We start from the raw sequence: 57,671 nt of genomic DNA, 5'->3' as shown, positions 1-57,671 counted from the left end.
ATGTATTTACTCCTAATCCCAATCAATGTGCAACGTCAAAAAGCATTAATGTTACAGTTAATCAATCCACCCTTGTTAGTGTAGATTGGACGGTTACGGAGGCATTTTCCAAAAATCAAATTGTGACGATTAGTGCTACGGCGACAGGTGGCTATTTATATCAATTGGATGATGGTCCATTTCAGGAAAGTCCTGTTTTTGAATACGTCTCTTTAGGAACACATTCTATTACTGTACAAGATAAGAATGGTTGTGGTTTTCCAATTACAAGAAATAATGTTTTGGTAATTGATTATCCTAAATTTTTTACACCTAACAATGATACCTATAATGATACCTGGAATATTTTTAGTTTACAAGATCAGACCAGTTCTAAAATTCTAATATTTGATCGGTATGGTAAATTTTTGAAAGAAATTAGACCAAGTGGTTTAGGCTGGGATGGAACTTATATTGGACAGCCAATGCCAGCGAATGATTATTGGTTCACTGTTGAATACATTGAACAGGATATTCCTAAAAAATTTAAATCTCATTTTTCTTTAAAAAGATAAAAACAAAAAAGCTTCTAAATATTAGAAGCCTTTTTGTTTAGTGTTTTTTATAGGTTTAATGTTCTACTTTAACAGGCTTTTCGGCTGTAAAAATAAAATACAATCCTATTAAGATAAAAGGAATGCTTAGCCATTGTCCTGTAGAAAGTAAACCCAGTTCATTTTCAAAACCGCCTTGACTCTCTTTTACAGATTCTACAACAATACGTACTGTAAATAGCAGCACTAAAAACATACCAAATAAATAGCCAGATTTTAGTCTTGCTTCAGTTTTCCAATACATGAAAAATAATATGGCAAATACGAAAATATAGCAAAATGCTTCATATAATTGTGTAGGATGTTTAGCAGGAACTTGTTCTAACAATGCTACAAATTTTGGATCCGCTGCTATAGCATGGTAAGCAGCTTTTGGCTCAGGTATTTGAGTAGCGTTAACAGCATCTGCAGGACTAAATTTATCGCGTAGAAAACGTATTCCAAATACAGATGTAGTTTCTTTACCTACAATTTCCGAATTGAAAAAATTTCCTAGTCTTACAAATATTGCTCCACTTGCAACTGGAATAACAACTCTGTCTAAAATCCACAATTGAGGTCTTTTTAATATATTTTTGCTGTAAAAATACATAGCAATTATGATTGATATTGCAGCTCCGTGACTCGCTAAACCCTGAAAACCTGTGAATTCAAATTTAGGGGAGAATCGAAATGGCAAGAATATTTCGAGTAAGTGATTGCGAAAATATTCCCAATCATAAAATAAAACATGACCTAATCGAGCTCCAATCAATGTTGCAAGGACAGTCCATATAAAGAGAGAATCTAATTTTTCTATGGATTCGCCTTCACGCTCAAAAATATTTTTCATGATGTACCACCCTAATCCAAAAGCAATTACAAACATTAGGCTATAGTAACGTATTACGAAAAAACCTAAATCAATACCTTCCGATGGATTCCAAACTATGTTCAAAGCGTGTGTCATTTAATATTGTTTTTTATGAATTGTAAAAATATATATTTAAAGTAAAAATAGTACTTATATAAAGTTAATGTTTATGATTGCATTTTTTTTTCGGGACAGGGTCGTAACCACTTTTCCCCCAAGGATGGCAGCTTAAAATTCTTTTTATACCTAAAAAACCTCCATAAAATAACCCATGTGTTTGCAGCGCTATTATCATATAGGAAGAACAGGTTGGCTGAAATCTACAAGCTGAAGGAATAAAAGGGGATATGGCGGTTTGGTAAAACCGAACAAGAAGTACAAATGGAAAAATAAGGATTCTTGATAGCATGATTTTGGTATTCGGATTTAAAACTTCAACATTCAATATTCTACATGAATTTTTTAATCTATACTCTTAAATCTGTTGTTTAAATGCTAAACGTAGTGCCTTCTTTTCCATCTTTCAATTGAATACCTAAAGCAATCAATTGATCCCGAATCTGATCAGACAATGCGAAATTTTTATTGTCTCTGGCTTGTTTTCGCATTTCAATCAACATGTTTACCGTACCTTCTAATTTATCATTATTACTATCAGAAATTTTCTCATCTTCTAATCCTAGAACATCAAATACAAACCCATTAATGGCTGCAGTAAATGTTTTTAACTCTTCGGAGGTTAGGGTTTCTTTTCCTTCTTTTAATAGATTGATAAAACGAACGCCTTCAAATAATTGTGCAATTAGAATAGGGGTGTTAAAATCATCATTCATAGCATCATAACAGGATTGTTTCCAAGCAGCAATGTCAATTGTAGAATTTGGACAGGCATTTAAATCTTTTGTGGCATCTATCGCCTCCATTAGTCTCTTGTAGCCTTTTTCAGCTGCAACAATAGCATCATCTGAGAAATCAAGTATACTTCTGTAATGTGCTTGTAGCATAAAGAAACGTGCTACTGATGCCGAAAAAGCTTTGCTTAAAATAGTATTTTCTCCGGTCAATATTTCTCTAGGCAAAATATTATTCCCAGTAGATTTTGCCATTTTTTTGCCGTTTAATGTCAGCATATTGGCATGCATCCAATAATTAACGGGCGTTTGCCCGGTACAAGCTTCATTTTGGGCAATTTCACATTCATGATGAGGGAATTTTAAATCCATTCCACCTCCGTGAATATCAAAATGATTGCCTAAATATTTAGTGCTCATGGCGGTACATTCAAGATGCCATCCTGGAAAACCATCGCTCCAAGGCGAAGGCCAACGCATAATATGTTGCGGTTCGGCTTTTTTCCAAAGCGCAAAATCTTGCGAATTTCTTTTGTCAGATTGTCCGTCAAGATCTCTGGTGTTAGCAAGCATGTCTTCAATATTTCGACCGCTTAATCTACCATAATGGTTGGTTTCATTGAATTTTACCACATCAAAATAAACAGATCCATTGGCTTCATAACCAATTCCTTTGTTGATAATAGTCTTGATAATTTCAATTTGTTCAATGATATGACCTGTTGCTGTAGGTTCAATACTTGGCGGCAAAAAGTTAAAGGCATTCAAAATATCATGAAAATCTACCGTATAACGCTGTACCACTTCCATAGGTTCCAGTTGCTCCAAACGTGCTTTTTTAGCAATTTTATCCTCTCCTTCATCCACATCATCCACAATATGACCTACGTCAGTAATATTACGAACGTAACGCACTTTGTAATCCAAATGCAAAAAATACCTAAATATAACATCAAAAGACATGAATGTTCTCACATTACCCAGATGCACATTGCTGTAAACCGTGGGTCCGCAAACATACATTCCAACATTGCCTTCATGAATAGGTGTAAATGTTTCTTTTTCTCCCGAAAGAGAATTGTATATTTTTAGAGTTTGACTTTTATATAATGGCATTTGTGTGTTTTTTGGAGCTTTTCCTGCTGTTCGCTATATCTTTTTCTGGCTAAAAAAGCCATAAAAAGGATACCGCTTCCATCAGGGCTAGGGCTTTATCGGTTAAATAGAATTATTTGTATTTTAGAACTTCGTCTCTAATTTGATATAATCCAAAAACTCTCTCTTAGTTTGAACATCTTTAAATTTTCCACCAAATTCTGAGGTAACCGTGCTACTTTCAATATCGCTGATTCCTCTTGAATTCACGCAAAGGTGCTTAGCGTCAATTACACAAGCCACATCTTCAGTTCCTAATGCCATTTGTAATTCTTGAACGATTTGCATTGTCAAACGTTCTTGTACTTGAGGTCTTTTGGAATAATATTCTACAATTCGGTTCATTTTAGAAAGACCAATTACTCTTCCATTAGAGATATAAGCTACGTGTGCTCTTCCAATAATTGGTAATAAATGATGTTCACAAGTAGAGTAAAGAGTAATGTTTTTTTCGACTAACATTTCACCGTATTTGTAATTGTTGTCAAAAGTAGATGCTTTTGGTTTTTTTGTAGGATTCAATCCTCCGAAAATTTCTTTTACAAACATTTTAGCAACACGATTTGGAGTTCCTTTCATGCTGTCATCTGTCAAATCCATTCCAAGTGTAATCAGAATATTTTCAACGTCTTTTTTAATTTTTTCTATTTTTTCTTCATCTGAAATAGCAAATGCATCTTCTCTTACTGGATTTTTTGCACTTGTACTAATATGATTGTTTCCTATCTCGTCTTGAAATTCTTCGTTATTTATCATCAAAAAGGTACTGTTATATTGGGTATGTAAATTTAAGGGGTAAAGATAATTAATAAAAACTAAAGAATTTCTATCGTTTAGACTATTTAATGATGACTTTATTACGATCATCGGGAAAGCAGGATTTTCTAATTGCTTTAAAAAAACAAAGGCAATAACTTTTTGGTTACTGCCTTTTGTAATTTATTTAAAATCTTTTGGTTATCAATAGAATAACAAAAAGTATTTTTTAATTATTCAGCTTCAATTAATTTTTTTAATCGAGTTGAATTATAAACGGGAATTGCTTCTTTTAGAATCCGAACGGCGCTAATTAGATCTTCTTTTTTAAGAACATAAGCAATGCGCACTTGGTTTAATCCCATTCCTGGGGTCGAATAAAAACCGGCAGCAGGAGCAACCATAACGGTTTCACCATTCAAATCGTAACTTTCCAAAAGCCATTGTGCAAAAACATCCGTATTGTCAACAGGAAGTTGCGCAATACAGTAAAAAGCGGCTTTAGGCTTGGTAACGATTACGCCTTCGATTTTATTTAATTCGGAAATCAAGGTATCTCTACGTTCTTTATATTCTGTAATTACTTCATCAAAATAACTTTGAGGAGTATCGATAGCTGCTTCGCAAGCTATTTGTTCAATTGTTGGAGGACACAAACGGGCTTGTGCAAATTTCATCGCTGCTGAAATTACCTCTTTATTTTTTGTAACCATACAGCCAATTCTCGCGCCACACATGCTGTAACGTTTGGACACAGAATCGATCATGATAACATTTTGTTCCAGTCCTTCAAGATTCATTACCGAATAATGAATGTCTTCATCATATATAAATTCTCTATATACTTCATCTGCAATCAGGAACAAATCGTATTGTTTAGCAAGTTTACCCAATTGCAAAATTTCTAATTCAGAATACAAATAACCAGTAGGGTTACTTGGATTGCAAATTAAAATTGCTTTCGTTTTTGGAGTAATTAGTTTTTCAAAGTCTTCAATTGGAGGTAATGTAAAACCACTTTCAAAAACAGAACTTACGGGAACTACCGTAGCACCTGATTCGGCTGAAAAAGCACTATAATTAGCATAAAAGGGTTCTGGAATAATGATTTCGTCTCCCTGATCCATAATACTTCCCAAAGCAAATAAAAGTGCCTCAGAACCTCCTGTTGTTATCATGATGTCTTCAAAAGATACTTTTACATTTTGATTGGTATAAAATTGCGCTAATTTTTTTCTATAACTTTCATAACCAGCTGAAGGACCATATTCAATAATAGTTAGGTCAATATTTTTAATGGCTTTAATGGCTGCTTCGGGACTTTTTATATCGGGTTGACCAATGTTTAAATGATATACTTTATGGCCTTTTTTCTTAGCCATTTCAGCAAAAGGAGCCAATTTTCGTATTGGTGATTCGGGCATTTGTTTGCCTCTGTTTGATATTTCTGGCATGATTTAATTATTGAAATGCAAATTTGCAAATTTTTTTCCAAATTTACAGTAATTAGTAAGTCTATTTGGTATCAAAAACACATATTTATGTTGTATTTTTAGTAACTTTATAGAAAGAATTTTTAATGAAAAAGGTAATTATTTTATTTTTTCTTCTTTTCAGCTCCTTGACTATTTTAGCACAAGATGGCTTTGAATTTAGTAAAGAGGTTGATAAAGTGACTATTCCCTTCAAATTCATTAATAATTTAATTTTTATTCCCATCAAAGTAAACGGTGTAGAATTAATTTTTTTGTTAGATTCCGGTGTTGAAGAAACTATTCTGTTTAGTTTGGAAGAAAAAAAAGAAATTGAATTTTCCAATGTCGAAAAAATCACTTTGCGGGGGTTAGGGAGTGAAGACGCCATCGAAGGGTTAAAATCTACTAATAATATCCTGGAAATAGGAGCATTAAAGGCCAAGAAATACTTACTATATATAGTTTTGGATGATGAATTCAATTTGTCTTCTCATGTAGGAATTCCAGTAAACGGAATTATTGGATATCAATTTTTTAGAAATAATCTGGTTGAAATCAATTATGATAGAAAAAGAATAATTGTTCATAGGAATATTGAAAAAAAGAGAAAAAAAACAGAAAAAAAATTTGAAAAAGTTGCTATTGCAATAGAAAGACTAAAACCGTACATAACAAGTACAGTGACTATAGATTCCGTTGAGCTTCCTGCAAAATTATTAATTGATATTGGCAATAGTGATGCAATTTGGCTTTTTGAAAATCGTTCTAGATTAATAAAAGTTCCCTCTAAAAGTTTTGAGGATTATTTGGGCAAAGGATTTAGTGGAGATATTGAAGGGAAAAGAGCCCGAATTACAAAATTTAAAGTAGCGGAGTTTGAATTTCATAATCCTATTGTTGCTTTCCCGGATTCCAGTTCCGTTCGGAATGTAAAAATGGTTTCAGGTAGAGTAGGTTCTGTTGGGAGTGAAATTTTAAGAAGATTTTTAGTTGTTTTTGATTACACTAACGGCTTTTTGTATTTAAAGAAAAACAAAGAATATTACTCTCCGTTTAATTATAATAAAAGCGGAGTAGAAATCCAACATAATGGTTTGCAATGGGTGCAAGAAACGGTACCTCTGGAGACGGTTCCTACAGTGGTGTCTACTGATAATCCTTTTACATTAAAGAATAACACTAGCGATTTTAAATATAAATTTAATTTAAAACCTATTTATGAAATTACTAATGTCCGAAAAAATTCACCTGCAGCAAATAGTGGTTTGCAAAAAGGGGATATAATTGTCTCAATTAATAAATTTCTTGCATACAAATATTCTTTGCAGGAAATTAATTCCCTCTTTAAGTCGGGAGAAGAAAATTGGATTAATTTAGAAATTCTAAGAAATGGTCAAATTCACAACATTAGGTTTCAGCTTAAAAATATTCTATAAAAAAAAGCGCTTTTTGAATGATTTCAAAAAGCGCTTACTATTTTTAAAAAAGTATTTAGTTGGTAATAACTTCTCCTTTAATTTTTAGTGCGACTCTGCCGTCTTCATAATTTACTGCGTTAGATTCCACAGTGATAGTTTTACGGATAGGACCTGGAGTCATGTTGTATTTAACTTCAATTTTTCCAGTTTTCCCAGGCATAATCGGTCCTGCGGGTTTTGTTGGAACAGTACATCCACAGGTAGATAGTACATTGGTGATAATTAAAGGAGCATCACCGGTATTTGTAAATTCGAATATTCTTATTCCGTTATCACTTCCCTTGGAAACCCTTCCGTAATCAATGGTATTGTCTTTAGCCGCAAATTCAATTTTAGCTCCAGATTGAGCAAAACCGATGCTGCTTGCAAATACAATTGCAATTAAAGTAATTATTTTTTTCATTTTCATTTTTTTTAGATTCGGTTAAGTAAAAGTACTTTGTTTTAATTAATGCACAAATATTTATTTCTCTTTTTATAGTGTACTTAATTATTTACTTTTGTCCCCTATTACAATTACAAATATCAGACCAAATTTTAAAAGGTTATTTGTTGCTTTGGTTATACGTTTAACTAAACAAACAAACAATCGAATTTAACGATTAAACGAATCCACAATAAAATGACAATTCCTGCACAATTTGACGCTAAAACTACTGAAAATAAGTGGTATGACTACTGGATGAAGAATAATTATTTCCATTCGGAACCAGACCATAGAACACCATATACCATTGTAATTCCGCCGCCTAATGTTACCGGGGTTTTACACATGGGGCACATGTTGAACAATACTATTCAAGATGTACTAATTAGAAGAGCGCGTCTTAAAGGATTCAACGCTTGTTGGGTTCCTGGAACAGACCATGCTTCGATAGCGACTGAAGCTAAAGTGGTAGCTAAATTAAAAGCAGAAGGAATTAATAAAAATGATTTAACGCGCGAAGAATTTTTGGCGCATGCTTGGGAATGGACTGACAAATATGGTGGTGTAATTTTGGACCAATTAAAAAAACTGGGTGCTTCTTGTGATTGGGAACGAACCAAGTTCACCATGGACCCTGATATGTCAGCATCTGTAATTCGTTCTTTCGTAGATTTATATAACAAAGGTTTGATTTATAGAGGATACCGAATGGTAAATTGGGATCCTGAAGCTAAAACTACTTTATCTGATGAGGAAGTAATTTATGAAGAACAACAGGGGAAATTGTATTTCCTAAAATATAAAATCGAAGGAAGTGAAGACTTTCTGACGATTGCTACAACACGTCCGGAAACTATTTTTGGGGATACTGCGATTTGTATTAATCCAAATGACGAACGTTTTACTCATTTGAAAGGCAAAAAAGCGATTGTGCCTATTTGCGGAAGAGTTATTCCTATTATTGAGGATGAATATGTTGATATCGAATTTGGTACAGGTTGTTTGAAAGTAACTCCTGCCCATGATATGAATGACAAAGCGCTAGGGGAGAAGCACAATCTTGAAATTATTGATATTTTCAACGAAGATGCGACTTTAAATAGTTTCGGATTGCATTATCAAGGAAAAGATCGTTTTGTAGTTCGCGAGGCAATTGCCAAAGAATTAGAAACTATCGGTGCTTTGGCCAAAACAGAAATTCACTTGAATAAAGTAGGAACTTCTGAAAGAACCAAAGCGGTTATCGAGCCTCGTTTATCAGACCAATGGTTCTTGAAAATGGAAGATTTGGTTAAACCAGCAATTCAATCTGTTTTGGTTGATGGCGATATAAAATTGCATCCAGCTCGTTTTAATAATACGTACGCTCATTGGTTAAATAACATCCGCGATTGGAATATTTCGCGTCAATTGTGGTGGGGACAACAAATTCCAGCCTATTTCTATGGAGACGGAAAAGAGGATTTTGTAGTTGCAGAATCTATCGAAGAAGCGTTAGAATTAGCAAAGACTAAAACGAATAACCAAAACCTAACCACCCAAAACCTAAAACAAGATGTTGATGTTCTAGATACTTGGTTTTCTTCTTGGCTGTGGCCAATGTCCGTTTTTGGCGGAATTATGGATCCTGAAAGCGAAGATTTTAAATATTATTATCCAACGAATGATTTAGTAACCGGTCCGGATATTTTGTTTTTCTGGGTAGCGAGAATGATTATTGCGGGTTATGAATATACAGGTAAAAAACCATTTACAAATGTGTATTTGACAGGTTTGGTTCGTGACAAGCAAAGACGTAAAATGTCTAAATCATTAGGGAATTCTCCTGATCCTTTGGACTTGATTGAAAAATTTGGTGCTGATGGTGTTCGTGTAGGATTGCTTTTGAGTGCTTCTGCAGGAAATGACATCATGTTTGATGAAGAATTGTGTAACCAAGGAAAAGCGTTTACCAATAAAATCTGGAATGCGTTTAAACTAATAAAAGGTTGGGAAGTGTCGGATACTATTCCGCAACCGGAATCTTCAAAAGTGGCGATTGAATGGTACGAAGCCAAATTGCAACAAACACTTTTGGAAATCGAAGATAATTTTGAAAAATATAGAATTTCCGATGCTTTAATGGGAATTTATAAATTGGTTTGGGATGATTTCTGTTCTTGGTTCCTGGAAATGATAAAACCTGCGTACCAACAGCCAATTGACAGCGTAACTTTTGCGAAAGCGATAGAAATGCTTGAAAATAACATGAAATTATTACACCCGTTTATGCCGTTCCTGACAGAGGAAATTTGGCAAATTCTTGCCGAAAGAACTACGGAAGAAGCGTTAATCGTTTCGACTTGGCCAGAATTGAAACCTTTCAATGCCCGTTTAATTACTGATTTCGAGAATACAATTGATGTGATTTCAGGAATTAGAACGATTCGTAAAGACAAGAATATTCCGTTCAAAGATACTATTGAATTGAAAATTGTGAACAATGATAAAGTTTCGACTTATTTTGATTCGGTGGTGACTAAATTAGGAAACATTACCTCTTTAGAATATGTTTCGGATAAAGTGGATGGCGCATTGTCTTTCCGTGTAAAATCAAATGAGTATTTCATTCCAATTACCGGAAATATCAATGTGGAGGAAGAAATTGCAAAATTGACTGCCGAGTTGGTGTATACGCAAGGTTTCTTGAAATCAGTTCAAAACAAACTGGCGAACGAGAAATTTGTGGCTGGTGCTCCAGAGAAAGTTTTGGCAAATGAAAGACAAAAAGAAGCAGATGCTTTATCTAAAATTGAAACTATCGAGCACAGTTTGGTCAGGTTGAAATAAAGATTAGATTCTTTTTTGAAATATAAAAATCCCAATTCTGAAATTTCAGGATTGGGATTTTACATTTAATGGGATATTAATAATAAGAATATATTTTTTCGACAAGATAAGCAGTGTCAGTATAATAACTGTGCTTTTCCGCTGGATAGCCATCTGAATTATAATTGTATTTATAGTGGTCTGATTCGGTATGTATTATATTATTAGTGTTACTAATATCTTGAATGTTAAAATGCCTATTAAAAGTATTTGTAAAAGAACTTGTGAAAAATAATTTATCGAATCCCATTATGTTTTTATAGATATTAGGGCTATTGTCATATTCGTAAACAATAGATAAAACTCCTCCATTAGCAGTGAATTGCTCTCTTTTTATAATGTTTCCACCACTAAAATAAATTTTCACTTTACTAAAAGGTGTTCTTAACTCCCAATTGTTGTTAGAATAAGTATAGATATCAATATCTACACTATTTTCAGACATATATGTGTAAACTAATTTATTTAGATTCATCGCTGGGGAAATAGTTCCACTATTTGTTTCTTTATAAATAACAGTTTTTAGCTTGCTATTTTCATACGTATATTCGGTACTAACATAAAGGACATTATTTATATAACCATCTTCCTGGGTAATTAAATCTCCGGTGTAGGTATAAATAATTTTATAAACTCCCATGTAAAGACCAGCTGTAGCCTGGGTGATTTTATCTCCTTCATAAGTAAATGTTGTCGTAGTGCCATTTGAGGGGTTAATCTCTTGTATTGACTTGAGCAATGGCTTTTCTTTAGTTGGGGTTTCAGTTTTATTTTCTGAACAAGATGTAACGGCTAATAATAAACCTCCAATTAAGAGTATTAATTTATTCATTTAATTAATTTATTAAAAGCAATATAAACGTTTGTCTATTTTGTAATTAAGAGCTTTTCTACAATAGAATCTTTGAGCTTTACAAATATAGAATAAAAAGACAAGGCAAATATTGGTGTTAATCTTAAAAGCCACTGCAAGTGAAATCTAATTTAAATAATTTCCATTTGTTATAATCCAGCTTTTATTTTTTCTATTACCTCAGTATATTCGGTATCAGATAGAAGCGTTTTTTGTGGATTCATTTCAAAAACACTTCCAAAACCATATCCATCTTTATATTTTGGAACAATATGCATGTGTAGATGAGATAATGTATCGCTAAAAGCTCCGTAGTTTATTTTAGTAGGATTGAAAGCTGCGGCAATTGCTTTTCCTACTGTCGCTACATCACGCATATAGGCATTGCGTTGTTCATCGCTCAATTCATAAAATTCAATACCGTGATCTTTATAGACTACATTGCAGCGGCCTAAGTAGGATTGTTCTTTAAATAAGAATAGTTGAGACACTTCTAAATCGCAAATTTTTATCATTAATTGATTCAAGGTGTCATTATTTTGACAATATAAACATTCTGAAATAGGTGTTGGCATAATCTTTTTATGTAAATAATTAAGGTTGCTTCAAAACTAGTGAAATAATCATTAAAATTAAAGGTGTATGAATCTTTCTTGTGAGAAGATGAGAAACTGAGTCTATTTCCTAAAAACTATTCATAAGATTTAGTGTAGTTGCGTGACTATATTTTATCGACAAACGGAACTAAGATTGTGTTTTAAAGAGTATTTCTTCCTTTAAACGATTTTTGTGTATTTACTGATATATTGTTAATATGTTTGATGAATAATTGTGAAATACCACAGCAATAAAGAAATGAAAAAAATATTTAGTCCGGCTTATAGAGAACATTATGTTGAGGGATATTCAATGGGTTTGAATCCATTTCAGCAATTTAACGGCAGGAAAAAAAATGATGCTTTTGTCGCTGGATTTAATTCTGGTAGATTGGATTATGAGAGAATGAACGGATATATTAGTGAAGGAATTCCCCAACGTATTGTTACTGACAAAGTCTTGGAAGATTTTCTTATTGCAGGTTTGCTTGGCTTACCTATAGATGATGATGGGTATACTTCGCATCAAATCGATATGATAGAGAAATGGTATGAAAGTGGGATTGAGAAATATGATCCAAATCAAAGTATCAGTCTTTTTGAACTACTTGAAAAGAACGGAATTTTAATCAATTGAGCTTTTTTACGATTTGTTTATACTCTGAATTTAAAGTGTAATTATTTGTAATCTTGTTTACTTGCCTTATCTCAAAAAATGACGAAACTTTATAAAGTTATTTGGTATTAAATTCTCCAAAATGCCACAGAATTCCTGAAGGATCGTGTAAGAAACATTCCTTTCCCCATTCTAATTCACGGATTGGTGTTAATCTAATATTATCATATTTAGAAGTAAGTTCTAATTTCAACAATTCATTCCAAAATTGTTTGACATTATCTACTTCCATAAAAACCATAGTATTGTCTATCCAATCTTTAACATAAGCATTTTGCAAATAAAAGCCTAATCCATCCGTATTGAAATAGGACATATCAGAAGATAAAATGCTTTCTTGGAAACCAAGATCACGATAAAAATTTCAGGATAACTCATAATTTTTAGCTCCTATGAAAGGTCGAATTGATTTTGCTTTATGTTCCATTGCTAATCTATTTAGTAATTATTCTTTTTTATTGTTACAATTTAGCAACAAAAAGGCGGGATAGGAAAGTAATGTAATGATTAAAATGATAACAAAATTTTTCCTGTCGCTGTAAGCAAACCCTATTAATAGTGCTAATGTGGCTACAATCACAAATAGTGTTGACCAGGGATACCCCCAGGAACGATAAGGTCTGGCTAAGCTGGGTTCTTTATTTCTTAATTTTATCAGTGAGCAATAGGCCAATCCCCAAACTATAACTGACATGAAGGTTCCAAATGAAAATAACACTTCAAATGAGCCTATGACGATCAATAATAAACTGAATAGGGAGGAGACTAAAAGGGCTACTATTGGAGTGCCGCCTTTATTTATAACAGTTCCTTTATTAATAAAAAATCCATCACGACTCAATCCAAATAGTATTCTTGCCGGTATCATCATATAGGCATTTAGAATACTAATTAAAGAAAAAACAGCAATGACGGTTACTATAATTGCACCATTATTTCCAAAAACTACTTTAGCTACATCGGCAGCAGCCAAAGGAGAATTTGCCAAAGAAGCAACAGGCAACACATGAAAAAACGCCATATTTATTAATACATAAAGTACTATGACGATTATAGCTCCTGTATATAATGATTTAGGAATGTTTTTACTCGGGTTCTTATCTTCTTCTGCAAAAAAGCAAACGGAGTACCAACCATCATAAGTACCAATTATTAATTGAAGTGATTTGAAAAATCCAAATAAAACTCCCATTTCAAATAAAGGGGTGTCTTTTTCAAAAGAATTTAATTTTACACCCGAATACATAAAGCAGGCAACAATCAATGCCATAAAGAAAACGACTTTAATAACACTTGTCAGTTGTTGGATAAAACTGCCGTTTTTTACGCCACTCACATGAAGAAAGGTAAATGCAATTAAAAAGGCAATGGCAATAATGGTATTGTAACTTTCCAAAGATGGAAATAAAATAACACTATATTCACTGATGACAATACAGTAAAAAGCAGGTGGAATTGCATTTGTAATATAATCAAACCAACCCGATAAAAACCCGGCATAATCTCCAAAAGCTCTTTTTATATAATTGTAAGATCCGCCAGCTTTGGGTAACATTGTGGCTAATTCTGCATAAGAATTTGCACCGATTAAAATATATAGTCCTCCAAAAAACCAACAGGTAATTATAAGCCAATAATTATCTAACATACCTGCAATAGCACCAGGTGTGCGCAGAATTCCAACACCAATTGTACCTCCAATTAATACAGCAATACCAAAACTAAGGCCTAGACTTTTTTTTAATTGGTTGTTTTTTGAATTTTTCATGATGACTTATTTCGGGTTCACTTTTTAGTTAAGGTGTAATTTTTTTAGACTAAAACGGTAATGAAAATAAATTGAAATTAGTATGTTGAATTCGAGAAATAAATCAATTAGTCTATCAAATATAGTTAAAATGCGGGTTCTTTTTTAAAAACAAGAAACCTCGTCTATTTCTAAACGAGGCTTGTTATTTTTTTAAAGATAGATTTGAATGAAATAAACCAAAACCTAGGTTTTAGAATTTATATTTTAAACTTGCCAACACTTGACGTGGAGCAATTGGGTTTACACTGTAATTTTCGTGTACCGTATAATTCAATTCATTTGTAATGTTTGATAGTCTACACAAGATTGAGAATTTCTTCCAAGTATAACCTGCAGATACGTCAATCGTTGTGTATCCTTCTAATGGAATTTCTCGGTCTCTAATGGTTACAACGTAAGTAGGAGGCGTAGTTGCTGGAGTAACAGCTGTCCACAGATAGTCGTTATTCCATCCTCCAAGACGGTCTCCAACATAATTTCCGATAGCTCCAAATGAAAGTCCTTTTAAGGCTCCAGAAGGCAATGTATAAAAGAAACTTAAATTAGCAGTGTTTTTTGGAGTTCTTGCTACACGATCTCCTTCAATGAAACTTCCGCTTGTCCCTGAAGTATTGGTATAACGCATATCGTTGTAGCTATAACCAGCAACGATATTCAAACCTTCAAGAGGTCGTGCGGTAATGTCAACCTCAACTCCTTTGCTTTTTGTTCCTCCACCTAAAACTTTTATGTTTGAATCGACATTTGCAGTAATGCCATCTGCCTTATATGGAGCAGTTTGTGCTAAATTACTGTTGGTGATTTGATAAACAGTTACGTTTGTGCTCAAAATTCCTCTCCAGAAGTCTTTTTTTATACCTGCTTCATATTGGTCAATAATAGAAGCTTCGATTACATTATTGTCAACAGTCAATCCAGTATTTGGTGTAAATGAGGTTGAATAACTTGCAAATAAAGACATGTCTTTTATTGGTTGATACACTAATCCTACTTTTGGAGAAAAGGCTTTGTCTATACGTTTTATACCTACAGTAGGTTTTGCATCTTCAAGAGGTGTTGTTATGATGTTACCGCTGCTAGCAGGTTGTTTTTTTTCTAATATTTCTTTATAGGTAGTAGGTTCACTTTCTTGCCAAGACCAACGAATACCTGCCAAAAGTTTAATTTGCTCTGTAAACGAAATTAAATCTTGTGCATAGGCTCCGAAACGTTGAGTGTCTGTATTTACAATTTGAGTAGGTCTACTAGGGTATGGAGCATTTTTACTCTGCGTGCTAGAATCATAGTTATAAAGGTTTATAGTGGTTGCCTCAGTAGTTTGTGTTTCTAATTTATTATTATAAAAAACGTAAGTATAGGCTGTTGCAAACGAATTTTCATAATCTACTCCTGTAAATACTTGGTGCTTTATGCTTCCTGTATTGAATGTTCCTTGCAAGCTTAATTGATCTCCAAAGATTTTTTCTAGGTTTTTATTCTGAACCAATCCTCTTTTCCAGTCTCCAGGAGTTGGATATTTATCTAAATCGGATAATTGGGCTGTCGATTTCGATTGTCTATCGTAATTTTGATAAGAGCTATTGAAATTAAGTTTCCAGTTTTTGTTGAAATCATGGTTTAATAATACCGAAGCACTGGCAGATTTTGTTTTTCCAGTTGACCAAAGCCCTCCATAAAAGTTGTTACGTGGTACATCTACAACTTTTTTTCCGATAATTCCAGTTCCAAAATCAGGTGTCCAATCAGCGTTTAAATAATCTCCTTGTACCGTAATTTGCGTTTTATCGCTTACATTAAAAAGAAAAGAGGGGTTAACATAAAGACGTTCGTTTTTCACTACATCTCTAAAACTTTCTGAGTTTTCATAAGAACCTGCAAATCGATATGCAATAAATTTATTTAATGGGCCGTAAAAATCTACAGATGGTTTATAATAAGAATAACTTCCTGCTTGCATGGTAATTTCTCCACCGCTTTTGAAAGAAGGTGTTTTGGTAACCAAATTCAAGATTCCTCCTGGAGCAACGTTTCCATATAATAAGGCAGCACTACCTTTAAGAAACTCTACTTTATCTAAAGAAGCAACATCAGGAATAGATCCTGCATTATAACGAAATCCATTTTTGAACATATTGTTGGCTGACATATCATATCCTCTTGAGAAAAAGGATTCTTGAGCACCACCACGCGCAGAACTTACATATACACCATTTGCATTCTTTAGCACTTCGCTCAAGCGGATAGCTTGTTGCTGTGTTATAATTTCAGATCCAATAACTTGTACACTTTGTGGAGTATCCATTGGTTTTAAACCTGATCTCAAAGCAGAAACTGGCTTTTTTTGTTGATTTTGCGTTATAATAACTTCTTTAAGAATTCGTCCCTTTTTGTTTTTTATAGTGTCAAATCCTGTAAATGTAGTTTCATCATAATTTTTATCATCAGAAGCATTTGCTGATTCTTGTGCTAAACAGGATATACTAAATAATAGGGTTAATGTTGGGAGTAAAATATATTTCATGATTGTTTATTTGGAATAATTAAAAATAACGATGCAAATATAAAACCCACATTTCAATTAACAAAACTTATTTAGATTAAATATTAATAAAGTTTTAATGTGTATTTAATTGATTGTTTTTCAAATATTTATGTTTTTAGTAAATAGCTTTTTTTGTAGATAACTTCCTGTTTTTTGGTCTTTTCCTCGGTCATATTATTGTTTTGCTTCTGTAAATTCTGAAATTAGGGCTCTGAAAAGAGTTTGAAAATCTTTTTATGTTAATTTTTGTTAAAACAATAATGTAAACTCCGGTTCTGTGAGCTAACTTTTCGGTGGCACTGTTCTCTTATTTGTTAAGTGAGTTGAAAAACTGGAGGTTAATAGTATTTCCTATAAAAAAGGCTTAAAAAACCTTAATTTTGCAGTCGAAATAAATTGAACTATTCCTTAAAATGATTGTATCCTATTTTAAAAATGTAATGAATTCCCCAAAAGGATTTAGATTAGCAAACACAGTGTTTTTTTTCGTCTCGGGATTTGGATATTCTTCTTGGGCATCTCGTATTCCTAGTATCAAAGCGCAATTGCATTTAAGCGAAGCACAATTTGGAGCCGTTTTATTCGCATTTCCAATCGGTTTGATACTAACAATGCCTTTTACAGGAAGATTGCTAAATAAGTATAGTAGTCGTTATTGTATGTTATTGGGTGCGATTTTATTTAATTTTTTCTTGGCTTTACCGGGTTTTACCGCTTTTGTTTGGCAATTAGTAATTATTCTTTTATTATTTGGGGCTTCCCGAAATATTCTGAATTTATCAATGAACGCACAAGCTTTAGAAGTTCAAAAATTGTATCCAAAATCGATTATGACTACTTTTCATGCAGTTTGGAGTTTGGCAGGATTTGCAGGAGCAGGTTTAGGGTATGTAATGGTAACTCAAAATATAGCGCCATCGTATCATTTACTCGGAATAAGTGTTGCTATGATGGCGATTACAGCTTGTTTTTATCCGATGACCATTCAAACAGAACCTTTACAAGAGAAAAGAAAATTCTTTTCGATGCCCGATAAAAATCTGATTAAGTTTGCTCTAATCTGTTTTGTTGCTATGGCTTGCGAAAATACGATGTACGACTGGAGTGGAATCTATTTTCAAAATATATTGCATGCTTCGCCAAAACTAACCACTGCAGCTTTTGTGTTTTTTATGACAGCAGTTACTTTAGGGCGCTTTTTGGGAGATTTTGCGGTAATGAAATTTGGTATCAAACAAATATTATTAATCAGCGGTGTTTTTATCACAACAGGATTTTTAATTTGTTTTTTATTGCCCTTTATTTATTCCACGATAGTAGGTTATTTCTTGATCGGAATAGGTGTTTCCTGCGTCGTTCCATTGATTTTTAGTATCGCTGGAAAATCAAAAGGCTTGAGTAATGGCAATGCACTTACCTCTATTTCTACTATTGGCTATCTTGGGTTTTTGATTGTACCGCCAATGGTCGGATTTATTTCTGAAATCTTAAGTATGAAATGGGCCTTTTTGATAATGGCTTTTTTAGGAGTCATTATGATTTTGATGGTCAATCAAATTACAGAGGAAAATTGAATTTACCATTTAGCACCACAAATACTGAGTTTGTCTTTGTGGCAATTTAAAGGATAAAGTAATTAAAGCCGCGCCTTAAATTTTTTGATTCGAAAGTTTTTTGATTTCACCACTTTTCCATCATCCGTAATCATTAAACAACTATAATCTGGGTATTTGTTTAGCAGAAGCAGTCCTGCTGTTTTTCCTAAAACCATCAACGAGGTACTCAATCCGTTTGCCGTTTCTGCATTCGGTCCAAAAACGGTCACACTACATAAGCCTGTAGCGGGATAACCCGTTGCCGGATTGATAATATGAGAATAGCGTTTTCCGTCAAAAACAACAAATTTTTCATAGCTGCCTGAAGTGGTTACAGCATCTTGTTTTAATGGAACAACAGCTAAAAGTTTTTCAGGATGAAAGGGATTCGTAATACCGATTTTCCAAGCTTTACCATTAGGCTGTTTCCCCCAAGTACTCATATCCCCTGATCCGTTTATAATCCCGGCTTTAATCCCTTTTGCAAGCATCATATCCCGGCATTTATCGGTGGCATATCCTTCTCCTAATGCGCCAAATCCAATTTTCATCCCTTTTAGTTTCAGAAAAATGGTGGATTGAACAGTATCCAAGATTATATTTTTATAGCCCACTTTTTCAACCGATTTCTTAATGGCTTCCGCCGAAGGCATCGCCGTCATGGAACCGTCAAACTTCCAGATTTTATCCATTGCCGCAAAACTGATATCAAAACCGCCATTGGTAATTTCAGAAAACCGAATCGCTCTTTGCGTTAATTCAAAAACTTCTTTATCCACTTTCACTGGCCGAATACCCGCATTTTGGTTCACTTCAGATACCTGCGAGACCGATTTCCAGTCGGATATCAAATTTTCGATTCTTGAAATTTCTGCAATTACAGCGTCTATGTTTTGTTCTGCCGATAGCGAATCCTTTGCTACAATGGTAATGTCAAATCGACCGCCCATAAGTAAGGTGGTTCTTTTTCTTAAGATTTGTGCACTACTTCCTTGACTCACAAAAAGTATCGTAATCAGCAAAAAGAAGTATTTTCTAGACATAAAATTCAGTGTTAAAATAATTTGGGCGTGCCCCTGCGTAAAAACTTCGGGTCGTGCTCTACGTTCCCGCTTTTTTAGGAGAGGCAAAAAAAGCCTCTCCTAAAAAGAGCTCCACTTCCATCACTCACGCAGAGCAATAACCAATCCATATATTTATATAAAAACATTATTGGCTTTTATTTTATCCAGTTTTGGCTGCCTCTCCTTCGGAGAGGGCTGGGGAGAGGACTTAATAACAATCCGTCAACACTTGTCCATTGGCTTTATATTCAGCAATTCTCATAGTTGCTCTTGCAAGACAAAGCGCATCAAGTGCAAATTCTACATCCTGTTGCATGGCAAGTGAACCGCAAATCATTATAACGCCTCCCTGCGTTAGTAAATCCATAAAAAAATCAGCATCTCGTTTGATTAAATCCATTACATAATGATGGTTAGCTTCGCGAGATAAAGCCACATGAAAACTTTTAAGTTGATGTTTTTGAATCATTTCAGCTGCAAATTTTTCATACCCTAAAACAGTTTCAGTTGCTTTTCGAAAGCCACAATACAAATGAATGGCTGTCTTTTTCTTATTTTGTTCCATCATTCCCAGAAAGGGAGCGATACCGGTTCCATTTGAAATTAGCGCCACCTTGGATGCTTTTTTCGGGAAGTGAAAAGCAGCATTTTTAAGGATTCGTGCTTTTATAATCGAACCAGGTTCAACATCATATAAATACCCTGAACCCAAACCAGAAGGATGCAGTTTTACCACTAATTGTATGTTGCCGTTGTGATTTCCGATAGAGTAGAGGCGTTCTCGTGTGTCGTTTGCTGGATAAATAGCCAAGAGGTCACCCGAAGTGAATTTAGCGCTCATACTAGCTCGTAATGTGAGTAAAAACGTATGTTCCGTATCAGAAATGGCAGTTTTATCGAGTACCATCAGTTTTTGCAACCCTTTTGGAACATGATTGTATAATGATGGTGTAGCCGAAAGAGGAATTCCTGTTTTGGCACTCCATAATTTTACCCAGCCTACAAATTCTTCAGCTGATTTGTCATTTACGGTCTGTAATTCTATAAAGCGTTCAGCCCAACTTTGTTTTGCCAATAAGACATCAATGTCACGGGCAAAACCACAAAAATCAGGATAGGCTTTCGAGCCAAAACCAACTACCGAAACATTGATTTTTTGATTTTGTTCGGTTTTGTTTATCAGCGATATAAATTTGTTTGCATTAGAAGGCGGATCTCCCAATCCGTGGGTTGAGGTAAATACGATAAGATGTTCTGCTTTTGGATAAACCGAATAATTATTCAATTCGGTAAGGAAAACTTTTTTTCCGTTGGCAAGCAATTGTTTGTGAATAGCATTGGCAAATAGTAATGAACTGCCATTTTCGGAACCTACCAGTAAAATGAATGTACTGTCTTCAGGTTTGTACTTATTTTTAATGCGACTCGATCTTCGTTTTAAAGTCATGGCAAAACCGGAGTAGATAAAAAACAAAATGTTTAAACTTGCTATTGCTAAAATTATCGCCCATAAAATACTTGCTCTCCCAGTATGCAAATCAAGACTCAAATCCGACACTAAAGTTCTCATTGGAAAAGGAGTTTCACTTACTATTGCACCAGTAATTTGGTTGACTTCTATTTGTCGATCTTTTAGTGTAATGATATAATATTCCTCTGGTTCATCCGAAAAAGGGAATTCAATTTTTTGAACATCAGCCAGAAGTGTGTTTTTAAATACTGACGAATTAGCATCTTTTTTTGAAACTGGCGTGGTTGCTGCCATTTCGGTTTTTTCTTCTGAATCTGTTTTATCGATGAAAAAGTTAAACTTTTCCAAGGTTAAATACGTTCCCGAAAGGGCAATTATCAGAATGGGAATTAACGCCAATCTACCCAGTACAACATGATAATATTGAGCAAAATAGTCTTTAATAACTTTAGAAAAGAAATTGCGTAGGCCTCTTTGCCTGTTAAGAACCAGAGCAAAACCCGAAATGGAAATCAATATCAACAAAAAGGAAATAAAACCAACAAAAAAACGCCCGGTTTCTTTCAAAAATAAAGAGCGGTGGAGCGCTGTAGTCCATTGGATAAAGTCACTTTTTTTTAGGGGTGTGCCTATTATTTTTCCGGTTTTGGGATTAATATAGGCATTAACATCATTGTCTTCCTGATCAATACCTTTTAGCGTCACAAATTGATTGTGGTCTACACTTAATTCTGTTATTTCAGGATAGATTTTTTTTAATACAGGCAAGGTTTCTCCAAGCGTTATTTTTTCAAAATTTTCTACTTTGTATGGCGGTGTTTTCTCCTGTATGGCATCGACTGCGAGTATGACACCAGTTACCGATGCCAATATTAAAAATGCAGCAGAAAAAACAGCCAAAGCCAAGTGTGTGTAACGCCAAAAAGAAAGAGTCATTGATGTAATTGTATTTTAGGAATTGTTGATTGGTAAAAATAAAAACAGATTTGCTTTTCTGACTTTATTTTCAAGCTTTTTTACAAAATTATACTGCTCTAAGTTTTACATTAAAAGCATTTATTTTTTTAAAAAAATCTGCGAAAATCTGCGAAATCTGCGTGAAAATAATAGCACGCAGATTTTGCAGATTTTCGCAGATAAAAAAAGTTCAAAATTTAAATTTTGCTTAATCTTACGTAACGGATATAGCCTTTACCTTCTGTTTTTTCAGCCATTCCTTGGCTGGTAAGAGGGATTTCTAAATCAGCGGTGTAATATTTATGATCTTCTACTGCTGTTTCAAATCGCAATTTATACCCTTTGTTGATTTTAACATCTTCAATTTCTAAGGTGGTTATGCTGCGGTCACCGCCAGTTACTGAAGCTCCTGTTTTGGCACTGATATCCGAAAGTTTTTTAGAATAGAATTTATGCCATTCTTTAAGTGTTTTGTACCATTTTTTATCGTCACCCATTACATATAATGTTTTGTCATATTCGCCCTTGGCGTTTAGAAGTGAAACCACAATATATGCGCCTTCTCCCATATAGTTGGACATTTGGAGCATGCATTTGTATTTACTGGTTTGTGCAGCAGCTTGGAAAGATAAAAGGCATAGTAGGGCACCTGTTAGGCCTATTTTTAGTATTGACTTCATATGTAGATATTATTTGTTTTTTAATGGAATATGGAATTCGCATATGTTCATTGGTGTTCGCGACCAATTTACGGTCATGCTCATTTCATAATATTATTTTAAAAATTCTAGAGATACGTTGTTTTTTGTTAAAGACTCATTTTCTTTTGACAATGCATATGCGCTTTCGTCAAAATCGGTGTTAATGTCTTTTTTGGCACCGATAGACACTAAGTATTTTAAGATGGTATCGTCTTTAGAAATCATCGCTGCTTTGTGCAACGCTGTTAAACCATTTTTGTTTTTTGCATTTACATCGATGTTTAAATCGGCAATTTTTTTTAGTAAAGTTAAATCATTTTTGGCTACAGCGAAGTGGTATAGCGTACTGCCGTCTTTTTGAGGAGCGGCTAAGTTTAATCCTTTATCCTGAAGTAATTTCATTTTAGCAGCAAAAGGATCTTGTTTTGGTGCATTAGCCGCTTCTGGTCCACGACCCATTCCCATTTGCGGTCTGTATGACTGGATTAAGTAATATCCTAAGTTGTTTCCATCTTTGTCTTGAACGTTTATAGCTGCACCTTTATTTAAAAGAAGTGTTACTGCTTCAGGAGTTCCTGACTTCACTGCCATTGTCAATGCCGACTCACCTTTGCTATTTTGCATATTGTTGTTTTTTACAATTGGCAATAACAGTTCTAATGCAGCAATTTCTCTGGAAGCGGCAGCAACCATTAATGTCGTATTTCCTTCGTTATCGGCTTTATTAACATCTACTCCTTTGGACAAAAAGTAGTTAATGATTTCGGTTTGTTTTGGTTTACTTACTAGAAAATGAAGTACTGTCTCTCCTGTTTTACTTGTTACTGTCGGTTTTATTTTTAATTCCTCTACCAAGTATTTGTAGGTCTCAAGAGTGTTTGCCTCCCTACGGGAACCTTGTGCTGCAATAAGTAGCGCATTATCATTGTATTTTACTCCTTTTTCTAACAGCATTTTTAAAAGTGCTACATTACCTGTTCTTGCGGCATAATTAAAGGCAGTATTACCATCGGAATCAATAGCTGTAAGAGACAATCCTTTCGAAACGAAATAGTTAGAAAGTGTACCGTCTTTGTCAAAAGGAATAGCCATAAGCAATAGGTTTACTCCGTCTCTGTATTTTTTCTTAGGGTCTATTCCAGCTTTAAAAAAAGCCTCATAAACAGCGGTATTGTTTTGACCGCTATTGGCTGCAAATGTAATTGGGGTTGTTCCTTGGCTGTCTTCCAAGTTAATGTCTGATCCTTTGGCTATAAGGTATTCTACTATTTCTAGATTTCCTTTATTAGCCGCCCAGTGTAAATAAATGCGGTTGTCGTGTGTAGATTTAGTGACTTCGTTTCCAGGTTGATCCAATAAAAACTTTATAGTGGCCGCAGGCGCATCATTATTAATTGCCATAACGGTTACATCAAAAGCATTTGGGGTTGATGCTGACGGGCTATTTCCTTTTGCTATTTCAGCTTTAACTGCGTTTACATCTGGTGCTGTTTTCCAAAAAGACTGCTCCAAAAGTGTGTTTTTTTGCTGTGCACTAACAAATAAAGTAGCGACTAACGCAAAAGAAATAAAAAGATTCTTTTTCATAAATTTTTTATAAAGGTTCTTATTAATAGGGAAAGTGTGTTTGTTTAACTTGGTTATTTAGAATAAATAAAAATAACGCAAATGTAAAAATTAATATTATAATATCAATTATTATTTAACCTATTAAAGAGAAAATTTTATTGTATTTTTTTAAAACTTGTCTCACATATTTTAATTCAAAAAAGCACTGCTGATTTTTCAATTATGTTATTTAGATATAAAAATAACTGAAAGGTTTAAAGCCATTACTTAAATTTTTCAATTATGATTTTTTACATTGTATTAAACAGGGATAGTTGTGTTTTTCTTTTTTTTATTTCGTCCCCACCAAATGTAGAATCCGGATATTGGAAGACTCGCAATGAGTAAACTAAATAGGAATGCAAATATTTTTCCGGGTAAACCTAATATTGCTCCTGTGTGAATGTCATAATTCATTTTCATCAGGTTATCGGCAATTTTAGCTTCTTTCTGTCTGCCCCATAAATGGGAAACATTCATTTCTTTCAAGCTATATTGATTAAAATAACGGTAATCTATTTTCCAATAGGTTCCTTTGTCTGAATTAGCATTGGCAGCTATTGGAGAAGCAGCTTTTTCTGGCGGGTGTATTTCAATGGATTCCGCTTGAGGATATTCTTTTTGCATTTGATGCCAAATTTTATCCAATGGGTTTGCGACTGTATTAGCTGCTGTCTTTGTATTTATTTTAGAAAGCGGTTCTTGATATAGTAATGATTTTTCGCCACCGGATACTTTATAATAAGAGTATGCAAACCATTGAAATCCCCATACTAAACCCGTAATGGCGAAAATAATTCCGATTATAAGCACATAAAAACCAGTAATATTATGCAAATCGTAGTTTTTTCGTTTCCACTTTGTACCTTTTTTCCATTTGAACCAAAAGCGCTGTTTCGCGGCATTCTTGTTTTTTGGGTACCAAAGAATTAGACCCGAAACTAGCAGTAGCAGAAATACTAATGTCGCCGATGCCACAACTGTTTGACCAATTTCATGGGGCAACCAAAGGTAGAAATGTCCATCAAGTATAAAAGGAAAGAATCCTTCCTCATTGTTTACTGTTTTCAAAACTTGTCCTGTATAAGGGTTTATAAAGACTGTGTAGTAATACGTGGGTTCATAATGAAAAAATTCAGCTCCTGCGGCATTATTTTTTTCGTTGTATTTTATGGCATGGAGTAGTTTATCAGGAAGTTCTTTTTTAGCAATTAAAGCTAATTTTGAAGGCGGCAAAAAAGCATCCTCCTGTTCTTTTACAAAACGATATTCTTCGGTACTATTTTGTATTTCTTCCTGAAAGGCATACAAACAACCAGTAATGGCAATTATAAAAACAATTATGCCCGATGATAAACCCAGCCATAGGTGTATTTTTCCAATCCTTTTTTTCCAATTATTATTTTTCATTAAAAATAGATAAAACTCCCCACCGAAATGAGGAGTTTAGTGAAACAAACAAAACTAACTAACTCTAAAATTTATATGCAACAGATAAGCGCATGTTGGTTCCCGCTTCTGCTTGCCAGTAATACATATCGCTATAGCTATAATATCCTCCAGAATACAAGTATTTGTTCAAGATATTATTGACAACAAGGTTGACTGATATTTTGTTTTTTTGGTACGTAACACCTCCGTCCAATCGGAAATAGTCTGGAAGCATTCCGCTATTATCCGGCGAAATATACCATGGTGCTCTTTTTACTTGGTATTGGTATCCTAATGAAAAACCAACTCCATTTAGCGTTCCTCTGTCTATTTTATAATTCAACCAGGCATTTTGAATGTGTCTTGTAGTTCCGGCTACTTGAGTTCCTACAAGTGATTGATCAGTATCTTTGGTTGTTTTTCCTTCCGTAAAAGCATAGTTAACAATAAGATCTAAGTTTTTGAAGATTTCTCCTCTGATATCTACCTCAAAGCCTTTTGTTTTTTGTTGTCCGCTTTCTCTACTGAATTGTTGCGTTCCGGATGAATGTTCCGGATCTAGTGTCAGTACATTGTTTTTGGTAATTTGGTAAACGGAAACAACTGAATTCCATTTTCCGTTTAACCAGTCTCTTTTTAAACCAAATTCTATATTTCCTCCAGTTTGAGGTTTAAAAGATTGGCCTTGCCAGTTCGTACCGTAGTTCTCATTAAAAGATTGATCGTTTACAAAATAGGCGGCTGTGTTTTTATCTATAGAATAACTCAATCCAACTCTTGGTGTAAATTTTTCGTTTTTAGTACCTCCGGAGTAAACATTATACGCTTTAAGTATCGTATATCTTCCTGCCAATGTTAATCTAAGTTTATTGTCAAAGAAACCCAATTCATCCTGTACATATAGCGCTTTGTAACTGTTTTGGTATTTCACACCTCTATCTTCCAGACTTTTACTTCTGTCAAAAGTAGGGGAGGCAGCCAGTGTTCCGTGTACCGGATTGTAAATGTCTAAGTCAGACATAGTAAAATATTGTGACCAGTCATGAAAAAATGTTTTGTCACTTAAATCCAATCCCGATAGTATTTTGTGGGTAACGGATCCTGTTGTAGCTTCACCATTTATAAAAGCTTGTCCAACATAGATTTTTCCTAAAATATCCCAATTTCCCCCAGCACGTTTAAGAATCGCATCGTTGGTTGGGTCAAAGCCAGTGGGCCACAATGACATTCCTTCTTGTTGGTAATTAAGGTAAGATGTTTGAGCAGTAAACTTCCATTTGTCGCTTATTTTATGATCTAAAATGGCAAGAATATTTCTTTCTGTCATTTTTGTAGGATCTAAATTAGCTTCTGATGTTGAGAAACTTCTGGGTAAATCAACATAACCTCTGTGCGAAAAAACATAATTGGCACCAACTGCATTTACTTTAGAAAATTGCTGCGTGTATTCCAGTGTTATTGCTGTTTTATCGGTTGCCAAATATTTAAGTACCGGAGCAAATGTGTAGCGATCATTAAAATCAAAATCACGGTAATTCCTTTTCTTTTCACCCATTACATTGATACGGTACAATAATTTTCCGTTTTTGGTCAGTTTTCCATCAAAATCTAATGTTCCTCTATACCTATCAAAACTTCCCAGCGTTACGCTCGCTTCGCCTTTGGCACGTCCGCTTGGTTTTTTGGTAACTACATTATAAAAACCGCTCGGGTTACCGTTTGCGAGCATAAATCCTGCAGGACCTTTGACAAATTCGATACGTTCCACCATACTCATATCCTCGGTAAGCGGTCCCCACGTGGAACTGATATTCATTCCGTTTCTAAAAGCGGCCACTTGACTCCCTCTCATGGTAATATTGGCATAATTATCCCAATGTTCCACTCTTGTAGCGCCACTCACATTGCGGGTCACACCTTCCAGCATATCAAAAATTTGTTGGTCTTGAATAAGTTTTCCTGTTATGACTTGTATGTTTTGCGGAATCTCAATAATAGGCGATTGCAAACGAAGTGTTGATGAAACACGATTCGTTTTGAAAGCGCTTTTGTTACTCAAAACCACTACTTGATTCAATTCATTGTTTGATAAGGTAAGTTGTAATGCAACTGCAGTAATTTCCCCAGTAGTAATTTTTACTTCTTGCTCTAAGTCATTATACCCAACCAAAGTAACTTTTAGGATATGAGCTCCCTCGGATATGTTTTTTAGTATAAAAGTTCCATTGTTATCTGCAATAGTATTTTTGTTTGCTCCTTTTATAGAAATTGAAACTCCTTCGGCGGGTTTGTTGTCGCTAGTTAAAATGGTTCCTTTTATGCTACCGGAGTTTTGGGCAAAAGCGGTAGTTATAGAAAGTAGCAGCAGACAGGAGAGAAAAATAAATTGAGGTATTCGTTGTTTTAAATAGTTCATGGTTAAAAATTAAATGAGTTAATGCTTATTTAGAACAAATAAGAATAAAGCAAAAGTAAAATTTAATTTTTATTTAACAAGTATTATTTAGACTAATTAAAAATAATATTTTAACAAGATGATTTCCATAATTTTAGGCATAAAAAAACCTTGCTTTTCTATAGCAAGGTTGTAATTTTAATGTGAAATGGTATATTTTTATTTGGTTTTTTTCATCGAAAACTGTTCTGAACTTGGTTTCCCTTGTTGAATTCCTGAAATTTTAGCCACCAAACTGTCAGGAGTAATTTGGGTATAACTGATTTTTTGAGGGTAATCGTGTTTTATATTTTGAAAAACCAATTGTTTCTCAGTTGCAGTTGTTAATTTAAAAGAAACCGGTTTGTCATCGTTTTGTCCTTTTACGGCTGCATTATAAGTCAATTCTTCTCCTTTTTGTTTTAATATTATGATTTCAAAATGCAAGGTGTCTTTTTCTTTAATGTAATAGGACTGTGCTTCAAAAGTACTGTCATTTACTTTTTTCCAATTTTCCGTCAGGTTTCCATCAGCAGAATTGTTTTCCCAGTTTCCCAGTAGCCAGCGTGCTACTTTGATTTTATCTTTTTCATTTGAATCTGAGTTTTTACAGGAAACAATTGCTAACAAAAGTAGGGTAAAAGTTATTTTTTGAAACATTGGTGTAAATATTTGGTGTTATTTTGAAATGCTAAATTATAAAAAAATAGAATAGAAAGATTTTTGATTTTAGATTAACGATTTTTGACCCGAGCGATAGCGAACTGGCCAAGCATTTCAGATATTATAGATCTCTTAAATTGACAATCTACTAATTTATTAACCCAAATCAGAAATCAAAAATCGTTAATGAGAAATTAGGAATTATTTCCGCTTTCTTTCAAAATAGTATAAACCAATTCTTTAGTAGGTTTTTGATCTTTTAGTTTCGCTCTGACCACATCAAATGTAACTTTGAAATCACATCCCAATTTATAGTTGCTACAACCATAAGCGGTTTTTCCCTTCAGAACGGTTCCTTTTTGACATTTCGGACAGACTAATTCGTCTGGAATGGCTTTCGCTTCCGTTTTCTTCGGTTCTAACTTGAGTTTGAAATTTTCATCAAAGCGGAGCAAACCTTCCACAATACCGGCATCGGTTTTAAAGTCTTTCAAGTTTAAGGTAGAACCTTTTTGAAGTAATCGTAAGTATTGGTTCTCTGATATTTTTTTCTCCGCAAAAGTGTAAGGCAATAGAAACATGCAACCTGCTTTATAATCGCCACAACCATAAGCCGATTTTCCTTTGATAAGTGTTGCTTTTTTGCATTTCGGACAGGCTTCCGCCAAAATTCCTGCTGCTTTCTTTTTCTCTACTTTAGCAACTTCTTTTTGAACGCTTCCTGCATGCGAAATATTGGCACGTCTGGTTTCACTGCGCACTTCATACACCAAGACTTCAACCATGCGTTTCATATTGTTGATAAACGCGGCGGCGGTAAAAGTCCCTTTTTCAATATCTTTCAACTGCTTTTCCCAGGAACCCGTGAGTTCAGCCGACTTTACCAAGTCATTTTGAATGGTGTCAATCAGTTGAATTCCCGTTTGCGTTGGCAATACCTGTTTTTTGTTTCGAACAATGTATTGGCGTCTAAAAAGGGTTTCAATAATATTGGCTCGTGTTGAAGGACGCCCAATACCGTTTTCTTTCATCAATTCACGTAAATCTTCATCATCAACCTGTTTGCCCGCGGTTTCCATGGCCCGTAACAAAGTGGCCTCCGTAAACTGATTGGGCGGCTTAGTTTCCTTTTCTGAAAACGAGGGTTCGTGTGGTCCTTTTTCGCCTACAACAAAGCTTGGCAAGATGTCAGCTTCTTTTTCTTTTTCTTTTTCTTTTTCTTTGGCGTCTTCGAAAACTATTCGAAAGCCTTTTTTTAAGATTTCTTTTCCGGTTGTTTTGAAAGCTACATCGGCAGCTTTCCCTATAACGGTAGTATTGGCAACCAAACAATCGTCATAAAATACGGCAATAAATCGCTTGGTAATTATGTCATACACTTGCTGCTGATTGTATTGCAAGTTGGTTTGAATCCCCGTTGGAATAATCGCGTGGTGATCGGTTACTTTTTTATCGTTGAAAACTTTGGTCGATTTTTTGATCCTTTTTCCTAAAAGTGGTTGCGTCAACACAGCATAATTGGTTAAATTTTGCAGGATACCGGGTACTTTTGGATAGATGTCGTTTGGTAAAAATGTGGTGTCAACTCTAGGGTATGTGACCACTTTTTGTTCATATAAAGTCTGGACAATTTTAAGCGTTTCATCTGCCGTAAAGCCAAATTTTGTATTGCAATACACTTGCAAGCCTGTTAAATCAAAAAGCTTAGGCGCAAACTCATTGCCATTCTTTTTTTCGACAGAAACAATTTCGAAATCACTCTCCTTGACTTTATTGGCCAAAATTTCTCCATCTTCTTTCTTTAAAAAGCGTCCTTCCTCATAACTAAAAAGCGTCTCTCGATATAAAGTTTGTAATTCCCAATACGGTTGCGGCTTGAAATTCTCAATCTCTTTGAATCGGTCCACGACCATGGCCAAAGTTGGGGTTTGTACTCGACCGATAGACAATACTTGTTTGTATCCGCCGTGTTTTACGGTGTACAAACGGGTGGCATTCATACCGAGTAACCAGTCGCCAATGGCTCTGGAAAATCCTGCATAGTATAAATTATCGTAATTGGCGGATGGTTTCAAGTTCTCAAAACCTTCTTTGATGGCTTCTGTGGTCAGGGATGAAATCCATAAGCGTTGTACCTCGCCTTTGTACTGGGCTTCGTTCATGACCCAGCGCTGAATGAGTTCTCCCTCTTGCCCGGCATCCCCGCAGTTGATGACCAAATCGGCTTTGTCAAACAGGCTTTTTATGATTTTAAATTGCTTTTGAATACCCGAATTTTCCACCACTTTGGTTTCAAATTTGTCGGGAAGCATGGGCAGGTTGTTCAAATCCCAACTTTTCCAGTGGGGCTTATAATCGTTCGGTTCTTTCAAGGTGCATAAATGCCCAAAAGTGTACGTTACCTGATAACCATTGCCTTCGTAATACCCGTCGTGCTTGGTATTGGCTCCTAAAACGGATGCGATTTCGCGTGCTACACTTGGTTTCTCGGCAATACAGACCTTCATTTTTTCCTTCTAATTTAAGGGCGCAAATTAGGAATTTAGAAATTGGTATTAAAAAGAAATCTGTAGGAGTTATGAACGGGTAGGAGCGAGTTATTTCTGAAAGATCAAGTTTGTTATAAACTGCTTTTAGACAGTATTTTTATATTAAACTTTTAATATTAAGTCCTAGTTGCTTCGTTCCTCCTTTAACAGTTTTTGCATATCTGCGATTAGTGTAATTTTTTTATAAAAAATAATATACCGTTCGGTATTATTTAGTATCTTTGCCCAATAAATTTATAGTATTATCTTTTTAAAATGTCAAAAGCAGAACAAACACGTCAACTGATCATAGAAAAAACAGCCTCCCTTTTTAATAAAAATGGATATGCAGGAACGTCTTTGTCTGATATTACAGCTGCAACCGGACTTACAAAAGGAAGCATATATGGGAATTTTAAAAATAAAGAAGAGGTTGTTATTGCTGTGTTCAAGCATAGTTCAGAAGAATTATCAAAGAAAGTAGATGAGGTTATTTCGGTAGAAAATAAGGCATACCGCCAACTTATTGCATTTATTGATTTTTATCGAAATAATTGGTTTTCAATTTTTGAAAAAGGGGGATGCCCATTACTAAATTCAGCGACAGAAGCGGACGATGCGATGCCTTTTATGAAAACCACAGTTCAACTTTCGTTTATGCATTGGGCTAATAAAGTGGCAAAAATCATTGAATTAGGCATTGAAAAAAAAGAGTTTAACAAAGAAATTAATCCAAAGGATTATGCTAATACATTTATAATGCTAATTGAAGGCGGTATATTGCTTTCTAAAATGGCAAATAAACCGGATAATTTATATCTAGCTTTAGATAGAATCGTTAAAATTATTAATGAAGAAATTGTAGAATAAAAAATTTTTAATTAAAAATATACCAATCGGTATGTTTTAAAACAATCAATAAAAATGAAAACAACAAATAACACCGTTTTAATCTCAGGAGGAAGTGCAGGTATCGGCTTTGAAATAGCCAAATTATTATCTGAAAAAGGAAATCACGTTATCATTACAGGACGTAATGAAGAGCGTCTCAAACAAGCTGCGGCAAAGCTAAAAAACGTAAGTGCCATCGTTTCGGATGTAAGTAATCCTGACGATGTAGAGCGTCTGGTAAAACAAATCAACAATGATTTTCCACAGCTTAATATAGTGATCAACAATGCTGGACGTGCTTTGATATATGATATTACAGCCGAAAATGTAAACGCTTATGAAAAAGCAGAAGATGAAATGCTTACTAATTATCTCTCTGTTATTCGATTAAATGAAAAATTATTGCCTTTGTTGAAAAAGCAGGCAAGTGCCGCTATAGTAAATGTTTCCTCTGTGGTAGCATTTGTTCCAGGTAGTTTGGTTACTTATTCCGCCAGTAAAGCAGCGCTGCATTCTTATACGCAATCCTTGCGTTTGGCTTTGAAACAAGAAACTAAAGTAGCTGTTTTTGAATTAATGCCACCCTTGGTAGATACTGAATTATCTGCACCTATTGGAGGGAAAAATGGTATTTCGCCAACTGTAGTAGCGGAACAGTTTGTTGCGGGACTAGAACAGAATGAATTTGAAATTAGAGTTGGACAAACTGAAGATATGTATCGTTTGTACCTGTCTTCTCCAGAAGAAGCATTTCAACTAATGAACCAAACAAGAGTTCAGGAAATGACTTCGTAATATAATATCCAGATATTTTAAAAAATAGAATCCATGAAAGAAAAAATTGCATTTGCATTGATAATGGGAATCGTTACAACGGGAATTATTTCCTTTACATTGATAACGATAAACCTTGGTTGGGCTCATTTGCATTTAGCTGTTTGGCTAAAATCTTGGTTAGTAGCATATTTAATAGTGATCCCTGCCATCTTAATTATTTCACCATATGTTGAAAAAATGGTGAGCTTTTTACTTCCAAAAAATAAAATGAAATGAAACGAGTTGTAATTACAGGACTAGGAACCATAAATCCGGTGGGAAAGGATGTGGCTACTTTTTGGAAAAACAGTCTTGAAGGGAAAAGTAGTACGGGGATCATCACTCGTTTTGATGCTTCAAAATTTCGTACACAAATTGCTGCTGAAATAAAGGATTTTGATTTTCCAGAAAGTATAGGTTTGTTTTTTGTTAAATCCTGTATTAAAAGAAAAAACAGCTCCAAAAACTACAACTTTTAGGGTTGTAGTTTCTTGTGTTTTATTTGTGGGTACCGAGCAAAATGCTCGTACTAGCTGAGGTCTGTAATCGTTCGGTCCTTTTAAGGTGCATAAATGTAGGTTACGGCATAGCCATTGCCTTCGTAATACCCGTCGTGCTTGGTATTGGCTCCTAAAACGGATGCGATTTCGCGTGCTACACTTGGTTTCTCGGCAATACAGACCTTCATTTTTTCCTTCTAATTTAAGGGCGCAAATTAGGAATTTAGAAATTGGTATTAAAAAGAAATCTGTAGGAGTTATGAACGGGTAGGGCATGCTGTTTATTAGAAGCAGAACGAATGGTTTTTTCAAAGACGAACGGTCCTGCTGTCCGCTGTATCTCTGCGCTACGCTGCGAGGATGCCGCTTCCATCAGGGCTATTGATTCCGTTTCATTTTCATAATAACCAAAGCAAAAAATGTTGTAGATTGTCATTTATTTTCTCCTCGAATGTATTTGTGTGAACCGTCGCAGGTGGGCATTTTTTTAGACAACCCACAAATGCAATCATTGAATCCTTTTCCGTCAAGAATTCGCGGAATGTAATTTTCTATTCTCGTTTCCCGAGTTTTGGATTGTTTGGCAGCCGAAAAATACAGATTGTAGGCTCGCTGCCGTCCCGGTGTTAAGGCTTTAAAAGCAAATTTTAAAGAAGGATTTTTGTCTAATGCAATTTGTAATTCTTCCACCAATTCAAGTTCTGTATTGCTTTTAAAAATCACTTTCAAGCCCGCTTTTTCAATTTCAATGGCTTCATAAATATAGGCTTTGATTATAGATTGCTGTTCTATGATTCCTTCCAGATTAGTAAACTTAAAAAAACGCATAGCCTGACTGTTTTCTCCCGGTTTACTTAGAAGACCATTGCTGTCTTGTAGCAAAGTCCCTTTGAAAAAACTAAGCGCACAATACTCTTTAAAACTACCTATAAGAACAACATTATTTCCTTGAAAAGTGTAACAAGGATTTCGCCACTTAAATTCTTCGGTTAGCCCGCAATCGAGCAACAATAATCGCAATTGCGCTATTTCGGGTTGCCATTTTTTGGCATTGTTTATAAAGGCATCAACTTTGGGATTCATTTTATTAGATTTTAAAAAATAAAGAAGTTTTTTGGTTTTATAAAAGTATTAAAAAACCGCGTTGCAAACGCTACGATTGTGCTATAAATTAAAATTGGCACTCGTTGCAAAGGAGTGCCAGTGGAAACCATTTGAGGCAAATTTTCGCCAAGTTGTTGATGTTATTCCTTGATCAATTGATGAAACATTATTTGAAAAATGCTGTTCGCTTTTTCCGAAAATTACTCGAACCGATTAAAATTTATCTTTGCCAACTAATTACACCCAACAGGTTAATCATAATTCGGGGAGAAGAGTATCTCTTCTTTATTGTTTGTTTTATTCGAAATTCTAATCTCTTTTAAACAAGTACCTTTTACATCTTTGGTTTCACAGGATATTAAAACTTCGTCAATAAGTGTATCCTTTTTGTTCTTAATAACAATTTTAGAAAGTTCTTTGTTCGTATAATAAAAATACTGGGTGTTGAAAGTTGTAAAATTATCGACTATTTTATCAATAGTTCCATCTGTATTATAATGATAAATGGCTTCGTTTTCTTTGTATTGTTTTTTAGTGTAGCAGCTGATACGTTCACGGTGATTCGGTTTCCAACGTGTTTTACAGTAATAAGGTTCTCTATCTGGATACAATTCCACTTCAAACCATAATTTCTTTTTGGTTTCTTGCAATAGGTTGCCTAATGAATCGACAGTTTTGGAGTATTTGATGCGGCCATTTCTAGTAAAGACCATTTGCTTTTTGTGCAAAAGCTTTTTCTGATTATTTTCTACTACATATATTTCTTCGGTAGCTGATTTTATTCCTTCAGGCAGCTGTCGTTTCTGAATATACTTTTTTGTTGTACATGATTGTACCATTAAGAGGAAGATAATAAAAAATAAAATTTTCATAATCGTAAAGTTTAGTATGCACTAAGTTACGGATTTTAAAAGATTTAAAATATATAGTTTTCGCGTTGCAAACGCTACGATTGAGCTCTAAATTAAAATTGGCGCTCGTTGCAAACGAGCACCAGTGTAGCAATGCTTATTTTTAGGAAGTTTTGTCTATTTACTAATTACAATTGTATTAGAAATTTTGTCGTGAAGTGTTTGTAGCTTTTCATTTGATAGTGCTACCAAATAGATAGGAGGGAATAGCCCGCAAATACCTTTTACTACATTTCGTATAATAATATTTGTTGCTGTAGGTAAATTATCTTCCTTAATTTCTGAAATTTTTATTTTTAAAATTAATTTGCCAATGGAGCTACCTTTAAATATAAAATCACAGCATACGAAATAAATAAAACCAATAAATATGGTAAGTAATCCTGATGTTAAAAAAGTTGCTGCAACGATTAATAGGTATATAAGTATTAGATCTAGTACATAGGCTCCTAATCTAGTTCCGAAAGCACTTGGAAAAATGCCGAGGTAGTTTGCTGAATTGTTATTCCCTAATGGATTTTCGGGGCTGTATTCGTCTCTTGTAAGAATACTTCCTGGTACATAACTAGAGGAACACTTTTGACATTCTAAACTATCTCCTAAATTGTCCATTGGAATTAATGGAATAAAGAAGATATGGAAATGTTTCTTATATCTTTTTAATGTGTAGTTTCTTTTGTCGTGACAATTAGGACAGTTAAATTCACCAGTGTTAATTACCGATGGTGTACTTTTAGTTCCGAAAATAATCATAATAAATTAGAAAATTAGTTAATAATTATTTGAATGAAAATGGTTTCTTAAATTTACAAAAAAAGCGAAGCTTTGTTTTGCATTTGATGTTTGACCAAATATATATATTTATCCCGAAAATACGTATTAAAATATTTTATTTTTTATATTTTTTTAAAGTAACTGCTTTTAAGTCAGGTATTTTACGGAAAATCATAATTGTTGTTTTTTTAACAAAAATCCCTAGCCCTGACAGCAGTGGCATCCTTTTTCTGGCTTTTTCTGCCAGAAAAAGATACAGCGAATAGCAGGAAACAGCTCCAGATTGCCATACAATTCGTTCCTTATTGTTCGCAATGACAATCTCAATTGGGAACCTTGCAAACTGAATACTTTTTTCGTATTTTTGCACTCCAATAAAAGGACTAAGAAAATGTTAGATAGACTTCAAATAGTAAAACAACGTTTCGATGAGATATCGGATTTAATCATTCAGCCGGATGTTATCTCGGATCAGAAGCGTTATGTGCAATTGAATCAAGAGTATAAAACTTTGAAAGCTTTGGCTGAAAAGCGCGACGAATACGTGCTTCTCATGGCAAATATGGATGAAGCAAACGAAATAATTTCGGATAACAGTGATGCAGATATGACCGAAATGGCCAAAATGCAACTCGATGAAGCCAAAGAAAGATTACCGGAATTAGAGGAAGAAATCAAATTTATGTTGATTCCTAAAGACCCGGAAGATGCCAAAAATGTTATGGTGGAAATTCGTGCCGGAACGGGTGGGGATGAAGCGAGTATTTTTGCAGGGGATTTGTTCCGTATGTACACGAAATATTGTGAGAACAGAGGTTGGAGAACTTCGGTTGTGGATATGAATGAAGGAACTTCGGGCGGTTTCAAAGAGGTGATTTTTGAAGTTACGGGTGAGGATGTTTACGGAACCTTGAAGTTTGAAGCAGGTGTTCACCGTGTGCAACGCGTACCGCAAACAGAAACGCAAGGACGTGTTCACACATCAGCAGCAACTGTTATGGTATTGCCGGAAGCGGAGGAATTTGATGTGCAAATTGATATGAATGATGTACGTGTGGATTTTTTCTGTTCTTCAGGACCAGGCGGACAATCGGTAAATACAACTAAATCAGCTGTTCGTTTGACGCACATTCCAACAGGATTAGTGGCGCAATGTCAGGATCAAAAATCACAACATAAAAATAAAGACAAGGCATTTGGAGTTTTGCGTTCCCGTTTATACGAACAGGAATTAGCCAAAAAACAAGCTGAGGATGCTACAAAACGTACGTCTCAGGTAAGTTCTGGTGACCGTTCCGCAAAAATTCGTACCTATAATTATGCGCAGGGTCGTGTAACGGATCACCGTGTTGGTTTGACGTTATATGATTTAGGGAATATCATGAATGGCGACATTCAGAAAATTGTTGATGAGCTGGCGTTAGTCAACAACATGGAAAAATTGAAAGAAGCCAGCGAAGTTTTTTAAAGAAAAGAGATGCAAGAATAAAGAGAAAAGATACCATACTAAATTATTTAGCATGGTATTTTTTTTAACAGTTTTTTACTGTTTTCGACTTTGTAAAAAATAATAAACAGATTAAATCTTTGTGAACTTTGCGAATCCCGAAGCGTCGGGATTGCGAACTTTGCGGTTAAACACACAACAATGACTACACAACAACTTATAGACCAAATCAGAATAAAGAAATCATTCCTGGCAGTAGGACTCGATGTTGATTTAAATAAAATTCCATCCCATTTATTAGAACTGGAAGATCCTATTTTCGAATTCAATAAAGCGATAATCGATGCGACCCATGATTTAGCGGTGGCTTACAAGCCTAATACTGCTTTTTATGAAGCTTACGGAATAAAAGGTTGGATGTCGTTGCAAAAAACAATTAATTACATCAACTCAACTTATCCGGATATTTTCACAATTGCAGATGCAAAACGTGGTGATATTGGAAATACGTCTTCGATGTATGCCAAAGCTTTTTTTGAAGATTTGAACTTTGACAGCGTTACTGTTGCTCCTTATATGGGGAAAGATTCGGTAGAACCCTTTCTTGCTTTCGAAAATAAACATACTATTATGTTGGCTTTGACTTCCAATGAAGGTGCGTTCGATTTCCAGACTTTAAATGTGGATGGAAAAGAATTGTACAAACACGTATTAGAAACCTCTAAAACGTGGAAAAACAGCGAAAACCTAATGTATGTTGTCGGCGCCACAAAAGCCGAATATTTTACTGAAATTCGTAAAATTGTCCCTGACAGTTTCTTGCTTGTTCCCGGAGTGGGAGCGCAAGGCGGAAGTTTGTCTGAAGTTTGTAAATACGGTATGAATGCTAATGTAGGATTACTGATTAATTCATCCAGAGCCATAATTTATGCTTCAAACGGAACTGATTTTGTTGAAAAAGCAAGAGAAGAGGCGTTGAAAATGCAACAGGAAATGGCAGCGATATTAGGTTAATGATTGTTTAAAGTCTAATGTTTAAAGTTGCTCCACTTTGAACGTAAACCTTTTAACTTTAAACAAAAAACATGAAGACTATAACTGACCAACTCGGGACTTCCCATTCTTTTGAAACTTCACCAAAACGCATTATTTCATTAGTTCCTTCACAAACGGAATTGTTGTATGATTTAGGCTTGGAAGCCAGCATTATTGGGATTACAAAATTCTGTGTGCATCCGTATCATTTTAAGTCAACGAAGAAAATTGTTGGCGGAACCAAGAAAGTGCATTACGAGAAAATCAGATTGTTGCAACCGGATATCATCATTTGTAATAAAGAAGAAAACACACAAGAAATTGTGGAGGAGCTGCGTAAAATTTGTCCGGTTTGGGTGACGGATATTATCACGATTGAAGACAATTCTCAAATGATTACCGATTTTGGTCAGCTTTTCAATTGCAGAACCGAAGCCCAGAAATGGAACGACAAATTGGCTTTTGCCCTGAGCGATTTTAAAAACTTCGTCAAAGATATACCAGTAAAAAAAGCAGCGTATTTCATCTGGAAAAACCCTTTTATGGTCGCTGGTTCGGATAATTTCATCAATGAATTATTAAAACTAAATCATTTTCAGAATATCTACGAAAATAAATCGCGTTACCCAGAAATCGAACTCAAAAAAATGCGATTGGAAGGTGATCCGGATTTGGTTTTTCTATCCTCAGAACCTTTTCCTTTCAAGGAAGAAGATGCTTTTGAAATAGGAAGGCACACGCATCATGCAAAAACGGTGTTTGTAGATGGCGAAATGTTTTCTTGGTATGGAAGCCGCTTGCTAAAAGCGTTTGACTATTTTAAAAAAATACATCAAAAATTATAGTTCACATTCTTCCAGAACTAATTCTTCTGCAGCATCACTAGGATTTACAGTGTTTTTTTCTATTTCGAAATTTTGTTCAGCAAGTATTTGATATTCTTTTTTAAGCTTTTCTATTTCACTTTTCTCTTTCAATAATCCAATCATCGGTGTAATTTTTTTGCAAATTTACGTTTTACAATTGTTAAATTAGTATTAATATATGTTAAGATTGAGATTTAAAATTAAAATCCTATTTTTACAAAAAATAAAAACGTGATTAATTACACCATTTACGAAAATAAAAACACCGATCAGTGGGTCACTTTTGTGCATGGTGCCGGCGGAAGTTCTTCTATCTGGTTCAAACAAATACGCGATTTCAAAAAGCAGTATAATGTATTGTTATTGGATTTGCGTGGTCACGGAGAATCAAAACCCACCTTAAAAACGGCTTTCAAGCAGCACTATACTTTTTCGGCTTTGGCCGATGATATTCTGGAGGTTTTAGACTTTCTAAAAATAAAAAAATCACATTTTGTTGGCATTTCATTGGGTACCATACTCATCAGACAATTAGCCGAAATGTATCCGGATCGTGTTCAAAGTATGATTCTTGGCGGTGCGATCCTGAAAATGAATTTCCGTTCTCAAGTATTGATGCGATTGGGGAATATGTTTAAATATGTATTGCCTTATTTGGTTCTATATAAGTTCTTTGCCTTTGTTATCATGCCTAAAAAAAGTCACAAGCAATCTCGTGTACTTTTTATAAACGAGGCCAAAAAATTATACCAGAAAGAATTTATTAAATGGTTTAAACTCACTGCCGAGATTAATCCGGTTCTCAAATGGTTTCGTCAGGTCGAATTAAATATTCCGACGCTTTATGTTATGGGTGAAGAGGATTATATGTTTTTACCATCGGTTCGAAAAGTGGTGGAGAATCATTATAAATCTTCAAAACTCTTTGTCATAGAAAAGTGTGGACATGTGGTAAATGTGGAGCAACCCAATGTATTCAACGATGCCGTCCTTTCTTTTATAAATACAGCTAAATAAAAAAATGCCTGCATTATAAATGCAGGCAATTCTTTAACTAACCAAAACCAAAATAATAAATAACCAGTTTATTACCCTACAAAGGTCAAACATAAGCGAGCTTTTTGCTGTTAAGATTTTGTTATTACTTTGTTGTGTATACGTTAAGTTTTTTCTTAAATTTTATGAATGATAAAAGTAGGAAGAAACAGTAAATGATTTAGGTGTTGATTGCAATTATTTTTTGTCTTGCAAAGCAAAAACCTTTTTCAATACATCCGAAGTTCTGGCATTTAGATTGGTTCTGATATTTTTTTCTTCGACAGTAATCATTTTGAAAACTCCATCCAGCGCTTTGTTGGTGATATAATCGGTTATATCAGGATTCACTTTTGAAACGAGAGGAATAGTATTGTATTTTTTTATAATGGAAGTCCAAATTACATCAGCACCCACTTTATTGATGGACTTTTGTACAACAGGACTGAATTTCGCATACAATGGTACCGTTGTAGAAGATTGTAAATAAGTGGTGGCGGCAGTATCATTTCCTAACAAAATGCTTTTAGCATCAGTAATAGTGATGTTTTTAATCGCCGAGACAAAAATTGGAGTTGCTTCTTTTACGGCATCTTCAGCAGCACGATTTAATGCTTTAATTCCATCATCTGCTAAATTAGCCATCCCCATTTTTCTAAGTGTTTTGTCAACTCTCGCTAATTCTTCGGGCATTAAAATTTTTACGGTTTCGTTTTTATAAAACCCATCTATTGCTGTTAATTTCGATACTTGTTCAGTTACTCCTTTATTTAATGCTTCTTTTAAACCGGCTGCAATGTCTATGCTCGTATTCGTTTTTGTAAGTGTCGAAGCTTTGTCCGCTGCTTTCTTAATAAAATCTTTAAATTGAGCTGTGCCAATAAATGGAACGAGAAGAAGTAGTAACGCTATTTTTTTCATCTTGTATAATTTGATCCAAAATTAAGCAAAGATTGGCTGGATGCAAAAGATAAAAACAATCAATTTGATTATGATAGCAAGTGTGTTATCTTTGAGATAAACTTCTAAATTCTGTTTATAACTTAAATAAAATGTGATGAATATCCTTGAACTTGAATTATTGACAGCTAATATAAATGAAACGGAGTTGTTTTATAATGAAGTCATTGGATTTAAAACTGTTTCAAAAAACAATTCGAGTATTTCATTTAGAGCAGGTTTCACAAAACTAACGTTCAGGTCTTCTGAAAACATAAAGCCAGTGTACCATTTTGCTTTTGATATACCAAATAATAAATTGCTGGAAGCTTTTGCCTGGATAGAAAAGAAAACGGAAATTCTAGATGTAATTCCACCCGATAAAATTGCAGATTTTTATAATTGGAATGCAAAGTCCTTTTATTTTTATGACAATAATGGAAATGTTTTAGAATTCATTGCCCGTTTTGGTTTGGATAATGCTTCGGAAAAGCCTTTTGATGGATCGTCAATTGTATCGGTTAGCGAGATAGGTTTTGTTTCGAAAAATATTTCACAGTTAAGTGATGAAATTTGTAAAAAGTATGATCTTTCTATATTTTCAAAGCAACCCAAACTAAATAAATTCATTGTTTTAGGAACAGATACGGGGCTTTTTATTCTGGTGGAAGAAAACCGGGATTGGTACCCAACAAATAAAAAAGCAAAATCATTTTGGACTAAAGTAGTATTTGACAACAATGGTAAAGCAATGGAAATTGAAGTTTTAGGTTAATGAAATAATACAAATGCTCACTTTGGTGTTGTCGTCTGGACACATCTGAAAATAGAACACGGATAACACGGATTGAACAGATTAACACAGATTTAAATAAGTGTCATAACCAAGTTCGCCTTTTAATATTATAATCAAAAAAATCTGTGACAATCCGTCTAATCTGTGTTCTATACTAATGTATAAAAATTTATGCGAACATTTTATTATTACAGACAAGATTCTTTAATTCTATGGGGTTACGGCTTCCTCTCCTTTGAAGAATTCCGTCACGATCCTTCGGGATCGGGAGGGGTGAGGATTTAAGAAAACACCACCGTTTTGTTGTTGTAAACCATCGTTTTTCGCTCCGCATGTAATTTTATGGCTCTTGCCAAAACCATGCGTTCCAGATCACGTCCTTTCATAATAAAATCTTCTATAGAATGACTGTGTGAAACTCGGGCAATATCTTGCTCGATAATTGGACCTTCATCTAATCCTTCGGTCACATAATGACTGGTGGCACCAATAATTTTCACGCCGCGCTTAAAAGCGGAATGATAGGGCTTCGCTCCAGGAAATGCAGGAAGAAACGAGTGATGAATATTAATAATTTGATTTTTGTATTGTGCAATTAAATTGGGTGTAATAATCTGCATGTAGCGCGCCAAAACAATAAAGTCAATATTGTATTGATTCAGTAAATCCATTTGTTCTTGTTCGCCTTCGTCCTTAATGTCTTTGGTGAAAGGAACATAATGAAACGGAATAGCAAAACGTTCCGCCACTGATTTTAAATCCTCATGGTTACTTAAAATCAAAGGAATTTCAAGGGGCAATTCACCGGCGCTGTATCGTCCTAAAATGTCATACAAACAATGGTCATATTTAGAAACAAATAGCGCCATTTTTGGTTTTTCGTCTTGGGTATACATTTCCCAAGACATATTAAAAGGATTTGCTAAATTAGCTTGAAAATCAGTTTTGATTGCTTCAATATCCCAATTTTTGGCACTGAACTCACATTCCAAGCGCATGAAAAATACATTTTCATCGGCATCAACATGTTGGTCCAGATAGATAATATTACCATCAATTGAGGCAATATAATTGGTAACAGAGGCTATAATTGCTTTTTGGTCTTCGCAATGTATAAGGATTGTAATTTTTTGCATTTTATGTATTTCTTTCGACTTTAGTCTGATAATAAGAATAGTGTTTTTCAAAACTAAACTTATTTCTTTTTATAAAAAAATTTGATTTTCGTGTTTATGTTTTAAAAATAGAGAACAGTTTAGTATCCAAATTAGTTTTTATCCTGCATCGCAAAAACCTTTTGCAATAAAACAGAAGTTCTAGAACTTAAATTGGTTCTGATATTTTTTTCTTCAACAGCAACCATTTTGAAAACGCCATTCATCGCTTGATTGGTAACATAATCAGTCAAGTCTGGATTCACTTTGTTTACTAATGGAATACTATTGTATTTCGTTATAATGTTAGACCAAACTTTATCGGCACCCACTTTAGTGAATGAATTTTTTATCACAGGATTAAATTTTCCGTACAAAGCTGTTGAGGTGCTATTTTGTAAATAAGTAGTTGCTGAACTTTCATTACCCATCAAAATCGATTTGGCATCCATAAAAGTCATGTTTCTTACCGCATCAACAAATATTGGAGTCGCTTCCTTAACCGCGTCTTCAGCAGCACGATTCAATACTTTTAAACCTTCATCAGCCAATGAACTCAAACCAATTTTTCGTAAACCAGCATCTACCTTTCTTAATTCTTCCGGCAGTAAAATTTTTACGGCTTCATTTCTATAAAAACCATCTGTCGCGGTCAATTTAGTTACTTGTTTAGAAATCCCGTTATTCAGTGCTTCCTTCAATCCTCCTGCAATATCAACTCCACCTATTCCTTGCGTTTGCGGTAATTGATTCAGAACCTGTTGCATTTCGGCACAACTGGAAAGTGATACTGCCGCCACTAAAATTAAAATTTTTTTCATCTTAAATTGTTTTTATAAATTTACTTTATCAATTCGGCCTATGACTTGTGTCAAAAGTACTACTTATTCAAAAATAAAGCCACGATTTTATTTAGGAGCACAAACTTTAGGATTTATTAAGGAACAGTCGTCCCGCTGTCCGCTGTATCCTCGCTGAAAAAGCGAGGGATGCCGCTTCCATCAGGGCTAAATAACAAAATCCTTGCTTATTTATCAACAACTATGACTGAGATTAAATAATTTTTAAAATAAAATCGTAAATTGCACTCTTAAATTATCATATTCATAAAATGGAACTCGTAAAACCGTATATCCCTGTTAATAAAGTAAGAATTGTAACCGCAGCAGCTCTTTTTGATGGTCATGATGCAGCCATTAACATCATGCGTAGAATTATTCAATCTACCGGTGTTGAGGTGATTCATTTAGGTCACGATAGAAGTGTGGAAGAAGTGGTCAATACAGCGATTCAAGAAGACGCTAATGCTATTGCCATAACATCGTATCAAGGAGGTCACAACGAATATTTTAAATATATGTACGACTTGCTTCAAGAAAAAGGAGCTGGACAAATTAAAATATTTGGCGGTGGGGGCGGAGTGATTCTGCCTACAGAAATAGCCGAATTACAAGCCTACGGAATCACCAGAATTTATTCTCCGGATGACGGACGCGCTATGGGGTTACAAGGAATGATAAATGATTTAGTGCAACGCGCTGATTATGCTATTGGAGATCAACTGACTGATGAAATCAATCATTTAGACGAAAAAAATCCAAAAGCCATTGCCCGAATTATTTCATCTGCAGAGAATTTTCCTGATGTTGCAGCCCAAACTTTGGAAGCAATCCATAAAAAAAATGAAAATTGTACTATTCCGGTTCTTGGAATTACGGGAACGGGTGGAGCAGGAAAATCATCGTTGGTAGATGAATTAGTCCGTCGTTTTCTAATCGATTTTCCAGAAAAAACTATTGGGTTAATATCAGTAGATCCATCCAAAAGAAAAACGGGTGGAGCATTGCTTGGTGATAGAATCCGAATGAATGCCATCAATAGTCCTAGAGTTTACATGCGTTCATTGGCAACACGTCAATCGAATTTGGCTTTATCAAAATATGTTGCCGATGCGATTCAAGTGATAAAAGCAGCCAAATATGACATAATAATCTTGGAGACTTCCGGAATCGGGCAATCCGATACGGAGATTATGGATCACTCAGATGTTTCCTTATATGTAATGACACCAGAATTTGGTGCTGCAACCCAGTTAGAAAAAATCGACATGCTTGATTTTGCCGACTTGGTAGCAATAAATAAATTCGACAAACGCGGTTCTCTCGATGCGTTACGAGACGTAAAAAAACAATACCAACGCAACAACAATCTTTGGGATGTCCATCTAGATACACTTCCTGTTTTTGGGACGATTGCTTCGCAGTTTAATGATCCGGGAATGAATACGCTTTACAAAGCGATAATGGATAAAATCCAGGAGAAAACGAATTCTGATTTGAAATCAACGTTCCAAATCACACGTGAAATGAGCGAGAAAATCTTCGTTATTCCACCACACAGAACCCGTTATTTATCTGAAATTGCCGAAAGCAATAGAAAATATGATACTACGGCGGTAAGTCAAGAACATGTAGCCCAGAAATTATACGGAATTTTCAAAACGATTGAATCGGTTGCCAAGAAAATCCCTGAATTAAATAAGACAGGAATTAATGACGATTCGGTTTTACCAAGCACTTTGGAATCTGAAAAACCAAGAGTAGCTGAGGATAGAATCTTTTTAAATCTTTTACTGAATCAATTTGATAAAGTAAAAATGGATTTGGATTCCTACAATTGGGAAATCATTTTGACTTGGAATGAAAAAGTAAATAAATATAAAAATCCAGTTTATACGTTTAAAGTTCGGGACAGAGAAATAAAAATGGCTACGCATACGGAGTCGCTTTCGCATTCTCAAATCCCTAAAATTGCGTTACCAAAGTACAAAGCTTGGGGAGATATTCTTCGTTGGTGTTTGCAGGAAAATGTTCCTGGAGAATTTCCTTTCACGGCAGGTTTGTATCCATTTAAACGGGAAGGAGAAGATCCATCACGAATGTTTGCAGGGGAAGGAGGACCGGAAAGAACCAACAAACGTTTTCATTATGTGAGCGCGGGATTACCTGCAAAACGTTTGTCTACTGCTTTTGACAGTGTGACTTTATATGGAAACGATCCACATGTACGTCCTGATATTTATGGAAAAATCGGGAATGCCGGAGTTTCTATTTGTTGTTTGGATGATGCCAAAAAATTATATTCGGGTTTCGATTTGGTTCATGCGATGACTTCGGTAAGTATGACTATCAATGGACCGGCGCCTATGTTGTTAGGATTTTTCATGAATGCAGCGATTGATCAACAATGTGAGTTTTATATCGCAGCAAACAATCTGGAAACTGAAGTTGCCGAAAAAATCAAAGAAATCTACACTAAAAAAGGAGTAGAAACACCACATTATCAAGGGGATTTACCCGAAGGAAACAACGGTTTAGGATTGATGCTTTTGGGCGTTACCGGAGATGCCGTTTTACCTTTGGAAGTGTATAATGAAATTAAAGCAAGAACTTTATCTCAAGTTCGAGGAACAGTTCAGGCTGATATTCTTAAAGAAGACCAAGCACAAAATACCTGTATTTTCTCTACTGAATTTGCCCTTAGATTAATGGGTGACGTGCAGGAATATTTCATTACCAAGAATGTTAGAAATTTTTATTCGGTTTCCATTTCAGGATATCACATTGCCGAAGCGGGTGCAAATCCTATCACTCAATTGGCTTTCACGCTTTCTAATGGCTTCACGTATGTGGAATATTATTTGAGTCGTGGCATGAATATTAACGATTTTGGACCCAACTTATCCTTCTTTTTCTCGAATGGAGTAGATCCGGAATATGCAGTTATAGGCCGTGTGGCACGTAAAATTTGGGCGAAAGCCATGAAAAATAAATACGGCGCTAACGAACGCGCACAAATGTTGAAATACCACATTCAGACTTCAGGTCGTTCCTTACACGCACAGGAAATTGATTTCAATGATATTCGTACGACTTTACAAGCGTTGTATGCGATTTATGACAACTGTAATTCGTTGCATACGAATGCCTATGATGAAGCCATTACAACGCCTACAGAAGAATCTGTGCGTCGTGCAATGGCAATTCAGCTGATTATCAATAAAGAATTAGGATTGGCCAAAAATGAAAATCCAATTCAAGGCTCGTTCATTATCGAAGAATTGACGGATTTAGTGGAAGCAGCAGTTTTAGAAGAGTTTGACCGAATTACAGAACGTGGCGGTGTTCTTGGCGCTATGGAAACGATGTACCAACGCAGTAAAATTCAGGAAGAAAGTTTGTATTATGAAACCTTGAAACATACCGGTGAATTTCCAATTATCGGAGTGAATACGTTCTTGAGTTCCAAAGGTTCTCCAACGGTAATTCCAGCCGAAGTAATTCGTGCCACCGAAGAAGAAAAACAATATCAAATAGATATGTTGCATCATTTACACCAGTCCAATCAGGATTTAGTAAAGGATCACTTGAATACACTTCAAGAGGCTGCCATTAAAAATGAAAATTTATTCGAACACTTAATGGAAGCGACAAAGGTTTGTTCTTTGGGACAAATTACTTCGGCTTTATTTGAAGTTGGTGGTCAGTATAGAAGAAATATGTAAGCAAAAAGGGTGTGAATCGCTTATCCTGCTTTAGGGCAGGATCTCAGACACTCGCTTTCGCTTTTTAGTTAAAGGGTAGTGGTCGCTTATCCTGCTTTTTTGGGGAATCTTTTTTAATATTTAATAAAGACCTTTCAGTGATGGGAATCCTTTTTGAATTTCTTATAAATTACATTTGAGGCAATAATTTTAATCATAAAAAGAGGCTGTTCTTATAAAGATACAGCCTCTTAAAAATAATATACGGGTATTCTTTTCGGTAACAAACTAATCAACATTTGCTACGTTTTTATTTTTCAATGCCGGTTTGTATACTTCCGAGATTGCTTTTGTTGTTAAAATTGACTTTTCTTCAGAAATAATAATTTCATGTCTTACTTTTTTTAGATTGTTTTCCACAACCAAATAATAAGTTCCAACTGGAAATTCATCTAAATTATATGTCCTTACGATTCCTTTCTCACCTTTTGCATTTTCGGCGTAGATTAAATTATTCTCATTATCATAAATAGACACATTAACTTTTTTGATTTGATTTAGAGAAAAGCTAATTTCATTTCCTTTACCTTTTTTTACATTAAGTAAAAAATCACCGTCGATTGCATACGAACTCATACTAGTCATTGCCACTACCAACAATAAACTTAATTTTAAAATCTTTTTCATGATACTAATTTTTAAATTAATAATTAAAATTTATAATGCTAAATTACTTCACTGAGCTGTGCTGGAACATCGCTATCTTTTCTGATTTAGGTACTATTTTATCATTTACGAAAACGATATATGTTGAAAATATTGGTATTGTACGCCTCTGTTTATCAGGTATTTATGAATAAAAAAAGATAAAAAACCATTTCAATTGTAGTAACGTCCTAAAAAACAGTGATTAATTAATACCTACTATTTGTAGTAAAGTCAAAGCTATCTCAAGACTATTGGGGGTGGCTTTTTTTATATGGCTTAAGTCTTTTTTTTGAATATTAGATTAGATATAAAAGACTTTTCGGCAATGATGAATCTTTTTTTAATGTCATTTTTTGTTCATTACAACATTTCTAAAGAATGAAAATTAATATTTTAAAATCCTTATTATATTTCTGAAATCTTTAAAAAAATGAATCAATTTTAATAGTTTAAGATAATCAATAAGCTCCAGAAATTGTTGTCAAAAAATCAATATAAGTCCAGTTAAATGATTAAAGTGTAAGAGTAATTTGTCGCTTTTAACATTGTTTTTTGATTAACAAAATTTATGTAATAAAACTATTAATTAATTGATTATCAAACAGTTAACGAGTTATTTAGTATTAATATTTTATTGCCGTAAAGCTTTTCTTAGTGAAGGGTGTTCTTTGTCGGGAATAATCGAATGTTGTCTTGTTTAGGTCTGTTTTTTTTCCTTTTTTTGATGTATTACCTAACTTTGGTTTTACAAAAAATTATTTGATTAGGCTTGTTTATCAAGCAACTTTCAGGTTAATAAAAGGATTTTTTTGTTCCCAAAATAAAAGAACCTTTAGATGATGGACTACTTCATTAAATTATTTTTTTTGAAGATGTTTCGTTTTTCTACAAGTTTTCTTCCCCGAGTCTGAAAACTTTTGTTAGATACCTATTTTATTAATTTCAATGCTAATTGTTTTAGATTAGATTTTTAAGATTGCTTTTTTAAGCAACTGTCTGGTTGATAAAGAATTTAGTTATTGTTCCCCACAATAAAAATCCTTTGGACGATGGTGTACTTCATAAATGTTTTTATGAAGGTGTTTTTTTCTATAAGTTTTTTTCCCAAGTCTGTAAATTTTCCTTTTTTCTAATTTATGATGTAAAAATACTTTTATTATGAAAAAGAATACAATTTCGAAGTTTTTCGATGTTTTATCTAGCAAAATAAATTGTTGCTTCTCAACGAAAAACACTGTTTCTAAATTAAGTTTTTTTAAATTTAAGGAGAGAAATTCAATTGATTACCTGTCAAATTTATGGTTTCGTTGTTACCAGATTGTATTACCATTTATGTTGGTAGCAATTTTAATGACAACTTATACCACGAATGCCCAAAATATTCTAGGAAGAGCGCCAGTAATAGCCCCTAAGGGAGGGTTTGCTATTGATGGAAATGCATTTGTTAGAGCTACTGGTGATGATACAGCTTGGGGAGACTTTCTATTCGAGCCAGGTGAAACAAATGCATCTGCTAATCCCGGAGGGATATTTGTGCCTATACCACCCCCTTACAATTACCCGGACGGACCATTACCTCCTGAATTCTATGTTTATCCCAATACCACCTTTTTCAGAGATAATATTACAACTAGTGATCCAACTACTTTCACCGGTAGCAATAAGATTAATGATAAGGTATCCGATTATAGATGGGGCGTTGGTTCTTCACCAAACAAAAATGAAATTCAAAATGCAATTGCCCATTTTACTCATGGGGATCTTGCTTTGGGTGGAAATCCTGCCGATTTATGGTTGATTTTCGCTGCAGACCGTCAAGTAACTGAGGGGAGCAGTTATATCGATTTTGAGATTCTGCAAAAAAAATTAGAAATGACTGTGACAGGAACTGACGCAAAAGGGTTTAATTTTGGAACTTTTACCTCTGCGGCGACTACTCCTAGTAATCCTAGCGGGCGTACAATTAATGATCTTTTAATAACTATTGAGTTTACCCAAGGTGGGGTATCCGCAAATGTTGTTGTTAGACAATGGAATGGAACTGCTTATAGTGATCCAATTACCCCTCCAGCAGGGACTGTTTATGGTACTAATAACACGGGACAAACCATAGTGCCTTATCCTATTTATAATCAAGCTCCTATTTCCACCAATCCTAATTTGTGGGCGTATGCTGCAAATCAATGGGCAGAAGGGGCTGTTAATATAACTAGAATTTTTGGAGGGAATGATCCTTGTTTTGTAATTAGTACCTTATTTGTGAGAACCAGAACTTCTGGTTCTTCCGGTCAATCAGAATTAAAGGATTTTCCCGGAGCACCTTTTCAAGTGAATTTGTGTACGGATGTAATACCACCGACTATTGTCTGTCCAACGGTAACCTCTCCAATTAATTGTCCAGCCACACCATCCTTTGGTGTAGCAACAGCTACCGATAATTGTCCTGGAGCTATACCAATAACTTTTCTCGATGTGACCACTCCAGGCAACTGTCCGGGTAACTACAGCGTGACCAGAACATGGACGGCTACCGATGGTTGCGGCAATACCGCCACCTGTAGCAGAACTATTACGGTTCAGGATACTACACCTCCAGTAATTACTTGTCCTACGGTAGTATCACCTATTAACTGTCCTGCCACACCATCTTTCGGAGTAGCAACAGCTACCGATACCTGTGACCCAAGTGTGGCAATCACTTTTACTGACGTAACCACCCCAGGCAACTGCCCAGGTAACTATAGTGTGACCAGAACATGGACCGCTACAGATGATTGCGGTAATACCGCATCTTGTAGCAGAACCATCAACGTTCAGGATATTTCTCCGCCAGTAATTACCTGTCCTGCAGTAGTGTCGCTAATTAACTGTCCTGCCACTCCTAATTTTGGTACAGCAACAGCTACTGATACCTGTGATCCAAGTGTGGCAATCACTTTTGCTGATGTAACCACTCCAGGCAACTGTCCGGGTAATTACAGCGTGACCAGAACATGGACCGCTACAGATGATTGCGGTAATACCGCATCTTGTAGCAGAACCATCACCGTTCAGGATATTACCCCTCCGGTAATTACTTGTCCTACAGTAGTATCGCCGATAAACTGTCCTGCTACTCCTAATTTCGGAACAGCAACAGCCACCGATACCTGTGATCCAAGTGTGGCAATTACATTTGCTGATGTAACCACTCCAGGCAACTGTCCGGGTAATTATAGCGTGACCAGAACATGGACCGCTACAGATGATTGTGGTAATACCGCTTCCTGCAGCAGAACTATTGTGGTTCAGGATACTACACCTCCAGTAATTACTTGTCCTACGGTAGTGTCACCGATTAACTGTCCTGCCACACCAACTTTTGGTCCGGCAACAGCTACCGATACTTGTGACCCAAGTGTGGCAATTACTTTTACTGATGTAACCACTCCAGGCAGTTGTCCAAGTAACTACAGCGTGACCAGAACATGGACGGCTACCGATGATTGTGGTAATACTGCAACCTGTAGCAGAACCATAAACGTTCAGGATACCACACCTCCAGTAATTACTTGTCCTACGGTAGTATCACCGATTAATTGTCCCGCCACTCCGACTTTCGGAACAGCAACAGCTACCGATACGTGTGACCCAAGCGTGGCAATTACTTTTGCTGATGTAACCACTCCAGGTAACTGTCCGGGTAATTATAGCGTGACCAGAACATGGACGGCTACAGATGATTGCGGTAATACCGCATCTTGTAGTAGAACCATTAACGTTCAGGATACCACACCTCCAGTAATTACTTGTCCTACGGTAGTATCACCAATTAATTGTCCCGCCACTCCGACTTTCGGAACAGCAACAGCTACCGATACCTGTGACCCTAGTGTGGCAATTACTTTTGCTGATGTTACCACTCCTGGCAACTGTCCGGGTAATTATAGCGTGACCAGAACATGGACCGCTACAGATGATTGTGGTAATACCGCTACTTGTAGCAGAACCATCAACGTTCAGGATACCACACCTCCAGTAATTACTTGTGCTACGGTAGTATCACCAATTAATTGTCCCGCTACTCCGACTTTCGGAACAGCAACAGCTACCGATACGTGTGACCCTAGTGTGGCAATCACTTTTGCTGATGTAACCACTCCAGGCAACTGTCCGGGTAACTACAGCGTGACCAGAACATGGACCGCTACAGATGATTGTGGTAATACCGCATCTTGTAGCAGAACCATCAACGTTCAGGATACTACACCTCCAGTAATTACTTGTCCTACGGTAACCTCACCTATTAACTGTCCTGCCACTCCGACTTTCGGTGTAGCAACAGCTACCGACACCTGTGACCCAAGTGTGGCAATCACTTTTACTGATGCAACCACTCCAGGCAACTGTCCAGGTAATTATAGCGTGACCAGAACATGGACCGCTACAGATGATTGTGGTAATACCGCTTCCTGTAGTAGAACCATTAACGTTCAGGATACCACACCTCCAGTAATTACTTGTCCTACGGTAACCTCACCTATTAGCTGTCCAGGCACCCCAACTTTTGGTCTAGCAACAGCTACCGATACGTGTGATCCTAGTGTGACAATCACTTTTGCTGATGTAACCACTCCAGGCAGTTGTCCAAGTAACTACAGTGTGACCAGAACATGGACGGCTACCGATGATTGCGGCAATACCGCTACTTGTAGCAGAACTATTGCGGTGCAGGATACAATTGCTCCAGTGATCATATGTTCAGGTCCTAAAACGATTGAATGTAATGCTGAATTTAATTTTGATGAGCCAACTGCTACTGATAATTGTAGTACGCTAACCGTTATTACTGTTGGTACAGTAGTCAATGCTGATGGAAGTCAAACACGTACTTGGAAAGCAGTTGATGCTTGTGGTAATGAGTCTACTTCCTGTAGCCAAACCATTAGTGTTACTCCTTGTGCCCACATCTTCCCGACTCAGACTACCTGTTGTAATTTTACCACAGGAACCGCTATCGGATTAAACAATGTATGTACAACTGTTAGCAATAAAACAGTGACTAATGCTGTACCAGGTGTATTCTTCTACTATTCAAATGTTACTGCCCCTGCAGCTAACTTCACAATTGTAGTAAAACAAACCAATGACGGAGATTTAAATAAACTGTTTAGTATTCAAAATTCAAATCAGGTTCGTTTGTTTACAAGTAGTTGTGAAAGCGTGACCTTTACAGGAAGTATTATAAATGGAGGAAAAGATGCAAGTTATGTTGTATCAGGCGCCACTCCGGGAGCTACTTATATTATTTCGGTGAAATACGAAGTGAAATCAATTATTGATGCTGTTTATTCTGGTGCTGATTTGGTTAGTAAGTATACTTTCGCAAGTTTCATTAATAACTCACTTACAGCTGCTGCAGGAAGTACTGGAACTATAGATGCAGTTGCAGGGTGTTCAGACAATACTCCATTACCTGGAAATTGTACACTTCCTACAACAATTGCACCTAGTACGATCAATAAAGCTCCTACTATTGAAGCAAAAATTGAAAGCGTAGGTTTTGATGCATATCCGGTTCCTTTCAAAGACCAGCTTACTATTAGATATAAATTTGATTATGTGTCTGATGTAAAAATTGAGGTGTTCAATGCACAAGGTATTTTAGTACTTTCAAAAACTGATGCTCATGGTTATTTGAACAAAGAAATTGCACTAAGCCTTAAAGCAAATAAAGGACAAGAGCAAGTTTATGTTGTAAAAGTAACTACGGACAGAGGAAGCAGTACTAAAAAAGTAATCTCTTCCAGATAATTCTCAATAATTGTCTAATCCCTAAAAAAGAATGAAATGGATTAGAGTATATAAAAATAAGCCTCGGAAGTAAAAATTTCCGAGGTTTGTTTTTGTTGTTTTTTAATTGAATTTTAAGTTATTGTATAAAACTACTTTGAGGTTGATAAAAGATTTTTTTGTTCCTCACTCTAAAATATTCTTTGGATGATGAAGCACTTCATTAGTATTTTCATCATTTGTATTTTACTAAAAGTGGATTAATTTTCATTTAATATTTATACTAAAATCAAAGCCATTTCAATAGTATTGATTTGGCTTTGATTTTATCTTTTATAACCATCTTGGTTTTTATTCTCATTATCATTTCGTTCTATATTTCGAAAGAATAAAAATCTACATTTTAAAAATCCTTGTGATGCTTCTGAAGACGTTAAAAAAATGAGTGAATTTTAATAATTTAAAATTCACAATAATTGTCTAAAATTGTTATCTAAAAATCAGTATAAATGCAATTAAATGATTAAAATGTAAGAGGGATTTATGGTCTTTAACATTATTTTTTGATTAACAAAATTTATGTAATAAAAATATTAATTAATTGAAAATCAAATAGTTAACAGGTTTTTTAGTATTAATTTTTTAGTGCTGTAAAGGTTTTCTTAGTGAACTATGTTCCTTGTCGGGAATAATAGAATGTTGTCTTGTTTAGCTTTGTTTTTTTTTCATTTTTTACTGTAATACCTAACTTTGGTTTAACAAAAAATTATTTGATTTTAAGTTGTTTATCAAGCAGCTTTCAGATTAATATAAGGACCTTTTTGTTTCCCCATAATAAAATATCCTTAAATGATGGAGTACTTCATAAAATTATTTTTTGAAGATGTTTCGTTTTTTACAAGTTTTATCCCTGAATTTGAAAACTTTTGTTTACCCTATTTTTATTATTTTTTAATTCTAATCATTTTAAATCAATATTTTAAATTGTTTTAAAAAAGTGTTTTTTTGTTAGTAATAAGGATATGATTTTTGATTCCCAAATCACATATCCAGTTTATTGAGAGTATACTTCATAAATCTATTTTTTGAAGATGGTCGTTTTCTAGGAGTTACATTTTTCAAAAATGTAAACTTTTTTTTCTAATGTAATCGTATAAAATACAATTTATGAAACAACACACTTTAGTTTTTCGCAACCCCAAACTCTACTAATGCTTTCTTGTTAATAATATGGTCTTAAAACCAAATTATTATGAAAAAAATTATCTCTTTTAAGATAAAAAGTATGCAAGAATATTGTTGTACTTTTTTCCAACTTTTAAACGTAGGTTTTTCAAAATTTAATTTTATAACTCTTATTGATTCTCTATCAAGACTATGGTCTTGCTATGGGCGTCAGTCGTTTGCTTTGCCACTAATGTTGGCAGCAATTTTAATGACGGGTTATAGAGTTAATGCGCAGGGGGCAATAAGAGGCATAGTGCCAGTACAATACCCTCATAGTGGTTCAGGTGTTGATGGCGATGCCTTTGCTCATGAACCTACTGGTACTATATATGGATCTATTGATCCTACACATCAAGGTGTAGGTGATTTATTTGACAAATTGCATCCTACTATAGATGGGCATGGTGTAGTCAGCCCAGTTACAGGCCAAGTTTTTTACAAACCCACGGACCTTGTTACTGTACCGGTCAGCTATTTTCTGCAGGATCCTTATCTAAATGATCCAACGATATTTACACTCTCTAATAAGATAAATGATAATCCCAACACCTATACTTGGGGTGCAGGATCTTCGCCTAACAAAAATGAAATCCAAAATTGTGGAGCACATTTTAGTTATGGAGATTCAGGCGTAACAGGTGGAGTAAGTATTGATAATCAAACCTTTGTTGCCGGTACTAGTGGACCTGGACTTGAAACGGATTTATGGTGTCTTTTTGCAGGGGACCGTCAGGTAACCAATGGGAGCAGTTACATAGATTTTGAGTTTTTACAGGCTCCTTTAACGATTACTGGTGCTGTTCTTGGCGGCCCTGACCCCCTAACTGGTATTAGACCAATTACAGGGGGTAGTGGTGGGTTTACTACATCAGGAACCCAAGGAGGACGTACAGTAGGTGACATATTGCTGACTATTGAATTTACCCAAGGAGGCGGTGACGCTAACGTCGTGATTCGGGTATGGACAGCAGTGGGAAGTGGTTTTGAATATGTGGTTCATCCCAACTCTGAGTTTTTTGGCGATGTTTATTTAACCAATAATTTTTCGACTACCACAGTACCCTTTGACGTATATGGAAGTGGCATCGGTAATGGTGTCTATGCTCCAAATCAATGGGCTGAGGGCGCTATCAATCTTACCCAAGTGCTTAAAGCGATTAATAATCCATGCTTTACAATCAGTACACTGTTTATTAGAACAAGATCTTCAGGAAATTCAGCTCAATCCGAATTAAAGGATTTTCCGGGAGCTCCAATTCAGTTGAATTTGGATTTGAGTAATCTGGCAGTTACCTGCTCTGAGCCTGTTACTTTACCAGTATGCAGCACGACCGAAGCAATAACAACAGCTTACAATACTTGGAAAGCTGGTTTCAGTAATACGGGTGGAATTAGTCCAGTTACTGATAACCTGGTAGATTTTCCGCCTTTAGGCAATCTGACCTGTGGTGGACAATTGAGTTTCGAATATAAAGTATTTGATGCTTGCCACAAAATTCCTAAAACATGCACTAGTACTTTTACTGTTGTAAAAGACGATATCATGCCAGTAATTAGTGCTCTACCTGCTGCATCTACCATCAATTGTCCTGCCTTGCCTGCCTTTGCACAAGCAACAGCAACGGATAATTGTACGGTTGCTTCTTTAACTTTTGCCGATGTAACTACTCCAGGCAACTGTCCGGGTAATTACAGCGTGACCCGAACTTGGACCGCAACAGATGATTGTGGAAACAGATCAACAGCTTCACAAAGAATCAATGTTCAG

The 57,671-nt window shown here is 35.0% G+C and carries 46 protein-coding genes (1 of these 46 running past the window's edge); 17 read left to right on the top strand and 29 right to left on the bottom strand.

Going from position 1 to position 57,671, the window contains the following annotated elements:
• Positions 1 to 554: the 3' end of a T9SS type B sorting domain-containing protein gene (locus ACM55K_RS04360; protein WP_416849025.1), read on the top strand. 1,720 nt of this gene lie to the left of the window's left edge; the window shows 554 of its 2,274 coding nt (coding positions 1,721-2,274); the start codon falls outside the window, past its left edge; it ends in the stop codon at positions 552 to 554.
• Positions 555 to 609: 55 nt separating this feature from the next.
• Here ACM55K_RS04360 and lgt read toward each other — a convergent pair whose 3' ends face one another.
• The 5 genes from lgt to ACM55K_RS04335 all read right to left on the bottom strand — a co-directional run bounded on the left by lgt (position 610) and on the right by ACM55K_RS04335 (position 5,662).
• Positions 610 to 1,542 (bottom strand): prolipoprotein diacylglyceryl transferase, encoded by a 933-nt coding sequence (gene lgt, locus ACM55K_RS04355; RefSeq protein ID WP_416849024.1) that lies wholly within the window; start codon positions 1,540 to 1,542, stop codon positions 610 to 612.
• Positions 1,543 to 1,606: 64 nt separating this feature from the next.
• Complete coding sequence (yidD, locus tag ACM55K_RS04350) at positions 1,607 to 1,855, bottom strand: membrane protein insertion efficiency factor YidD (RefSeq protein ID WP_416849023.1); 249 nt, start codon at positions 1,853 to 1,855, stop codon at positions 1,607 to 1,609.
• A gap of 79 nt (positions 1,856 to 1,934) precedes the next feature.
• A complete protein-coding gene (gene cysS, locus ACM55K_RS04345; protein ID WP_416849022.1) occupies positions 1,935 to 3,413 on the bottom strand; it encodes a cysteine--tRNA ligase in 1,479 nt (492 codons plus the stop codon).
• Between the two features lie 123 nt (positions 3,414 to 3,536).
• Entirely contained in the window at positions 3,537 to 4,208 is a 672-nt protein-coding gene (gene folE / locus ACM55K_RS04340; RefSeq protein WP_039109972.1) for a GTP cyclohydrolase I FolE, read from the bottom strand.
• A gap of 233 nt (positions 4,209 to 4,441) precedes the next feature.
• On the bottom strand, positions 4,442 to 5,662 hold the full coding sequence (locus ACM55K_RS04335; protein ID WP_416849021.1) for a pyridoxal phosphate-dependent aminotransferase: 1,221 nt from the start codon (positions 5,660 to 5,662) through the stop codon (positions 4,442 to 4,444).
• 125 nt (positions 5,663 to 5,787) lie between these two features.
• Between ACM55K_RS04335 and ACM55K_RS04330 the strand changes: the two genes are divergently transcribed.
• Entirely contained in the window at positions 5,788 to 7,119 is a 1,332-nt protein-coding gene (locus tag ACM55K_RS04330) for a PDZ domain-containing protein (RefSeq protein ID WP_416849020.1), read from the top strand.
• Positions 7,120 to 7,174: 55 nt separating this feature from the next.
• Here ACM55K_RS04330 and ACM55K_RS04325 read toward each other — a convergent pair whose 3' ends face one another.
• Positions 7,175 to 7,564 (bottom strand): DUF1573 domain-containing protein, encoded by a 390-nt coding sequence (locus ACM55K_RS04325; RefSeq protein WP_416849019.1) that lies wholly within the window; start codon positions 7,562 to 7,564, stop codon positions 7,175 to 7,177.
• 219 nt (positions 7,565 to 7,783) lie between these two features.
• On the opposite strand from ACM55K_RS04325, the gene ACM55K_RS04320 reads away from it, so the two are divergent.
• Positions 7,784 to 10,417, top strand: a complete 2,634-nt coding sequence (locus ACM55K_RS04320) for a valine--tRNA ligase (protein WP_416849018.1) — start codon at positions 7,784 to 7,786, stop codon at positions 10,415 to 10,417.
• A 76-nt stretch (positions 10,418 to 10,493) separates the two neighbouring features.
• On the opposite strand, the gene ACM55K_RS04315 is transcribed toward ACM55K_RS04320, so the two are convergent.
• Both ACM55K_RS04315 and ACM55K_RS04310 read right to left on the bottom strand, forming a co-directional pair.
• Positions 10,494 to 11,288: a hypothetical protein gene (locus tag ACM55K_RS04315; RefSeq protein ID WP_416849017.1), complete on the bottom strand. Its 795-nt coding sequence runs from the start codon at positions 11,286 to 11,288 to the stop codon at positions 10,494 to 10,496.
• A 170-nt stretch (positions 11,289 to 11,458) separates the two neighbouring features.
• Entirely contained in the window at positions 11,459 to 11,884 is a 426-nt protein-coding gene (locus tag ACM55K_RS04310; RefSeq protein WP_416849016.1) for an HIT family protein, read from the bottom strand.
• A 256-nt stretch (positions 11,885 to 12,140) separates the two neighbouring features.
• Here ACM55K_RS04310 and ACM55K_RS04305 point away from each other — a divergent pair, with 256 nt between their 5' ends.
• Positions 12,141 to 12,542: a hypothetical protein gene (locus ACM55K_RS04305; protein WP_416849015.1), complete on the top strand. Its 402-nt coding sequence runs from the start codon at positions 12,141 to 12,143 to the stop codon at positions 12,540 to 12,542.
• Positions 12,543 to 12,639: 97 nt separating this feature from the next.
• Here the strand turns inward: ACM55K_RS04305 and ACM55K_RS04300 are convergent, their stop codons facing one another.
• The 3 genes from ACM55K_RS04300 to ACM55K_RS04290 form a co-directional block, all read right to left on the bottom strand.
• Positions 12,640 to 12,897 (bottom strand): VOC family protein, encoded by a 258-nt coding sequence (locus ACM55K_RS04300; RefSeq protein WP_416849014.1) that lies wholly within the window; start codon positions 12,895 to 12,897, stop codon positions 12,640 to 12,642.
• Between the two features lie 129 nt (positions 12,898 to 13,026).
• Complete coding sequence (locus ACM55K_RS04295) at positions 13,027 to 14,349, bottom strand: APC family permease (protein WP_416849013.1); 1,323 nt, start codon at positions 14,347 to 14,349, stop codon at positions 13,027 to 13,029.
• Positions 14,350 to 14,581: 232 nt separating this feature from the next.
• Positions 14,582 to 16,912, bottom strand: a complete 2,331-nt coding sequence (locus tag ACM55K_RS04290) for a TonB-dependent siderophore receptor (protein WP_416849012.1) — start codon at positions 16,910 to 16,912, stop codon at positions 14,582 to 14,584.
• A 434-nt stretch (positions 16,913 to 17,346) separates the two neighbouring features.
• Between ACM55K_RS04290 and ACM55K_RS04285 the strand changes: the two genes are divergently transcribed.
• Positions 17,347 to 18,507: an MFS transporter gene (locus ACM55K_RS04285; protein ID WP_416849011.1), complete on the top strand. Its 1,161-nt coding sequence runs from the start codon at positions 17,347 to 17,349 to the stop codon at positions 18,505 to 18,507.
• A 62-nt stretch (positions 18,508 to 18,569) separates the two neighbouring features.
• On the opposite strand, the gene ACM55K_RS04280 is transcribed toward ACM55K_RS04285, so the two are convergent.
• The 8 genes from ACM55K_RS04280 to ACM55K_RS04245 all read right to left on the bottom strand — a co-directional run bounded on the left by ACM55K_RS04280 (position 18,570) and on the right by ACM55K_RS04245 (position 31,364).
• Positions 18,570 to 19,571, bottom strand: a complete 1,002-nt coding sequence (locus ACM55K_RS04280) for an FAD:protein FMN transferase (RefSeq protein ID WP_416849010.1) — start codon at positions 19,569 to 19,571, stop codon at positions 18,570 to 18,572.
• A 229-nt stretch (positions 19,572 to 19,800) separates the two neighbouring features.
• A complete protein-coding gene (locus ACM55K_RS04275; RefSeq protein WP_416849009.1) occupies positions 19,801 to 21,999 on the bottom strand; it encodes a PepSY domain-containing protein in 2,199 nt (732 codons plus the stop codon).
• A 218-nt stretch (positions 22,000 to 22,217) separates the two neighbouring features.
• Positions 22,218 to 22,700 (bottom strand): DUF2271 domain-containing protein, encoded by a 483-nt coding sequence (locus ACM55K_RS04270; protein WP_416849008.1) that lies wholly within the window; start codon positions 22,698 to 22,700, stop codon positions 22,218 to 22,220.
• Positions 22,701 to 22,793: 93 nt separating this feature from the next.
• On the bottom strand, positions 22,794 to 24,308 hold the full coding sequence (locus ACM55K_RS04265; protein ID WP_416849007.1) for an ankyrin repeat domain-containing protein: 1,515 nt from the start codon (positions 24,306 to 24,308) through the stop codon (positions 22,794 to 22,796).
• A gap of 282 nt (positions 24,309 to 24,590) precedes the next feature.
• The gene (locus ACM55K_RS04260; protein ID WP_416849006.1) at positions 24,591 to 25,739 is read right to left on the bottom strand and encodes a PepSY-associated TM helix domain-containing protein; all 1,149 of its coding nucleotides are present in this window, start codon (positions 25,737 to 25,739) and stop codon (positions 24,591 to 24,593) included.
• 64 nt (positions 25,740 to 25,803) lie between these two features.
• Positions 25,804 to 28,176, bottom strand: coding sequence for a TonB-dependent siderophore receptor (locus ACM55K_RS04255; protein ID WP_416849005.1), 2,373 nt, complete (start codon positions 28,174 to 28,176; stop codon positions 25,804 to 25,806).
• A 198-nt stretch (positions 28,177 to 28,374) separates the two neighbouring features.
• Positions 28,375 to 28,854 carry a DUF6265 family protein gene (locus tag ACM55K_RS04250; RefSeq protein ID WP_416849004.1) on the bottom strand — a complete coding sequence of 160 codons (480 nt, stop codon included), beginning with the start codon at positions 28,852 to 28,854 and terminating at the stop codon, positions 28,375 to 28,377.
• Positions 28,855 to 29,051: 197 nt separating this feature from the next.
• On the bottom strand, positions 29,052 to 31,364 hold the full coding sequence (locus ACM55K_RS04245; protein ID WP_416849003.1) for a DNA topoisomerase 3: 2,313 nt from the start codon (positions 31,362 to 31,364) through the stop codon (positions 29,052 to 29,054).
• Between the two features lie 297 nt (positions 31,365 to 31,661).
• On the opposite strand from ACM55K_RS04245, the gene ACM55K_RS04240 reads away from it, so the two are divergent.
• The 4 genes from ACM55K_RS04240 to ACM55K_RS04225 are packed head-to-tail and all read left to right on the top strand — an operon-like array spanning position 31,662 to position 33,571.
• The gene (locus ACM55K_RS04240) at positions 31,662 to 32,255 is read left to right on the top strand and encodes a TetR/AcrR family transcriptional regulator (RefSeq protein ID WP_416849002.1); all 594 of its coding nucleotides are present in this window, start codon (positions 31,662 to 31,664) and stop codon (positions 32,253 to 32,255) included.
• A 54-nt stretch (positions 32,256 to 32,309) separates the two neighbouring features.
• Entirely contained in the window at positions 32,310 to 33,071 is a 762-nt protein-coding gene (locus ACM55K_RS04235) for an SDR family oxidoreductase (protein ID WP_416849001.1), read from the top strand.
• 33 nt (positions 33,072 to 33,104) lie between these two features.
• The gene (locus ACM55K_RS04230; RefSeq protein WP_416849000.1) at positions 33,105 to 33,329 is read left to right on the top strand and encodes a DUF2798 domain-containing protein; all 225 of its coding nucleotides are present in this window, start codon (positions 33,105 to 33,107) and stop codon (positions 33,327 to 33,329) included.
• The gene (locus ACM55K_RS04225) at positions 33,326 to 33,571 is read left to right on the top strand and encodes a beta-ketoacyl synthase N-terminal-like domain-containing protein (RefSeq protein WP_416848999.1); all 246 of its coding nucleotides are present in this window, start codon (positions 33,326 to 33,328) and stop codon (positions 33,569 to 33,571) included. The genes ACM55K_RS04230 and ACM55K_RS04225 overlap by 4 nt, the downstream gene beginning before the upstream one ends.
• Positions 33,572 to 33,651: 80 nt before the next feature.
• Here the strand turns inward: ACM55K_RS04225 and ACM55K_RS04220 are convergent, their stop codons facing one another.
• The 5 genes from ACM55K_RS04220 to ACM55K_RS04200 form a co-directional block, all read right to left on the bottom strand.
• Positions 33,652 to 33,780, bottom strand: a complete 129-nt coding sequence (locus tag ACM55K_RS04220) for a hypothetical protein (protein ID WP_416849487.1) — start codon at positions 33,778 to 33,780, stop codon at positions 33,652 to 33,654.
• Positions 33,781 to 34,024: 244 nt separating this feature from the next.
• Positions 34,025 to 34,675: a DUF1801 domain-containing protein gene (locus tag ACM55K_RS04215; RefSeq protein WP_416848998.1), complete on the bottom strand. Its 651-nt coding sequence runs from the start codon at positions 34,673 to 34,675 to the stop codon at positions 34,025 to 34,027.
• A 272-nt stretch (positions 34,676 to 34,947) separates the two neighbouring features.
• The gene (locus ACM55K_RS04210; RefSeq protein WP_416848997.1) at positions 34,948 to 35,568 is read right to left on the bottom strand and encodes a hypothetical protein; all 621 of its coding nucleotides are present in this window, start codon (positions 35,566 to 35,568) and stop codon (positions 34,948 to 34,950) included.
• Positions 35,569 to 35,724: 156 nt separating this feature from the next.
• Complete coding sequence (locus ACM55K_RS04205) at positions 35,725 to 36,360, bottom strand: RDD family protein (protein ID WP_416848996.1); 636 nt, start codon at positions 36,358 to 36,360, stop codon at positions 35,725 to 35,727.
• Between the two features lie 136 nt (positions 36,361 to 36,496).
• Positions 36,497 to 36,751, bottom strand: coding sequence for a hypothetical protein (locus tag ACM55K_RS04200; protein ID WP_416848995.1), 255 nt, complete (start codon positions 36,749 to 36,751; stop codon positions 36,497 to 36,499).
• A gap of 21 nt (positions 36,752 to 36,772) precedes the next feature.
• Between ACM55K_RS04200 and prfA the strand changes: the two genes are divergently transcribed.
• The 3 genes from prfA (at position 36,773) to ACM55K_RS04185 (ending at position 39,708) form a co-directional block, all read left to right on the top strand.
• Complete coding sequence (gene prfA, locus ACM55K_RS04195; protein WP_416848994.1) at positions 36,773 to 37,849, top strand: peptide chain release factor 1; 1,077 nt, start codon at positions 36,773 to 36,775, stop codon at positions 37,847 to 37,849.
• A 180-nt stretch (positions 37,850 to 38,029) separates the two neighbouring features.
• Positions 38,030 to 38,842 (top strand): orotidine-5'-phosphate decarboxylase, encoded by an 813-nt coding sequence (gene pyrF / locus ACM55K_RS04190; protein ID WP_416848993.1) that lies wholly within the window; start codon positions 38,030 to 38,032, stop codon positions 38,840 to 38,842.
• 71 nt (positions 38,843 to 38,913) lie between these two features.
• Positions 38,914 to 39,708 carry an ABC transporter substrate-binding protein gene (locus tag ACM55K_RS04185; RefSeq protein WP_416848992.1) on the top strand — a complete coding sequence of 265 codons (795 nt, stop codon included), beginning with the start codon at positions 38,914 to 38,916 and terminating at the stop codon, positions 39,706 to 39,708.
• On the opposite strand, the gene ACM55K_RS04180 is transcribed toward ACM55K_RS04185, so the two are convergent.
• On the bottom strand, positions 39,703 to 39,852 hold the full coding sequence (locus tag ACM55K_RS04180) for a hypothetical protein (protein WP_416848991.1): 150 nt from the start codon (positions 39,850 to 39,852) through the stop codon (positions 39,703 to 39,705). The two genes, ACM55K_RS04185 and ACM55K_RS04180, sit on opposite strands and share 6 nt — an antisense overlap.
• A gap of 108 nt (positions 39,853 to 39,960) precedes the next feature.
• On the opposite strand from ACM55K_RS04180, the gene ACM55K_RS04175 reads away from it, so the two are divergent.
• Positions 39,961 to 40,746, top strand: coding sequence for an alpha/beta fold hydrolase (locus tag ACM55K_RS04175; protein WP_416848990.1), 786 nt, complete (start codon positions 39,961 to 39,963; stop codon positions 40,744 to 40,746).
• 216 nt (positions 40,747 to 40,962) lie between these two features.
• Here ACM55K_RS04175 and ACM55K_RS04170 read toward each other — a convergent pair whose 3' ends face one another.
• A complete protein-coding gene (locus ACM55K_RS04170; protein ID WP_416848989.1) occupies positions 40,963 to 41,685 on the bottom strand; it encodes a DUF4197 domain-containing protein in 723 nt (240 codons plus the stop codon).
• 136 nt (positions 41,686 to 41,821) lie between these two features.
• Between ACM55K_RS04170 and ACM55K_RS04165 the strand changes: the two genes are divergently transcribed.
• Positions 41,822 to 42,478, top strand: a complete 657-nt coding sequence (locus ACM55K_RS04165; protein WP_416848988.1) for a VOC family protein — start codon at positions 41,822 to 41,824, stop codon at positions 42,476 to 42,478.
• Between the two features lie 302 nt (positions 42,479 to 42,780).
• Here the strand turns inward: ACM55K_RS04165 and purU are convergent, their stop codons facing one another.
• The gene (gene purU, locus ACM55K_RS04160) at positions 42,781 to 43,635 is read right to left on the bottom strand and encodes a formyltetrahydrofolate deformylase (RefSeq protein ID WP_416848987.1); all 855 of its coding nucleotides are present in this window, start codon (positions 43,633 to 43,635) and stop codon (positions 42,781 to 42,783) included.
• Positions 43,636 to 43,766: 131 nt separating this feature from the next.
• Positions 43,767 to 44,474: a DUF4197 domain-containing protein gene (locus tag ACM55K_RS04155; RefSeq protein ID WP_416848986.1), complete on the bottom strand. Its 708-nt coding sequence runs from the start codon at positions 44,472 to 44,474 to the stop codon at positions 43,767 to 43,769.
• Between the two features lie 290 nt (positions 44,475 to 44,764).
• On the opposite strand from ACM55K_RS04155, the gene ACM55K_RS04150 reads away from it, so the two are divergent.
• Positions 44,765 to 48,217 carry a methylmalonyl-CoA mutase family protein gene (locus ACM55K_RS04150; protein ID WP_416848985.1) on the top strand — a complete coding sequence of 1,151 codons (3,453 nt, stop codon included), beginning with the start codon at positions 44,765 to 44,767 and terminating at the stop codon, positions 48,215 to 48,217.
• A gap of 267 nt (positions 48,218 to 48,484) precedes the next feature.
• Here the strand turns inward: ACM55K_RS04150 and ACM55K_RS04145 are convergent, their stop codons facing one another.
• Positions 48,485 to 48,883: a FimB/Mfa2 family fimbrial subunit gene (locus ACM55K_RS04145; protein ID WP_416848984.1), complete on the bottom strand. Its 399-nt coding sequence runs from the start codon at positions 48,881 to 48,883 to the stop codon at positions 48,485 to 48,487.
• 1,353 nt (positions 48,884 to 50,236) lie between these two features.
• Between ACM55K_RS04145 and ACM55K_RS04140 the strand changes: the two genes are divergently transcribed.
• Both ACM55K_RS04140 and ACM55K_RS04135 read left to right on the top strand, forming a co-directional pair.
• Positions 50,237 to 54,697, top strand: coding sequence for a T9SS type A sorting domain-containing protein (locus ACM55K_RS04140; protein ID WP_416848983.1), 4,461 nt, complete (start codon positions 50,237 to 50,239; stop codon positions 54,695 to 54,697).
• A gap of 1,231 nt (positions 54,698 to 55,928) precedes the next feature.
• On the top strand, positions 55,929 to 57,671 hold a 1,743-nt coding region (locus ACM55K_RS04135; RefSeq protein WP_416848982.1), incomplete at its 3' end, for a hypothetical protein.

The sequence above is a fragment of the Flavobacterium arabinosi genome, assembly GCF_048158725.1.
Lineage (GTDB): Bacteria > Bacteroidota > Bacteroidia > Flavobacteriales > Flavobacteriaceae > Flavobacterium > Flavobacterium arabinosi.
This window is presented reverse-complemented; position numbering and strand designations above follow the sequence as displayed.

What these genes read in the sequence shown, in the direction of transcription:
- lgt (WP_416849024.1), bottom strand. Translation starts at nt 1,542, where the DNA reads ATGACACACGCTTTGAACATAGTTTGGAATCCATCGGAAGGTATTGAT.
- yidD (WP_416849023.1), bottom strand. Translation starts at nt 1,855, where the DNA reads ATGCTATCAAGAATCCTTATTTTTCCATTTGTACTTCTTGTTCGGTTT.
- cysS (WP_416849022.1), bottom strand. Translation starts at nt 3,413, where the DNA reads ATGCCATTATATAAAAGTCAAACTCTAAAAATATACAATTCTCTTTCG.
- folE (WP_039109972.1), bottom strand. Translation starts at nt 4,208, where the DNA reads ATGATAAATAACGAAGAATTTCAAGACGAGATAGGAAACAATCATATT.
- ACM55K_RS04335 (WP_416849021.1), bottom strand. Translation starts at nt 5,662, where the DNA reads ATGCCAGAAATATCAAACAGAGGCAAACAAATGCCCGAATCACCAATA.
- ACM55K_RS04330 (WP_416849020.1), top strand. Translation starts at nt 5,788, where the DNA reads ATGAAAAAGGTAATTATTTTATTTTTTCTTCTTTTCAGCTCCTTGACT.
- ACM55K_RS04325 (WP_416849019.1), bottom strand. Translation starts at nt 7,564, where the DNA reads ATGAAAAAAATAATTACTTTAATTGCAATTGTATTTGCAAGCAGCATC.
- ACM55K_RS04320 (WP_416849018.1), top strand. Translation starts at nt 7,784, where the DNA reads ATGACAATTCCTGCACAATTTGACGCTAAAACTACTGAAAATAAGTGG.
- ACM55K_RS04315 (WP_416849017.1), bottom strand. Translation starts at nt 11,288, where the DNA reads ATGAATAAATTAATACTCTTAATTGGAGGTTTATTATTAGCCGTTACA.
- ACM55K_RS04310 (WP_416849016.1), bottom strand. Translation starts at nt 11,884, where the DNA reads ATGCCAACACCTATTTCAGAATGTTTATATTGTCAAAATAATGACACC.
- ACM55K_RS04300 (WP_416849014.1), bottom strand. Translation starts at nt 12,897, where the DNA reads ATGTCCTATTTCAATACGGATGGATTAGGCTTTTATTTGCAAAATGCT.
- ACM55K_RS04295 (WP_416849013.1), bottom strand. Translation starts at nt 14,349, where the DNA reads ATGAAAAATTCAAAAAACAACCAATTAAAAAAAAGTCTAGGCCTTAGT.
- ACM55K_RS04290 (WP_416849012.1), bottom strand. Translation starts at nt 16,912, where the DNA reads ATGAAATATATTTTACTCCCAACATTAACCCTATTATTTAGTATATCC.
- ACM55K_RS04285 (WP_416849011.1), top strand. Translation starts at nt 17,347, where the DNA reads ATGATTGTATCCTATTTTAAAAATGTAATGAATTCCCCAAAAGGATTT.
- ACM55K_RS04280 (WP_416849010.1), bottom strand. Translation starts at nt 19,571, where the DNA reads ATGTCTAGAAAATACTTCTTTTTGCTGATTACGATACTTTTTGTGAGT.
- ACM55K_RS04275 (WP_416849009.1), bottom strand. Translation starts at nt 21,999, where the DNA reads ATGACTCTTTCTTTTTGGCGTTACACACACTTGGCTTTGGCTGTTTTT.
- ACM55K_RS04270 (WP_416849008.1), bottom strand. Translation starts at nt 22,700, where the DNA reads ATGAAGTCAATACTAAAAATAGGCCTAACAGGTGCCCTACTATGCCTT.
- ACM55K_RS04265 (WP_416849007.1), bottom strand. Translation starts at nt 24,308, where the DNA reads ATGAAAAAGAATCTTTTTATTTCTTTTGCGTTAGTCGCTACTTTATTT.
- ACM55K_RS04260 (WP_416849006.1), bottom strand. Translation starts at nt 25,739, where the DNA reads ATGAAAAATAATAATTGGAAAAAAAGGATTGGAAAAATACACCTATGG.
- ACM55K_RS04255 (WP_416849005.1), bottom strand. Translation starts at nt 28,176, where the DNA reads ATGAACTATTTAAAACAACGAATACCTCAATTTATTTTTCTCTCCTGT.
- ACM55K_RS04250 (WP_416849004.1), bottom strand. Translation starts at nt 28,854, where the DNA reads ATGTTTCAAAAAATAACTTTTACCCTACTTTTGTTAGCAATTGTTTCC.
- ACM55K_RS04245 (WP_416849003.1), bottom strand. Translation starts at nt 31,364, where the DNA reads ATGAAGGTCTGTATTGCCGAGAAACCAAGTGTAGCACGCGAAATCGCA.
- ACM55K_RS04240 (WP_416849002.1), top strand. Translation starts at nt 31,662, where the DNA reads ATGTCAAAAGCAGAACAAACACGTCAACTGATCATAGAAAAAACAGCC.
- ACM55K_RS04235 (WP_416849001.1), top strand. Translation starts at nt 32,310, where the DNA reads ATGAAAACAACAAATAACACCGTTTTAATCTCAGGAGGAAGTGCAGGT.
- ACM55K_RS04230 (WP_416849000.1), top strand. Translation starts at nt 33,105, where the DNA reads ATGAAAGAAAAAATTGCATTTGCATTGATAATGGGAATCGTTACAACG.
- ACM55K_RS04225 (WP_416848999.1), top strand. Translation starts at nt 33,326, where the DNA reads ATGAAACGAGTTGTAATTACAGGACTAGGAACCATAAATCCGGTGGGA.
- ACM55K_RS04220 (WP_416849487.1), bottom strand. Translation starts at nt 33,780, where the DNA reads ATGAAGGTCTGTATTGCCGAGAAACCAAGTGTAGCACGCGAAATCGCA.
- ACM55K_RS04215 (WP_416848998.1), bottom strand. Translation starts at nt 34,675, where the DNA reads ATGAATCCCAAAGTTGATGCCTTTATAAACAATGCCAAAAAATGGCAA.
- ACM55K_RS04210 (WP_416848997.1), bottom strand. Translation starts at nt 35,568, where the DNA reads ATGAAAATTTTATTTTTTATTATCTTCCTCTTAATGGTACAATCATGT.
- ACM55K_RS04205 (WP_416848996.1), bottom strand. Translation starts at nt 36,360, where the DNA reads ATGATTATTTTCGGAACTAAAAGTACACCATCGGTAATTAACACTGGT.
- prfA (WP_416848994.1), top strand. Translation starts at nt 36,773, where the DNA reads ATGTTAGATAGACTTCAAATAGTAAAACAACGTTTCGATGAGATATCG.
- pyrF (WP_416848993.1), top strand. Translation starts at nt 38,030, where the DNA reads ATGACTACACAACAACTTATAGACCAAATCAGAATAAAGAAATCATTC.
- ACM55K_RS04185 (WP_416848992.1), top strand. Translation starts at nt 38,914, where the DNA reads ATGAAGACTATAACTGACCAACTCGGGACTTCCCATTCTTTTGAAACT.
- ACM55K_RS04180 (WP_416848991.1), bottom strand. Translation starts at nt 39,852, where the DNA reads ATGATTGGATTATTGAAAGAGAAAAGTGAAATAGAAAAGCTTAAAAAA.
- ACM55K_RS04170 (WP_416848989.1), bottom strand. Translation starts at nt 41,685, where the DNA reads ATGAAAAAAATAGCGTTACTACTTCTTCTCGTTCCATTTATTGGCACA.
- ACM55K_RS04165 (WP_416848988.1), top strand. Translation starts at nt 41,822, where the DNA reads ATGAATATCCTTGAACTTGAATTATTGACAGCTAATATAAATGAAACG.
- purU (WP_416848987.1), bottom strand. Translation starts at nt 43,635, where the DNA reads ATGCAAAAAATTACAATCCTTATACATTGCGAAGACCAAAAAGCAATT.
- ACM55K_RS04155 (WP_416848986.1), bottom strand. Translation starts at nt 44,474, where the DNA reads ATGAAAAAAATTTTAATTTTAGTGGCGGCAGTATCACTTTCCAGTTGT.
- ACM55K_RS04150 (WP_416848985.1), top strand. Translation starts at nt 44,765, where the DNA reads ATGGAACTCGTAAAACCGTATATCCCTGTTAATAAAGTAAGAATTGTA.
- ACM55K_RS04145 (WP_416848984.1), bottom strand. Translation starts at nt 48,883, where the DNA reads ATGAAAAAGATTTTAAAATTAAGTTTATTGTTGGTAGTGGCAATGACT.
- ACM55K_RS04140 (WP_416848983.1), top strand. Translation starts at nt 50,237, where the DNA reads ATGTTGGTAGCAATTTTAATGACAACTTATACCACGAATGCCCAAAAT.